A 56929-nucleotide genomic window follows, 5' to 3' on the forward strand; every position below is an offset into this window, starting at 1 on the left:
GCGGAACACCGTCGAGGGCCTCGACTCGGTGCCGGCGAAGACCAAGGAGGCCGCGAAGGCCATGGGGACGCGCCCGCTGCGCACCCTGCTCACCGTCGAACTGCCGCTCGCTCTGCCGGTGATCATGGCCGGGGTGCGGATCGCGACCGTCATGGCGATCTCCCTGGTCTCCGTGGCGACGTACATCGGCGACGGCGGGCTCGGCCAGCTGTTCACCGACGGGTTCCAGCGCAACTTCCCGACCCCGGTCATCGCCGGCGTCGTGCTGACCCTGCTCCTCGCACTCGCCGCGGACGCGGTCCTCGTCGCCGTGCAGTACGTGCTGACCCCCTGGACCCGCCGCCGGAGGAGTGCCTGAGATGTACGAGCTCTTCAAGAACCTCGGCGCGTGGCTGGTCGACGGCGACCAGTGGGCGGGCCCCGACGGCATCGGGCACCGCCTCGCCGAGCACCTCCAGTACTCGCTGCTCGCCACGCTCATCGCGGCCGTCATCGCACTGCCGCTCGGCCTGCTCATCGGCCACACCGGGCGCGGCGCGTTCCTCGCGATCAACCTGTCCAGCTTCGGCCGCGCGCTGCCGACCGTCGGCCTGGTCGTCCTCGTCTTCCTGGCGAGCGGCCTGTCCATGTGGCCGGTCTACATCGCGCTCGTCGCCCTCGCGGTCCCGTCGATCGTCACCAACACGTACGCGGGCATGTCCGCCGTGGACCCGGAGGTCAGGGACGCGGCGCGCGGCCAGGGCATGCGCGGCCACCAGGTCCTGTTCCAGGTGGAGCTGCCGCTCGCGATGCCGCTGATCATGACCGGCCTGCGGCTCGCCCTGATCCAGGTCGTCGCGACGGCGACCATCGCCGCGTACGTCTCCTTCGGCGGCCTCGGCCGCTACGTCTTCGACGGGCTCGCCCAGCGCGACCTCGTGCAGGTGCTCGGCGGTGCCGTCCTCGTGGCGGTCGTCGCCGTCGTACTCGACCTCGCGCTCTCCGCACTGCAGCGCGCCCTCTTCCGCCACCGCCCCGCCAAGTCGGCCTAGGAGCACGCAAGATGAACCGCAGGACTGTCATCGGCGGCCTGTTCGCCGCAGCCTCCGTCCCCGCGCTCGCCGCGTGCAGCGGCGGCATCACCACTCTCGACGGCCAGGGCTCGGGCGGCGGGGGCGGCGGCTCCAGCAAGAACGGCGTCACCATCGGCACCGCCAACTTCACCGAGAACCAGGTGCTCGGCTACCTGTACGCGGCCGCGCTCGAAGCGGCCGGTGTGAAGACGAAGGTCCGCCCCAACCTCGGCACCCGCGAGATCCTCATCCCCGCCCTCGAGGGCGGCGACATCGACCTGCTCCCCGAGTACCAGGGCGCCCTCCTGCACTACCTCGACCCGAAGTCGACGGCCACCGAGGAGGGCGAGATGCAGAACGCCCTCGCCGTCGCCCTGCCCAAGGGCCTGCAGATCCTGCCCTACGGCCTGGCGGAGGACTCCGACGCGTTCGTCGTCACCGCCGAGACGGCGAAGAAGTACAAGCTGACCTCGCTCGCCGACCTGGCCGGGCACAACGGCAAGCTCGTCATCGGCGCCGCCCCCGAGGTGAAGAAGCGCCAGGTGGGTGCGGTCGGCCTGAAGGACGTGTACGGCGTCGAGTTCAAGGAGTTCAAGTCCCTCGACTCGTCGGGGCCGCTGGTCAAGGGCGCCCTGAGGAAGGGCGACGTCGACGTGGCGAACCTCTTCACCACCGACACGGACATCGTCGACAACCACTGGGTCGTCCTCACCGACCCCAAGAACCTCGTCCCCGGCCAGCACGTCGTCCCGCTCGTCGCCGACCGCAAGGCCGACTCGACGGTCCGCAAGGCGCTCGCGCGCCTGGGCAACGTACTGACGACGGAGCAGCTCACCGAGCTCAACCGGCAGGTGGACAAGGACAAGAAGGATCCCGAGGACGTCGCCGACGCGTACGCGCGTCAGCACGGGATCAGCAAGGGCTGAAGGAGAGTCGGATCATGGCCGAAGCACTCGTGGAGCGGCGCTCCATCGACGTAGTCCCCGACGAGGAACGTCACGGCACGGCGTTCTCGCAGTTCACGCTCTGGCTCGGCGCGAACCTCCAGATCACCGCCGTCGTGACGGGCGCACTCGCCGTCGTCTTCGGCGGGGACGTGGTCTGGTCGCTCGTCGGTCTGGTCGTCGGCAACCTGCTGGGCGGCGCCGTCATGGCGCTGCACTCGGCGCAGGGCCCCAGGCTCGGCCTGCCGCAGATGATCCAGTCCCGCGCCCAGTTCGGCGTGCGCGGCGCGGTCGTCCCGCTGCTCCTGGTGATCCTGATGTACGTCGGGTTCTTCGCGAGCGGCAGCGTGCTCGCCGGGCAGGCCGTCGGCGAGCTCACGCACACCGGCGACACCACGGGCATCGTCGTGTTCGCCCTGGTCACCGGAGCGATGGCGACCGTCGGCTACCGCGTCATCCACGCGCTCGGCCGGGTCGCCAGCATCGTGTGCGCCATCGCCTTCGTCTACCTCGGCATCCGGCTCCTGGACCGGGTCGACCTCTCCGCGCTGCTGCACGACGCGCACTTCGACGCCCCGATGTTCCTGCTCGCCATCTCGCTCTCCGCGTCCTGGCAGCTCGCCTTCGGCCCGTACGTCGCGGACTACTCGCGCTATCTGCCCCGCACGACATCGGCGAAGTCCACGTTCTGGTGGACGCTGTCGGGGTCGGCGATCGGCTCGCAGTGGTCGATGACGTTCGGCGTCCTCGTCGCGGCGACGGCGGGCGCGAAGTTCCTCGACAACCAGGTCAGTTATGTGGTCGGCCTCGGCGGCGCCGGACTCATCGCCTCGTTCCTGTACTTCGTGATCGCGCTCGGCAAGCTGACCATCAACGTGCTCAACACGTACGGCGGCTTCATGTCGATGGTGACGAGCGTCAGCGGATTCCGCGGGCAGAAGGTCCTCTCGCAGCGCGCCAGGGCCGCGTACATCGCGCTGATCATGATCGCGGGCACGGCGGTCGCGCTGGTCGGCAAGGACAGCTTCCTGTCGTCCTTCAAGGACTTCCTGCTGTTCCTGCTGACGTTCTTCACGCCCTGGTCGGCGATCAACCTGGTCGACTACTACCTGATCTCCAAGGAGCGGTACGACATCCCGGCCCTCTCCGACCCGCACGGGCGCTACGGGGCCTGGCGCTGGGACGCGCTCACCGTGTACGCGGTCGGGCTCCTCGCGCAGCTCCCGTTCCTCGCCACGCACTTCTACACGGGCCCCCTCGTCGAGCCGCTCGGCGGCGCCGACATCTCCTGGATCGTGGGGCTCGTGGTGCCGGCCGTCCTGTACTGGGCCGTGGCCCGGCGCAACACGGCGCACATCCCCGAGCGGACGCTGCGTGAGCCGGTGGCGGCGGAGTAGGGGCCGGCCCAGGGACAAGAGGGGGGCTAGCCCCACTGTCACGGCGGGATTCGTTCCGTACCGTAGGCCGGTATGGAAGCCCGTGACGCCGAACTCAAGAAGGAACTCGACGCCACCCTGCACGCACGCAGGGAACTCGGCGAAGAGTACGAGTCCGCGCTCGTCGACTCGTTCCTGGACAAGGTCGAGCAGCGCCTCGACGGTGCCGTGGACCGCCGCGTGCGGCGGCAGCTGGCGGAACAGCAGATGGTCGTCGCGCGGGGAGCGCGCTCCCCGCGCGGCGACAGCGACAGCTGGGGCGAGCGCTTCGGCTTCGGCGTCGTCTCCCTGGTCCTCGCCATCCCGCTGTCCGCGATCGCCGTCGTCAACGCCGATCTCCCCGGCCTGCTGATCGCCTGGACGGGCATCGTCGGCGTGAACGCGCTGCACGCGGTGCGGGGGATGCCGAGGTTCGGGTCGCGCAAGGAGCGAGACTCCTCGGACTGGGAGGACTGAGCCCCCGCGCGCGGGGGACGCCGCACCCGGCGGGGCGCGGCGCCGTCCCTGAGCGGGCGGGAGGGCCTGGAGGCTCAGACGTCCAGCTCCGCCTCGATCTTCTTCAGCTGGTGGCGTGCCATCGCCAGGTTCGCGCGGCTCGAGTCGAGGACCAGGTACAGGAAGAGGCCGTTGCCGGAACGCCCCGACAGCAGGCGGATCAGGTGGTACTGGGTGCCGAGCGTGATCAGGATGTCCTCGATCTCGTCCTTGAGGCCGAGGTGCTCCATGGTGCGGAGCTTCGCCCGTACGACGTCGGTGTTGCCCGCGGCGGCCACTTCGAGGTCGAAGTCCTTGCTGCCGCCGATGGTGCCGAGCGCCATCCCGCTCGTGTAGTCGACGAGCGCGGCGGCGGTGGCGCCTTCGATCGAGGTGACGGCGTCCTTGAGGGAGGCTTCGGTGTTGGCCATGGTCGGTCCTTTCGAGGGATGCGCGTGTGCGGTGGAGTCGGTCAGGAAGCGGACGGGGGCGGTACGGGGCGTGTCGGCAGCCGCTGTTGCCGGGGCGACGGCCGTGGCTGGCGCCGGTCGGGCGCGGGCCGCGGTTCGACGAGTGTCAGGACGTCCGCCACGAGTTCGCCGATACGCGCCCCGGAGCGGCGGCCCTCCAGGTGCAGGCGGCCGACGCTGACCTGGTCGTCCGCGAGCAGCGTCAGGACGGCTGACGGGCCGGCCGCGTAGGTGGCCACATAGCCGTGGGTGCCGCGCACGAGGAGTTCGCGGAGGTCGCCGCGCCCCGTCGCGTCGGCCATGCGCAGGGCCACACCGAGTGAGGCGGCGGTGAGCGCGGCGATGGACTCGGCCTCCACGCCCGGGGTGTCCTGGGCGAGGACGAGCCCGTCGACACCCGCCGCGAGCGCACCCGTGAGGCGGGGCATGCGAGCCCTCAACCGGTGCAGTTCTTCGAGGACTTCTGCCTCGGCCGTCATCAGCTGTCTCCTCTCGGCACGCTGGCGGAGCGCGCGTCTCACAGGGCCTCCAGCGCGTCTCTGAGGCGGCGTAACAGGGCGACATCGGCGTCGGCCGACGCCGCGCCCGCCCAGGCGGGCACGGCCGGGGCGGGCGGCAGCGGACGCGGCGCCGCAGCCCGTACGAGGCCGGCGGCGGCGAGCCTGCGCAGATCCACCAGGGTGTGGAAGGCGGGCCTGCCGAGGACGTGGGAGATGTCGGCCGCGGTGCGCGCCCCGTCCACCAGGGCGAGCACCGCGTGCTGGCGCGGCGGCACGGCGGGGCTGTGGCCGCCGCCGTCCCGTTCGAGGGGCGCCGTGTCGGTCGCGGCGTCGGGCCGGATGCCGTGCAGCAGCTCGCGCCGGCGCAGCGTCTCGGCCTCCACGGACGCGACGGAGACGGGGTGGACGGTGCCGAACCAGTGGGCGGCGCCGTAGCGGAAGCGGGCCGGGGCGCCGCTGGGCGCGAGGGCGAAGAACGCGGCGTCGTAGAGGGCGCCCAGGTGGCACAGTTCGAGCGCGCCGTCGGTGAGCCGGCCGCTCTCCACGAGGTACCGGCCGACCCGCTGCCGTGTCCCGGCCGCGTCGACGGCCTCCCACCAGCCGTCGGGGTGCAGGGTGCCGCCGGTGGTGAGCAGGACGTCGATGCCGGGCGTCGCGGGGCTCTCGGCGTGCACGACCTGTCCGTCGGCGAGGTAGAGCGTGCCGCGGTCGCGCAGCAGGGCGCCGGTGGCCCGCTCCTCGGCGAGGCGGCGCAGCATGGGGGAGACCCCGGCCGGTGCCGTGGTGTGCCCCTCGGCCCTGGCCGCTGCCGTCGCGGTCACCCGAGCACCAGCCGGTCCGCCATCTCGCCGAGCCGGATGCGGGACAGCGCCAGGTTGCCCTGTTCCCGGTCGAGCCAGAGATGGAGGAAGACGCTGCTGTCGAACGTGGTCCGCACGAAGCGCAGCACGTGATAGCCGTCCCGGCTGGTGACGATGACGTCCTCGACCGGCGGCTCGCCGGCGGACCAGTCGGCGCCGCCGGCGGGTGCGAAGGCGCGGTGCTCGGCTGTCATCCGGGCCAGCTCGGCGGCTTCCGCGGCGGTCGCCTCGTGGTCCCCGTTCGGCGAGTCCCCGACGGTGCCGAGGGCGAGCCCGCTGGTCCAGTCGACCACGGAGGCACCCCGCGCACCGGGCAGCCGCATGGCTTCCAGCAGGCACTCGTCGATTCCGGGCACACCGGACTCCTCCCGTACGTGACGTTCGGCCGTGTGCACGACGTTACGCAACGTACGGAGGCCAGGTGAGGGTTCTGGCATTTTCCAGTGGAACATGCGTGGAGCTACTAGAATCCGCCAACCGGCTTGATATCCGCGGGAGTCGGGGGCATCGAGCATCCCCGGCAGAGCCCCCGCAGGTCCTTGTGCGCAGTGCGCGAAGAACATCAACTACCTTCCTCGTCCGATAGATTGATGGGTTATCAATCCATGACCGGCAGGGCGAGGGGACAGATGGTGCGGCACTTCGGTGAGCTGGAACGGGCGGTGGTCCTGATCGATCCCGCGCTGCCGGACTCTGTACGCGAGGGGCTGGAGAAGATCACCGGCCGCACCGTGGCACGCTACGACGCGTCGTCCGCGCCGGATCCCGGGCAGCCCGTCATCCACGTGGGCCCGGTCCTCCCGGAATCGCTGCGCGGAGGCCGACTCCGCTGGTTCCACAGCACCAACGCGGGCATCGACGCGCTCCTCGCTTCCGGAACCTGGCCCGAGGGCGCGCTCCTCACTCGCACCGTGGGCCGCATGGGCGAGCGGATCGCGCAGTACGTACTGGCGTGGATCCTCGCCGAGTGCCAGACCGTCCCCTCCTTCCTGGAGCAGCAGCGGCGCGCGGAATGGCGCCGCGTCCCCTCCGAACTCGCCGCGGGACAGCTCGCGTTGGTCTACGGCGCGGGCCGCATCGGCGAACGCGTCGCGGCATACCTGCGCGGCTGCGGCATCCGCACCCTGAACGTCGCGCGGACCGCCCGCACCCTGCCGGACGGGGGTGAGGTCGTGACGGCCGAGACGGCCGACGCCCAGCTCGGCCGGGCCCGCTGGTTGGTGTCCACGCTCCCGCTGACCGCCGGTACGGAGAACTACTTCGGCGCCCGGCGCTTCACCGCCCTGCGCGGCGCCACCTTCCTCAACACCGGCCGCGGCGCCGCCGTCGACCTCGCCGCGCTCGCCGCGGCCCTGGACGAGGGAACGGTGCGTGCGGCCGTGCTCGACGTGCTGCGCGAGGAACCCGCGGCGTCCGACGACGTGGTGTGGCGGCTGCCGCGCACCGTGATCACCTCGCACTCCGCGGGCATCACCGCGCCCGACGACGTCTGCACCGACTTCGCGGCCTGCTGGGACGAACTGCGAAAGGGGCGCACCCCCGCGCTCGCCGTGGACCCAGGCTGTGGCTACTGACGGCCGCAAGGCCGCGAGCTGTACGTGTATTGCTGGGCGAAGGAGTACGCGCCGGTGTCGAGCGCGGCGGCGTGGTCGCCCTGTTCGAGCCGGGGCAGGTCGTGGTTCTCGGCGAGGAGGTCGCCGGCGAAGCAGGCGGGGCCCGCCACGTCCTGGGTGACGGGCCGGCCGGGCTTCGGGTGGCCCGCCGGACGAGGGCGTCGAGGCGGGCCAGTTCCTGAGGGTTGTCCGCGTTCACCGGGATGCCGAGCGCGAGGGCCTCGCGCAGTTCGGCGGGGGTTTTCGCGGGGGAGTCGATGACGGTGCGGGCGGGGGCCCTGCCCGCGGCCCGGGCGAGGGCCGGCTCGCCGGGGCTCGCGACCTCCGCCCGGATGCCCTCCCCGTGCAGCAGCCGCCGGACCGGTGCGAGTGGTGTCGCCTTTACGGCGAAGGCGTGCAGGACGGGTAGTGCCGGGTGCGGTGACCTCATCGAACGCGACGCGGCCGACGCGCGGACCCCGGTGACGTCGAGCAGCCCCGCGACGGGTGTGGCGGGGCTGACGAGTCCCTGTTCGGCGGTGGCGCGAACGCCCTGGTCGCGGCGGGTGGCGGCGTCGCACTTCAGTGCCTGGTCCGCGGTCATGGGGCCAGGCGACCCCCTATGTCCCGCACCGCAGCGGGCCAACCTGCCGCGGAGATGTATTGACTAGCTCTATTCAGAGCGCCAGGATGTGAATATTCACGGCAACAGTTTCTAGGAGGCAGCCATGTCAGGACCCCGCCCCGTACGAGCCCCGCGCGGTACGGAACTGAACACCCTGGGATGGCAGCAGGAGGGCGCCCTGCGGATGCTCATGAACAACCTCGACGCGGAGGTTGCCGAGCACCCCGACAAGCTGGTCGTCTACGGGGGCACCGGCAAGGCGGCCCGGTCCTGGGAGGCGTACGACGCGATCGTGCGCACGCTCAAGACGCTGAAGTCGGACGAGACCCTCCTCGTGCAGTCCGGCAAGCCGGTCGGTGTCATGCGCACCAGCGAGTGGGCGCCGCGTGTGCTGCTCGCCAACTCCAACCTGGTGGGCGACTGGGCGAACTGGGAGGAATTCCGCAAGCTGGAGGCCGAGGGCCTGACGATGTACGGCCAGATGACGGCCGGTTCGTGGATCTACATCGGCTCGCAGGGCATCGTCCAGGGCACCTACGAGACCTTCGGCGCGGTCGCCCGCAAGAAGTTCAACGGCACTCTCGCCGGGACCATCACCCTCACCGCCGGCGTCGGCGGCATGGGAGGCGCCCAGCCCCTCGCGGTCACCATGAACGAGGGTGTCGCCATCTGCGTCGACGTCGACGAGACCCGCATCGACCGCCGCATCGGCACCCGCTACCTGGACGTGAAGGCCGACAACCTGGACCACGCCCTGGAGCTCGCGGTCCAGGCCCGTGACGAGCGCCGCGGCCTGTCCATCGGCGTGGTGGGCAACGCCGCCGAGATCTTCCCGGAGCTGCTGCGCCGCGAGGCCCCGATCGACATCGTCACCGACCAGACCTCGGCCCACGACCCGCTGGCCTACCTGCCGGTCGGCATCTCGGTCGAGGACTGGGACAAGGAGCGCGAGGCCGACCCGGCCGGCTTCACCGACAAGGCGCGCCACTCGATGCGCCTCCACGTCGAGGCCATGATCGGCTTCCTCGACCGCGGCGCCGAGGTCTTCGACTACGGCAACTCCATCCGCGACGAGGCCCGCAAGGCGGGCTGCGAGCGCGCCTTCGACTTCCCCGGCTTCGTTCCGGCGCACATCCGCCCGCTGTTCGAGGAGGGCCTCGGCCCGTTCCGCTGGGCCGCCCTGTCCGGCGACCCGGAGGACATCGCCAAGACGGACAAGGCGATCAAGGAGCTGTTCCCGGAGAACAAGCACCTGCACCGCTGGATCGACATGGCCGCCGAGCGGATCGCCTTCGAAGGCCTGCCCGCGCGCATCTGCTGGCTCGGCTACGGCGAGCGCCACCTGGCCGGTCTGAAGTTCAACGAGATGGTCGCCTCCGGCGAGCTCTCCGCTCCGGTCGCCATCGGCCGTGACCACCTGGACTCCGGCTCGGTCGCCTCCCCGTACCGCGAGACCGAGGCCATGAAGGACGGCTCCGACGCCATCGCCGACTGGCCGCTGCTCAACGCCCTGGTCAACACGGCCTCCGGTGCCTCCTGGGTCTCCATCCACCACGGCGGCGGTGTCGGCATGGGCCGCTCCATCCACGCCGGCCAGGTCTGCGTCGCCGACGGCACGGAGCTGGCCGCGCAGAAGATCGAGCGCGTCCTCACCAACGACCCGGCGATGGGCGTCATCCGCCACGTCGACGCGGGCTACGAGCACGCGATCGAGGTCGCGGCCGAGCGCGGGGTGCGGGTGCCGATGCGCGAGGGTGACGACGCGTGACGAGTCCTTCCTTCGGCGAGATGTGGCGCGACCTCGCGCCCATCGGCCGCAACAACGAGAGCGGCGGCTACCGCCGCTACGCCTGGACCGCCGCCGACACCGACTGCCGGGCCTGGTTCAAGGCACAGGCCGAGTCCCGAGGCCTGACCTACGAGCTCGACCGCAACGGCAACCAGTGGGCCTGGCTCGGTGACCCGGCCGCCGGGGACGCCGTCGTCACCGGCTCCCATCTGGACTCCGTACCGGACGGCGGCGCGTTCGACGGGCCCCTCGGGGTCGTGTCGTCCTTCGCCGCCCTCGACGAACTCCGCCGCAGGGGAGCGGAGTTCACGCGCCCCCTCGCCCTCACCAACTTCGGTGACGAGGAGGGGGCCCGGTTCGGCCTGGCCTGCGTCGGCTCCCGCCTCACCGCGGGCCGGCTCACTCCCGAGCAGGCGGCGCAGCTGCGGGACGGCGACGGCGTCAGCCTCCCGCAGGCCATGGAGCGGGCGGGCCACGACCCGGAGGCGATCGGCCCCGACCCCGAGCGGCTCGCGCGCATCGGCGCCTTCGTCGAGCTGCACGTGGAGCAGGGCCGCGCCCTGGACCTGTCCGGCGACGCCGTGGGCATCGCGAGCGCGATCTGGCCGCACGGCCGCTGGCGCTTCGACTTCCGCGGCGAGGCCAACCACGCGGGCACCACCCGTCTCGTGGACCGCCGCGACCCGATGCTGTCGTACGCGCAGACCGTCCTGGCGGCCCGCCGCGAGGCAGAACTCGCGGGCGCCGTCGCCACGTTCGGCAAGATCTCCGTCGAGCCGAACGGCGTCAACGCCATCCCGTCCCTGGTCCGGGGCTGGCTCGACTCCCGCGCCGCCGACCAGCAGACCCTCGACACGGTCGTCACAGCCGTCGAGAAGGCGGCGCGCGAGTACGCCGACGCGCACGGCATCGACCTGGAGACGGTGCGCGAGTCGTTCACGCCGGTCGTCGAGTTCGACCACGCGCTGCGCGACGAACTCGGCCGTATTCTCGGCATTCTCGGCACCGACGACAAGCTCACCGTCCCGGTCCTCGGCACCGGCGCGGGACACGACGCCGGAATCCTCGCGGACTCCGTGCCGACCGCCATGCTGTTCGTGCGCAACCCCACGGGCGTCTCGCACTCCCCGGCCGAACACGCCGCGGAGGACGACTGCCTCGCCGGGGTGAACGCACTCGCCGACGTACTGGAGGGCTTGGCGTGCAGGTGACGTACTGGCTGGAACATGCCTGGCTCGACCCGGAGGTCGAGCCGGGCGTGGTCGTCGAGGTGTCGCAGGACGGCCGCATCGCGGACGTGCGCACCGGTGTCGACACCCCGCCCCCCGGCGCGACCGTGCTGCGCGGCCTGACCGTCCCCGGCCTGGCCAACGCCCACAGCCACGCCTTCCACCGCGCCCTGCGCTCCACCGTCCAGGTGGGCTCGGGCACGTTCTGGACGTGGCGCGAGGTCATGTACTCGGTCGCCGACCGGCTGACCCCGGACACGTATCACGCGCTCGCCAGGGCGGTGTACGCGGAGATGGCGCTCGCCGGGATCACCACCGTCGGCGAGTTCCACTATCTGCACCACGCGCCGGGCGGCACCCCGTACGACGACCCGAACGCGATGGGCGAGGCCCTGATCGCGGCCGCCGCCGAGGCCGGCATCCGCATCACGCTCCTCGACACCGCGTATGTCTCGTCGGCCATTGGAGACAAGCACAGCGGCAAGGAGCCCGACCGCCACCAGCGGCGCTTCTCCGACGGCACCACCGAGGCGTGGGCCGAGCGGGCCACGCTCCTCAAGGGCCGCGACCACGCACGCATCGGCGCGGCGATCCACTCCGTGCGGGCCGTCCCCGCGGACCAGCTCGGCACGGTCGCCGAGTGGGCGAGGACGCGCGGCGCGCCCCTGCACGTCCACCTCTCCGAGCAGACCGCGGAGAACGAGGCGTGCCTGGCCGTGCACGGCTGCACGCCGACCCGGCTCCTCGCGGACCACGGCGTGCTCGGCCCGAACACCACGGGTGTCCACAACACGCACCTCACCGACGAGGACATCGCCCTGCTCGGCGGTTCCGGCACGGGCACATGCATGTGCCCCACCACGGAACGCGACCTGGCCGACGGCATCGGCCCCGCCGTCGCCCTCCAGAGGGAGGGCTCACCGCTCTCCCTGGGCTCGGACAGCCACGCCGTCATCGACCTCTTCGAAGAGGCGCGGGCGATGGAGCTGAACGAGCGGCTGCGCACGCGCACCCGGGGCCACTGGACGGCGGCGGCCCTGCTGCGCGCCGCCACGGCCGACGGGCACGCGGCGCTCGGCTGGACCGACGCCGGACGGATCGAACGCGGGGCCCTCGCCGACTTCACGACGGTGGCCCTGGACTCCGTACGCACAGCGGGCCCGCTGCCGCGCCTAGGGGCGGAGACAGCGGTGTTCGCGGCGTCGGCCGCGGATGTCCGGCACACGGTCGTGGGCGGCCGCCATGTGGTCCGTGACGGGCAGCACGAGCTGGTCGGGGATGTCGCGGGGGCGCTGACGGCGGCGATCGGGGCGCTGCGGGGGTAAAGCTGTCCCCTCCCCCAGCCCGCCCCTTCCCGAATGTCCTCAGACGCCGGACGGGCTGACACCACAGCCCGTCCGGCGTCTGAGGTTTCCCCACCCGCGGAGAGGAACCATGACCACCACCGTCATCACCAACATCGGCTCCCTGGTCACCAACGACCCGGCCCAGGGCGACAGCCCTCTCGGTCTCGTCGAGAACGCGGCCGTCGTCATCGAGGACGACCGGATCGCCTGGGTGGGGCCGCAGGCGAAGGCGCCGGCAGCCGACGCCACCCACGACGCCGAAGGCCGCGCCGTCATCCCGGGCTTCGTCGACTCGCACTCCCACCTGGTGTTCGCGGGCGACCGCACCCAGGAGTTCAACGCCCGCATGTCGGGCCGCAGTTACTCCGCCGGAGGCATCCGTACGACGGTCGCGGCCACCCGCGCCGCCACGGACGCGGAGCTGGAGGCGAACCTCGTCCACTACCTCGCCGAGGCGCTGCGCCAGGGCACGACGACGTTCGAGACGAAGTCGGGCTACGGCCTGACCGTCGAGGACGAGGCGAGGGCGCTGCGCATCGCGGCGCGGCACACCGACGAGGTCACCTACCTCGGCGCGCACATCGTGTCGCCGGACTACGCGGACGACCCGGCCGCCTACGTCGCGCTCGTCACCGGCGAGATGCTGGAGGCCTGCGCCCCGCACGCCCGCTGGGTCGACGTCTTCTGCGAGAAGGGCGCCTTCGACGGCGACCAGGCCCGCGCGATTCTCACGGCCGGCCAGGCCCGCGGCCTGCACCCCCGCGTCCACGCGAACCAGCTCAGCTACGGGCCCGGGGTCCAGCTCGCCGTCGAGCTCGACGCGGCGAGCGCCGACCACTGCACGCACCTCACGGACGCGGACGTCGACGCCCTCGCGAACGGCTCCACGGTCGCGACGCTGCTGCCGGGCGCGGAGTTCTCGACGCGCGCGCAGTGGCCCGACGCCCGTCGTCTCCTGGACGCGGGAGCGACCGTGGCGCTGTCCACGGACTGCAACCCGGGCTCGTCGTTCACGTCCTCGGTGCCGTTCTGCATCGCCCTGGCCGTACGTGACATGGGGATGACGCCGGACGAGGCGATCTGGGCCGCGACGGCGGGCGGCGCGCGGGCGCTGCGCCGCGACGACATCGGCCGCGTGGCGCCGGGCGCGTACGCGGACCTGGCCCTGCTCGACGCGCCGAGCCATGTGCACCTGGCGTACCGGCCGGGCGTGCCGCTGGTGTCGGCCGTCTGGCGGCGCGGAGTGCGTGCCGCCTGACCGGGCACACACGCCGTCTTCGCACGCACAAGCCGCCTCCGCGGACTCGGCGCGGAGGCGGCTTGTGCGTGCGAAGACGGCGGAGGTCAGTCGGCCGGCGTGACGGCTATTCCTCCAGCGTGAGGCCCTTGCGCAGGCGGACCAGCGTGCGCGAGAGCAGCCGGGACACGTGCATCTGGGAGATGCCCAGCTCGTCACCGATCTCCGACTGCGTCATGTTGGCGACGAAGCGCAGGGAGAGGATCTTCCGGTCCCGGGAAGGGAGTTCGGCGATCAGGGGCTTCAGGGACTCGACGTACTCGATGCCCTCGAGCTCATGGTCCTCGTACCCGATGCGGTCCGCGAGCGCGCCCTCGGAGTCGTCCTCCTCGGGCTGTGCGTCCAGGGAGCTGGCCGTGTAGGCGTTGGAGGCGGCCATGCCCTCGACGACCTCGTCGTTCGTGATGCCCAGGCGCTCGGCGAGCTCGCCCACCGTCGGTGCGCGGTCGAACTGCTGGGCGAGTTCGTCGCCCGCCTTGGCAAGATCGAGACGAAGCTCCTGGAGCCGCCGCGGAACGCGGACCGACCAGGACGTGTCACGGAAGAAGCGCTTGATCTCGCCGACGATGGTCGGCATCGCGAACGTGGGGAACTCGACGCCACGGCTCAGCTCGAAGCGGTCGATCGCCTTGATCAGGCCGATCGTGCCGACCTGGATGATGTCCTCCATCGGCTCGCTGCGGGAGCGAAACCGGGACGCCGCGAACTTCACCAGGGCGAGATTGAGTTCAACCAGCGTGTTGCGGACATACGAATACTCGTGGGTGCCCTCTTCGAGGGACTCCAGCCGCCCGAAGAGCGTTTTTGACAGGGCCCGTGCGTCCCGGGGAGCCACCTCGTCGAAAGGCGGGATCTCCGGCAGGTCGGCCAGGTTGTCGAAGGCCTCGTGTTCCGGTGGGGGTGTCGACGTCGACGCCTGGTCAGTACGCGATTCGTCGAGCCGGGGTGACATGATGTCCTCCATCGTTCTCGGCATATGGCTGCCGATGCCAATACGTGCACTGCGGTGTGCGGCGCCTCCGTAGCCGGCCGTGGTTGAAACTGTCCTTACTAGGCCTACCCGCTTTTACACTCCGCTTGCAAGTGCGTTCTGTCAGTAAATGTCCGATTCCTAGGGGTTGTTCGGGTACCGGAGGGCGTAGCAAAGGCGTAATGTTCGAGGGCGTCAATGAACAGCCACGACGGTCGAGAAGACTCGGAAGAGAGAGACGTCATGGACCGCGGGACAGTCGGCAGCGCACATCGGGGCCGGCTTCTGGTCGAGGTGCGGGAAGAGGGCGCCAGCGCCGTCGTGACTCCGGTGGGTGAGCTGGATCACCACACCGCCGATCTATTGCGAGAACCCCTGGAGAGCTGTCTCACCGCCGGATTCTCACGGCTGGTGATCGACTGCTCACGGCTGGAGTTCTGTGATTCGACCGGGCTCAATGTGCTGCTCGGTGCCCGCCTCAAGGCGGAAGCCGCCGGCGGTGGAGTCCATCTGGCCGGGATGCTGCCCGTGGTGGCCCGGGTCTTCGAGATCACCGGCGCGGAGGCCGTCTTCACCGTCCATGAGTCGCTGGACGCGGCTCTCGGCGACTGACGGGACGCGTACGCAGGTGAAGCACGGAAGTTACGCGTCAGTTGTCTCTACGTGATCGAGGCGTTACCAGCGTCACACTGACCATGCCGAACAAGTGGGTGTTCCCGCGGATCGGCCGGGCAGGAGACATGCTGGGTCCCACGCCGGACCGCGCCGCCACGGCGGATCATTTCCACACATCACACGTCAAGAGTCTCGGTGAGGTGAAGTGCTGATGAGCACCACCCGGCCTTACTCGCCGGGCGACCGCGGCCCGGAGCCGGAAGCCGCCGGTGATACCGGTGGCACGTCAGGTCTGTCCCCCGCCGACGTAGGGCGGACAGCCGGGCATCAGAGCCGCAGGCTGAACCTGGTCGGGGCGGCCGGCATCGTCCCCCTGGCCCGTGACTTCACCCGTGAGGCGCTGCACGCATGGGGCTGGATGCCGGCGGACACCGCCGACCGGCGGGCCGCCGCCGAGGATGTCCTGCTCGTCGTCTCCGAGCTGGTCACCAACGCCTGCCTGCACGCCGAGGGCCCCGACGAGCTGCGCATCTCCTGTGACAGCAAGGTGCTGCGCATCGAGGTCTCCGACCGGGGGGCCGGGCAGCCCGCGCCCCGGACCCCGCACCGCGCCGGACGCCCCGGCGGGCACGGGATGTTCATCGTGCAGCGCCTGTGCATGGACTGGGGCGTCGTCAGGGCCGCGGGCGTCCCCGGTAAGACCGTCTGGGCCGAAGTCGGGGCGCCCGCCTGACCGGACCCCTTGGGGGGCTTGGGGTTACCCCGGGTTCGTACGTCTCTTCGCACGCGCCGGATCCCATCGGATCCGGCGCGCACTTATGTCTTCCCTCGACAAGGTCCCCGGCGTACCTTGAGCGCCCAATCTGATGTGCCGTCAGTAACTTGGCGCGTGCAACTCAGGAACTCCCGGCATGAGGGGAACTCGAGGTGTCGTACCGGACGTACCAGAAGCGAACGGCAGGGCTCGCGCTCGCCGCGGCCCTGGGCTGTGGCGCGGCTTCCACGGTGCTGCTGGCCGCACCCGCAGCCCACGCCGATGTGCAGGACGTCAACTACCAGTGCAAGACGCCGATCGGGAACAAGGGAGCGGTCTCCCCGATCGACATCAAAGGCGTGAAGAGCGGCAGCGGCTACAAGATCACCATGTCCTTCCAGAAGGGCGTCTCGTCCAGCCCGGTCGAGCTCGGCAAGGGCGCGATGAAGCCCAGCGCCGTCATCAAGCTGGGCGGCGCGGAGAGCGGCTCCCTGCCGGTGTCCGGGCCGCCGAACGCGGAGGCGATCCCCGCCAACACCCCCATCAAGATCAGCGACTTGTCGGGCACCTACACACCGGCCAAGAGCGGCAAGGTCACCTTCACGGCGGGTGTCCTCACCATCAAGGCGCTCGGCACCACGACCACGTGCACACCCGCGAACAGCCCGAAGCCGTCACTGACCCTGGATGTCAAGTCGGCCGGGGGCGGCGGCACTTCGGGCGGATCGTCGGGCGGCTCGCAGAGCACCCCGTCAGGCGGCGAACTGCCGCAGACCGGACCCGAGGACTCCGCGATCGCGCTCGGCACCCTCGGCGGCACGGTGCTGCTCGCGGGCGCGGCGGGCGTGCTGTGGCTGACGCGGCGCAACCAGGCGGCGCGCTGACCTCGGCGGCCGTGCCCGTCCGACACCCGTACGCGAACCTGGAGCCGCCGATGCCGTCCAGTCCCCGGGCCCGCGCCCGCCTTCGCGCGCTGTGCGGGGCCGCCGTCCTGCTGACCGCGGGGGCGGGGGTCCCGGCGGCCGCGGCAGGTACGGCGCCCGCGTGGTCGGTCGCCCCGTCGGCGGGCGGCGGCACCAGGCCCGCGACGGACGGGCGCCCCTACTTCTACGCGGAGGGGGTGCCCGGCACCGTGCTCCAGGACAAGGTGGCCGTCACCAACCCCGGCGGCCGCCCCCTGACCGTGAAGCTGCGGGGCGCCGACGCCGACAACACCGGCACCGGCGCCCTCTCCCTGCGCACGAAGTCGACCGACACGGGCGCGTGGATCACCTTCGCCCGGCGCGAGGTGAAGATCCCGGCGCGCACCCGCGCCGAGGTGCCCTTCACTGTCACCGTCCCGGCCGACGCCACACCCGGCGACCACCCCGGCGCCGTCGTGGCGAGCGCGAACGGGCGCGACACCGGGGTCAGCGTCCATCTGCGGGTCAGCGGCCCCACCCTGTCGGCGCTCACCGTCGAGCGGGTGCGGGTCACCGGCGGCCGGATCTCGTACGACCTCGTCAACCGCGGCAACACCGTCCTGACGCCGAGGCTGGCCGTCCGTGCCGACGGCGTACTCGGCCGGGCGCTCGACCGGCGTCCGCGCACGCTGCCGGTCGAGCTGCTGCCCGGCCGCCGCGTCACCCTCAGCGAGCCCTGGAAGAACGCCCCCGCCCTCGACTCGGTCCGGGTGCGGCTCACGGTCACGGCCGGGGGCGGCGCCCACTACGAGGCGACGGCGACGAAGCGGTTCGTGCCGTGGGCGGCGGTCGCGGGAACGTGCGCCGTGATCCTGGCCGCCGGGGGCGCGGCCTTCTGGCTCGTACGCCGACGGCGGCATGCGGACGGCGAGAACGGCGCGGACAGCGGAAGCAGCGAGAACGGCGCGGACAGCGGGAACCACGGGAGCCAAGAGATCCAAGAGATCCAAGGGAGTTGGTCATGAACCGCCGCCACCGCTGCGGGCCCCGGCTGTGGGCGGCAGCGCTCGTCCTGGTCACCGCGCTCGGCCTTGCCGCCCTGCCGCAGCTGACCGCCGCCGCCTCCGCCGCGGAAGGGCCGGCCGTCACGCTGTCCAAGTCCCAGGCGGGGACGGGCGGTTCGATCACGGTCAGTGGCTCGGGCTGGCGCTCGAAGACGCTGCTCATGATGCTCATCTGCGGCCAGTCCGAACCCGGCAAGGGAGTCATCGGCGGCACCAACTCCTGTGCCAACGCCGACGGCCGCGCCGTCACCACCGGTTCCGACGGCACCTTCAGCAAGAAACTCCCGGTCGCCGAGCCGCCCGTGCCCTGCCCGTGCGTCGTCCACGTGGCGACCGTCACCGGCGACAAGGCGCAGGCGGACGCGGTGCTCAAGGTCGCGGGCCATCCGGTCAAGGCGCTCCCCGCGCAGGCGGGCGGCGGGAAGCTGTCCGTCCTCACCGATACGCGGCTCGACGGTTCGAGCGGCGTCCTGACCTGGTTCGGCGCCCCGGCGTCGCGCACGTTCGTCTTCACCGTCGGCAACGTCGGCTCGGCCCCCCTCAAGGACCCGGTCTTCCAGGTCGGCACCTCCCACGGCGTGTTCGCCCCGCAGTGGGAGGACCAGCAGTGGCGCGGCACGATCGCCCCCGGCAGGAAGGCGCAGATCAAGCTGCCCGTCGAGCTCACCTCGGGCGCGCACGGCAACTACCTGGTCTCCCTCAAGTTCGGCGGCAAGGTCCTCGCCGAGCAGCCGTGGGGCGTGGGCCGCCCCTGGGGCGTGACGCTCTTCTGGATCCTGCTCTGCGTCGTGATCCCGGCGGCGCTGTTCCGGATCGGGATGGCAGTCGTGGACCGCGTACGGCCCCGGCGGTCCGGCGGGGCGGGACGTCACCGCAGCGGGCTGCGCCTGTCCGAAGTGACGGCGCGGCTGCCGAAGTTGACCCTCCCGGAATCGTCCCGCCGCTCCACGGACAAGGACCCCGGCCCCGCCAAGGCTTCTACTTCTACGGCCCTGCCCTGGTTCACCCCGGACACGGATCCGGGCGCACCGGCCGGTCAGCTCTCCGCACCGTCAGACAACAGCCCGACAACGAAGGGAAACACGTGAGCACCCAACGGAGAGTGAGCGCGGCCGGCGTCGCCCTGATGCTGGGCGGTGCGGGCCTCCTGCTCGCCGCCGCACCGGCACAGGCCGCCGAAGTCGCGTACAAGACCGAGTGCATCCCGCCCGCGATCTCCGGCCTGCCGCCCGTGGAGGGCACGACCAAGGTGGAGATCACGGCGCCCGCCGAGGCGAAGGTGGGGGACGAGGTGGAGGTCGTCTGGAAGACGACACAGGCCGCGTCCAGCAACCCGGACGTCCTCGACCTCGACAAGGACACGGTCAAGCCGACCGGCACGGTGAAGGTGGGCGGCGCGCAGACCGCGGACCTGGCGGTGGAGGGCGAGCGTTCCAACCCGCCGATCAAGAAGAACAGCCCCATGGTGCTCTCCGACATGAAGGGCAAGATCAAGCTGACGGCGCCCGGCGAGGTGACGCTGACCCCGGACAAGTACAACATCAACGTCAGCAAGCCGATCTCGACGGACACCAAGTGCTCGCCCAAGGAGACGGTGAAGCCCGGCGCGACCATCAAGGTCACCGACGCGGGCGGCGCGACCACGGGCGGGCTGCCCACCGGCCTCCCGACGGGCCTGCCCACCGGGCTTCCCACGGGCCTGCCGACGGGCGGCACCAGCGGAGGCGGCTCCAACGGCGGTTCCTCCGGTACGGGCGGCAGTGACACCGGTGGCAGCGACACCGGTGGCAGCGGTGGCGGGAAGAGTGACTTCACCGGCAAGGAGGTCCAGATCCCCTACAAGTGCAAGACGCCCATCGGTGACAAGGACGCCACGTCGCCGGTGCAGATCAACGCGAAGAAGGACGGCGGGAACTACGGCCTCACGGTCCAGTTCAAGAAGTCCGTCATGGACAGCCCGGCCGACATCCCGAAGGACTCGGTCAAGCCGTCGATGGAGGTGAAGCTGGGCGGTGCCGACAAGGGCACCGTGCATGTGGAGGGCCCGACGAACGCGGAGCCCATCAAGTCCGGTGAGCCCATCAACATCCCTGACCTGACGGGCACCTACAAGCCGGGCGCCGACGGCAAGTCGACCCTGTCACCCGGCGTCCTCACGGTGAAGGCCCTCGGTACGACGACCACTTGCACCCCGTCGAAGACGGAGGTCTCGCTGGAGATCGACACGGCGGCCCAGCCGGGCGGCGCGGCAGGCGGCTCGGGTTCGGGCTCGGCCGGCGGCTCGGCGGGCGGCGCGGACACCTCCGGCGGCCTCGCGGAAACGGGCTCCTCGAACGACGGCATCCTGCGCGCCCTCGGCCTGGTCGCGGGCACGGTGATCCTGCTGGGCGGAGCGGTGTTCACGTTCCTGCCGCGGCGGCGCGGGGTGAGCTGAACGAACAGCTGAGCCAATGGGCCCGGGGCGCGCACGGTCGCCCCGGGCCCATGTCGGCTTCCCCGGGCCAGTAGCTTCTTGACCCTCACACCGTGTCAGGCGGTCAGCTCGGAGACATCATGTTCACCATCGGAGACTTCGCCCGGCACGGCCGCGTCTCGGTCCGGATGCTGCGTCACTACGACGCGACCGGCCTGCTGCGCCCGGCCCACGTCGACCCTGCGAGCGGCTATCGCTACTACAGCGCTGCTCAGCTCGCCCGCCTCAACCGGATCATCGCGCTCAAGGACCTCGGATTCGTCCTTCAGCAGGTGCAGGACATCGTGGACGAGAGGGTCGGTGTCGAGGAGCTGCGCGGCATGCTGCGGCTGCGGCGGGCGGAACTGGAGTCCGCAAGGGCTGCCGCAGAGGCACGGCTGGTCCAGGTCGAGGCGAGGCTCCGAGCGATCGAGAGTGAGGGGCACATGCCCACGAACGACGTTGTCATCAAGAGCGTCCCCGCTGTCCGGGTGGCGGAGCTGACCGCGACCGCCGCAAGTTTCGGGCCCGAGGACATCGGCCCGGTCATCGGGCCGCTCTACGACGAGCTGTTCCGGTGCCTGGGCTCGGCGGGCATCACCCCCACGGGCCCTGGAGTCGCGTACTACGAGGACGCCCCGGAGGGCGGCGGCAGGATCAGCGTGCACGCTGCCGTCCAGGTCTCCGCCCCTCTTCAGGACGGCGCCTTCCGTGTCCACGACCTGCCGCCCCTCGGCCAGGCGGCGACCATCGTGCACCGCGGTTCGATGGACACCGTGATCCCCACCGCCCAGACCCTGGCCCGCTGGACCGATGCCAACGGCTACCGGTCGAACGGTTACCCCCGCGAGGTCAACCTGGAGTGTCCCGAGAACGCTGACGACTGGGTGACGGAATTGCAGGCACCGGTGACCCGGGCCTGATCAATCGCCGTCCGCGACAGCAAGGCCCCCACGGCTGAACCCGCCGGGGCGTACAGCGCAAACGCCGAAGGGCCGCCGCACCGATTCCGGTGCGGCGGCCCTTCACACGCGTACAGGCCGAGCGGAGTGCGTCAGTGCACGTCGCCCATGAGCTCCTTGACCTTCTTGCGGTACATGAAGACCGCGCCACCCGCGATCACCGCGAGCGCGGCCTCCAGGGCCACGACGCCCGAGCCGTTGAGGTCGGCGCCGTACGTGGAGAGCAGACCCGTCACCGCGTCGCCCGCCGTCACCGCGAGGAACCAGACACCCATCATCTGGGAGCCGTACTTCGCCGGGGCCATCTTGGTGGTCACCGAGAGGCCGACCGGGGAGAGGGTCAGCTCGCCGACCGTCTGGACGAAGTAGATCAGGACGAGCCACCAGGGGCTGACCTTGCCGTCGCCCGCGGCCGTCAGCGGCAGCAGGAAGACGAAGAAGGAGATACCGACGAGGACCAGGCCCAGCGAGAACTTGGTGACCGTGCTCGGCTCCTTGCCCTTGCGGGCCAGCGCCAGCCAGATCATGGCGGCGACCGGGGCCAGCGCCATGATGATCACCGGGTTCACGGACTGGAACCAGGAGACCGGGAAGTCCCAGCCGAGGACGCTCGTGTTGGCGTGGCTGTCGGCGAAGATCGACAGGGTGGAGCCACCCTGGTCGTAGATCATCCAGAAGACGGCGGCGGCGACGAAGAACCAGATGTAGCCGGAGACCTTGGACTGCTCGGTGCTCGTCAGTTCCTTGTCGCGCTTGATGCGGCCGAGGACCACGATCGGGACGATCAGGCCGATCAGCATGAGCGGGACCATCACCCAGTTCAGGGTGTAGGTGCCGGTGCCCACGAGGATGCCGTAGAAGACGACCGCGACGAGCAGCCAGATCATCGACTTCTTCAGCGTGGCGGCACGCTCGGCGGCGTCCAGCGGCTTCGGGACGACCGACGACTTCTCCGACAGGTGGCGGGTGCCCAGCAGGAACTGGCCGAGGCCGATCGCCATGCCGACCGCGGCGAGCGCGAAGCCGAGGTGCCAGTTCACGTTCTGGCCGACGGTGCCGATGACCAGCGGCGCGGCGAACGCGCCGAGGTTGATGCCCATGTAGAAGACGGTGAAGCCGCCGTCACGGCGCGGGTCGTCGGCGCCGTTGTAGAGGTGGCCCACCATCGTCGAGATGTTGGACTTCAGCAGACCCGAACCGACGGCCACGAAGAGCAGACCGACGTAGAAGACGCCGTTCGACGGGACGGCCAGCAGCAGGTGACCGAGCATGATCACCGCACCGGCGATCGCGGTCGTCTTGCGGGGTCCCCACACACGGTCGCCGAACCAGCCGCCGGGCATGGCGAGCAGGTACACCGTCGAGACGTAGACGGAGTAGATGGCGATCGCGGTGCCCGCGTCGAGGCCGAGCCCCTCGGGGGCCACCAGGTACAGCGGAAGCAGGGCGCGCATGCCGTAGTAGGAGAAACGCTCCCACATCTCGGTCATGAACAGAGTGGCCAGACCGCGAGGGTGGCCGAAGAAGGTCTTACCGCCGGAGGGTGCCCCGGTGGATTCCTTCGTCAGGCTGGTCGCCATGGAAGTTCCTTGCTGGTACGGGTCGCGGGTCGTGGGTGACCGCGCGGCCAGTGAGGGGGGTGGCCGGCACCGGGACCTGCCGTCCTCCACCCCACGCCCACAGGGGATCACCTCCGCGTGCGAAGACGCTTACGGAGACCAGGTACGGCTGTCCCGGGATCCACACCCCGTGCGCGACTTCGCGTCCGGGGCCCGGCCCACAGGTCATTCCTTCAACGCTGGCGGTGACCAGCTCACACATGAAAGAGACCTTCGCAGCGCGTACGCTCAAAGGCCTTCTTTAGTGCATCAGGCGTTCGGTCACCATACGACACGACAGTGCGGCATATGGAAGGACTTGAGAGATGGATCACAGGCCCTGACGGAACCGTTCGCGCGGATTCGAAGGCGTCCTCCAGGATCTCATCCCACAGCCGCAGGTCCGCCCGGCCAGGTCACGGCCCTGCCGGATCACCTCCCGGCGGCCGTCCGGCGCGGACTACCATCACTGCATGACCCGTGTACTGCTCGCCGAGGACGACGCGTCCATCTCGGAGCCGCTGGCCCGTGCCCTGCGCAGGGAGGGTTACGAGGTCGAAGTGCGTGAGGACGGCCCGACCGCGCTCGACGCGGGACTTCAGGGCAGCATCGACCTCGTCGTACTCGACCTGGGGCTGCCCGGCATGGACGGCCTGGAGGTCGCCCGGCGGATGCGCGCCGAGGGGCACACGGTGCCCGTCCTCATCCTGACCGCCCGCGCCGACGAGGTGGACACCGTCGTCGGCCTGGACGCCGGCGCCGACGACTACGTCACCAAGCCGTTCCGCCTCGCCGAACTGCTCGCCCGCGTACGGGCCCTGCTGCGGCGCGGCGCCGCCGAGCCCCAGCAGCCGCCCGCCACGCACGGCGTCCGCATCGACGTCGAGTCGCACCGCGCGTGGATGGGCGACGAGGAACTCCAGCTCACCGCCAAGGAGTTCGACCTGCTGCGGGTCCTGGTGCGCGACGCCGGCCGGGTCGTCACGCGCGACCAGCTGATGCGCGAGGTCTGGGACACCACGTGGTGGTCGTCGACGAAGACCCTCGACATGCACATCTCCTGGCTGCGCAAGAAGCTCGGCGACGACGCCGCCAACCCGCGCTACATCGCCACGGTGCGCGGCGTCGGCTTCCGTTTCGAGAAGAGCTGACGTACTGGTACAGCTATGCGCCGCCGTCTGATCAACTCCACGCTCGCCGTCGTGCTCGTCGTGATCGCTGTCTTCGGGGTCTCGCTCGTCATCGTCGAGACCCGCACGATCACCAACAGCGCCCAGGAGCGGGTGGACTCCGAGGCGGTCCGGCTCGTCAGCATCGTCGACAGCCGGCTCCTCGGTGACGAAGAGGTCACCGGCGCGATCCTGAGGAACCAGGTCGGCCCCGACCGGTACGCCAGGATCGAGCTGCCGGGGCGCGCCCCCATCGAGATCGGTGAGCGTCCCGAAGGGGAAGTCATCCAGGCCACCGCCAAGGGCGAGAAGGGCGAGACGGTCACCGTCGAGGAGCCCCGCTCCTCCGTCACCCGCGAGGTCGGCCGCACGCTGCTGATCATCGCCGGGGTGGCGCTGCTCGCCGTCATCGCCGCGGTCCTGCTCGCCGTACGCCAGGCCAACCGGCTCACGTCCCCGCTCACCGACCTCGCGTCCACCGCGGAGCGCCTCGGCTCGGGCGACCCCCGCCCGCGCCACCGCCGCTACGGGGTGGCCGAGCTGGACCGGGTCGCCGACGTCCTCGACTCCAGCGCCGAGCGGATCGCCCGCATGCTGACCGCCGAGCGGCGCCTGGCGGCCGACGCCTCGCACCAGCTCCGTACGCCCCTCACGGCGCTCTCCATGCGCCTGGAGGAGATCACCGTCACCGATGACCTGGACACGGTGAAGGAGGAGGCGACGATCGCCCTCGCGCAGGTCGAGCGGCTCACGGACGTCGTGGAGCGGCTGCTGACCAACTCGCGCGACCCGCGTACGGGGTCCGCGGTCTCCTTCGACCTGGACGAGGTCATCAAGCAGCAGCTGGAGGAGTGGCGCCCGGCCTACCGCAGCGCGGGCCGCGCCATCGTCTCCTCGGGCAAGCGGCATCTGAAGGCCGTGGGGACGCCGGGCGCCGTCGCCCAGGTGCTCGCCGCGCTGATCGAGAACTCGCTCATGCACGGCGGTGGCACGGTCGCGCTGCGCACCCGAGTCATCGGCAACCAGGCCGTCGTCGAGGTCACGGACGAGGGTCCCGGGGTGCCGGGGGACCTGGGGGCGCGGATCTTCGAGCGGACCATCAGCGGCCGCAACTCGACGGGCATCGGCCTCGCGGTCGCCCGCGACCTGGCCGAGGCGGACGGGGGCCGCCTGGAGATGCTCCAGACGAATCCGCCGGTGTTCGGTCTGTTCCTGTCGCGTACGCCGCTGAAGAAGCCGGCGCCGGGTGAGGGGACGGAGACGGTTCGCTAGCCGGCCGGCTGGTGAGCGGTCCCGGTCAGCGGTGGGTGCGCTGGATGTCGGAGCGGCGGTCCTCGCGCCCGTCCCGCCCGTCCCCGGCCTCCAGGAACGATTCGGCGCGGGCGACGGCCTCGCGGCCGGGCATGGTCTTGAAGACCCACGTGCGGTACGACCAGAACCGGAACAGCGTCGCGATGCCGATGCCGACGAACTTGAAGACGTTGCGCTGCAGCGAGCTGTCCCAGCCGAAGCCGTAGATCGCCATGTACAGGACGCCGTTCTCGATCACCAGGCCGACCGCGCTGAACGCCAGGAACAGCGAGAGCTCCCGCGTCCGGCCACTCTTGTCGCGGTCACGGTAGGTGAAGTAGCGGAACCCCACGTAGTTGAACGCGATGGCGATGACCGTGGCGATGATGTTCGCCCGCACCGCCTGAAGGTTCGTGGTGTGCCACAGAAAGTTGGAGACGCCGAAGTTCACCAGGGTTCCGAGCGCGCCCACGGCACCGAATTTGGCGACCTCGCGACCGAGCCGGTCGAGCCGCGCACGCCAAGTGGCAGGTCCGTTCATCGTGCTCGCCCCAGCCCCCGTAGTTCCGATATATCGACTCAGTCATGCTAACCAGGCGGCAGGTCGGGCGCCTGGGGACGCCTAATCCTGGCACCGCGGCGTGGCCGATACCCTGGGGGTGTGACGTTCCCGGTAGTCGGCATGGTCGGCGGGGGGCAGCTCGCTCGTATGACACACGAGGCGGGCATCCCGCTCGGCATCAAGTTCAAGCTCCTCAGTGACACTCCTCAGGATTCCGCGGCGCAGGTCGTCAGCGATGTCGTCATAGGCGACTATCGCGACCTGGACACGCTGCGTGACTTCGCGCGGGGCTGTGACGTGATCACCTTCGATCACGAGCACGTGCCCACGGAGCACCTGCGGGCTCTGGAGGCGGACGGTATCCCCGTGCGCCCCGGACCCGAGGCGCTGGTGCACGCCCAGGACAAGGGTGTGATGCGCGCGAAGCTCACTCAGATCGGCGCTCCCTGCCCGCGCCACCGCCTCGTGAAGGACCCTGCCGACGTGGCGGCCTTCGCGGCGGAGGGCGCCACCGACGGCGGTGACGGGTTCCCCGTGATCCTCAAGACGGTGCGCGGTGGCTATGACGGGAAGGGGGTGTGGTTCGTACGGTCCCTGGAGGACGCGGCCGAGCCCTTCAAGGCCGGCGTCCCCGTCCTCGCGGAGGAGAAGGTCGACTTCGTACGGGAGCTCGCGGCCAATGTCGTCCGCTCCCCGCACGGCCAGGCCGTGGCCTACCCCGTCGTCGAGTCCCAGCAGGTCGACGGCGTGTGCGACACGGTGATCGCGCCCGCCCCCGGCCTCGACGAGAACCTCGCCCTGCGCGCCGAGCAGCTGGCGCTCGGCATCGCGAAGGAGCTCGGTGTCGTCGGGCACCTCGCGGTCGAGCTCTTCGAGACCCGCGACGGCCGCATCCTGGTCAACGAACTGGCGATGCGCCCGCACAACTCCGGCCACTGGACCCAGGACGGGGCCGTGACCTCGCAGTTCGCGAACCACGTCCGCGCCGTCCTCGACCTCCCCCTCGGCGACCCGCGCCCGCGCGCCCCCTGGACGGTCATGTGCAACGTCCTCGGCGGCGACTACCCGGACATGTACTCCGCGTACCTGCACTGCATGGCCCGCGACCCGAAGCTCAAGATCCACATGTACGGCAAGGACGTGAAGCCCGGACGCAAGGTCGGCCACGTCAACACCTACGGCGACGACCTGGACGACGTGCTGGAGCGCGCCCGTCACGCAGCCGGCTACCTCAGAGGAACGATCACCGAATGAGCACGTCCCCTGTCGTTGGCATTGTCATGGGTTCCGACTCCGACTGGCCCGTCATGGAGGCCGCCGCCCAGGCTCTCGACGAGTTCGAGATCCCCTACGAGGTGGATGTCGTCTCCGCGCACCGCATGCCGCGCGAAATGATCGCGTACGGCGAGCAGGCGGACGGCCGCGGCCTCAAGGCGATCATCGCGGGAGCCGGGGGAGCCGCCCATCTGCCGGGCATGCTCGCCTCCGTGACCCCGCTGCCCGTCATCGGCGTCCCGGTCCCGCTGAAGTACCTCGACGGCATGGACAGCCTGCTGTCCATCGTGCAGATGCCCGCGGGCGTCCCCGTCGCCACCGTCTCCGTCGGCGGCGCGCGCAACGCGGGCCTCCTCGCGGCCCGCATCCTCGCCACGCACGACGAGGAACTCCTCGGCCGCATGCGGGAGTTCCAGCAGGAGCTGAACGACCAGGCCACGGAGAAGGGCAAGCGGCTGCGCGCCAAGGTCGACGGCGCGTCCGGCTTCGGCTTCGGGAAGTGACCGCGATGACCACCTCCCTGGAACGGGCCCGCGCGATACTCGCCGACTTCCCCGTCGTCGACGGCCACAACGACCTGCCGTGGGCGCTGCGTGAGCAGGTCGCGTACGACATCGACGCGCGGGACATCGCCGTCGACCAGAGCGCGCATCTGCACACCGACCTGGCCCGGCTGCGGGCCGGCGGGGTCGGCGCGCAGTTCTGGTCCGTGTACGTGCGCTCGGACATGGCGGGTGACGTGGCGGTCAGCGCCACCCTGGAGCAGATCGACTGCGTCCAGCAGCTGATCGAGCGCTACCCGGCAGACCTGCGCCGCGCGCTGACAGCCGCCGACATGGAGGCCGCCCGCACCGAGGGCCGTATCGCGTCCCTCATGGGCGCCGAGGGCGGCCACTCCATCGACAACTCGCTGGCCACGCTGCGCGCGCTGCACACTTTGGGCGTGCGCTACATGACGCTCACGCACAACGACAACATCGCGTGGGCGGACTCGGCGACGGACGAGCCGGGCGTCGGCGGACTCTCGCCCTTCGGCCACGAGGTCGTACGGGAGATGAACCGGGCCGGCATGCTCGTCGACCTCTCGCACGTGGCGGCGACCACGATGCGGGCCGCGCTCGACACCTCGGTCGCGCCGGTGATCTTCTCCCACTCGTCCTCGCGCGCGGTGTGCGACCACCCGCGCAACATCCCGGACGACGTGCTGGAGCGGCTGCCCGCGAACGGCGGCGTCGCGATGGCCACGTTCGTGCCGAAGTTCGTCCTCCAGGCCGCCGTCGACTGGACGGCCGCCGCGGACGAGAATCTGCGTGCGCACGGCTTCCACCACCTGGACACGTCGCCGGAGGCCATGAAGCTCCACCGCGCGTTCGAGGAGGCGCGCCCGCGTCCGGTCGCCACCGTCTCCACGGTCGCCGACCACCTCGACCACATGCGCGAGGTCGCCGGCGTCGACCACATCGGCATCGGCGGCGACTACGACGGCACGGCGTTCCTGCCGGACGGCCTCGGCGACGTCTCGGGCTACCCGAACCTGATCGCGGAGCTCGTCGACCGCGGCTGGTCGGACCCCGACCTCGCCAAGCTGACCTGGCAGAACGCGGTACGGGTCCTCGGCGCGGCGGAGGACGTGGCCCGGGACGAGCAGTCCCGCCGCGGTCCGTCGAACGCGACGCTGGAGCAGCTCGACGGCTGAACGGCCTGTCCAAAACCTCCGGAGTGCTTCCGCTCCGGAGGTTTGGGCGGCCCGGTGTCGCCCGAACGCGCCGCCCACCAGGTGGCTGCGGGCCCATGCGTGTGACGGTGAACTTTACTGCCGACACCGTCGACGCCCGGAGCTTTGCCATGGCAGACCTGCAGGACGAACTGACCGCCACCGCCGAGATAGGAGAGCTCGACGAGCTCGCCTCACCGACCGAGGAGGCTCCCGAGCCCCCTGCGGACGACAGGCTCGCCCGCGCCCGTGCCCTCCTCACGACCCACCCCGTCGCCGACGGCTACTGCGGTCTGCCCGCAACGCTGCGCACCCTGCCCTGGTACGACCTCGAACTGGGCGACAGCTCGGTCGACACCGACCTGCCCCGGCTGCGTGACGGAGGTGTCGGCGCCCTCCTGTGGACGCTGCGCCCGCTGCCCGGCACGGCGCACTCCGAACACCCGGTCACCGCGGTCCTCGAACAGCTCGACCTCGCCAAGCAGGTCGTGGCCGACCACCCCGAGGGCCTGCGCCTGGCCCGCTCCGCCTCCGAGTCGTGCGACGCCCGCGACTACGGCCGCATCCCCGTCCTCATGGGCCCCGCACCGGCCGCCGCGATCGGGGACTCCCTCGCCACGCTGCGCGCCCTGCACACGCTCGGTCTGCGCGTGCTCACCCTCACCGGCACCTCCTGGGCCACGGAGGCGGGGCTGACCCGGTTCGGTGACGAGGTGGTGCGCGAGATGAACCGGATCGGCGTCCTCGCCGACCTCACCGGCGCCTCCGTGCGCACGGCCCGCCGGGTCCTCGCGCTCACCAAGGCCCCGGTGATCCTCACCCACTCAGGGGCCCACGCCCTCAACAGCCACCCCGACAACGTCCCCGACGATCTGCTCGCCGACCTCGGCGCGGCCAAGGGCGTGTGCCTCGTGCCGTGCTCCGCGGAGCGCACAGGACCCGAACTCGGCGACGTCGCCGACCATCTGGACCATGTGCGGCGGGTGGCGGGCCCGGAGTCCGTCGGCCTCTCGGGCGGGTACGACACCGGAGCCGTGCACCCGGACGGCCTCGCCGACGTCTCGCGCTATCCGCACCTCATCGCGGAACTGATCGGGCGGGGCTGGCCGGACTCCGATCTGGCACAGCTCACGTGGGGCAACGTCCAACGCGTGCTGCGCGAGACGGAGTTCGCGGCACGAGCGGCCGCGCTGCGCCGCCCGCCGTCGACGGCGAGGATCGAACTCCTCGACACCTGACGGGCGGCCGGGGGAGCGGACTCAGCAGGCGCACAGGCAGAACGGGTGCCCTGCCGGGTCCGCGTAGACCCTCCAGGTGCGCGAGCGGTCCTCCGCGTCGAGGACCCTCGCGCCCAGGGCCAGCACGCCCTTCTCCGCCGTGTCGAGGTCCTCGACCGTGAGGTCCAGGTGGAACTGCTGCGGCCGGTCGGGCGCGGGCCAGGACGGTGCCACGAAGTCGGGCGCCGCCTGGAACGCGAGCGGCCGGCCGCCCGGCACCTCCGGGTCGACCCACGTGCCGTCGTCGCTCGTCACGGTGCCGCCGAGCACCTCCGCGTAGAAATCGGCGAGCGCGCGCGGTTCGGGACAGTCCAGGACGACGACACCCAGCGTGGCGAGAGCCATGACATCTCCTCGGTGTGAGGGTTACCCGTAGAGGCGTGCATGAGGTAACCGCGTTACTGCATGCTCCCGCACACGACAGGCTCTGGGGCCTGTCGTCGGATTCCCGCCTGCCCGGCGATGTCGACAGGCTCTAGGCGGCGGGGCGGCCCATGGCCCGGTACGTCCAGCCGGCCTCGCGCCACAGCACCGGGTCCAGCGCGTTGCGCCCGTCGAGGATCAGCCGCGTGCCGGCCAGCGCGCCGAGCGCCGCCGGGTCGAGCTCGCGGAACTCGCTCCACTCCGTCAGATGCAGCACCACGTCCGCGCCCCGCACGGCCGCGTCGGCGGACTCCGCGTAGCCGAGCGTGGGGAACAGACGCCGCGCGTTGTCCATGCCCTTCGGGTCGTAGACCGTGACCTGGCCGCCCTGGAGGTGGATCTGCCCGGCGACGTTGAGCGCCGGTGAGTCGCGTACGTCGTCGGAGTCCGGCTTGAACGTGGCGCCGAGCACCGCGACCCGCTTGCCCAGGAACGAACCCCCGCCGAGCGCCTCACGGGTCATCTCGACCATCTGCCCGCGGCGCCGCATGTTGATGGAGTCGATCTCGCGCAGGAACGTCAGCGCCTGGTCCGCGCCCAGCTCACCGGCGCGCGCCATGAACGCCCGGATGTCCTTGGGCAGACAGCCGCCGCCGAAGCCGATCCCGGCCCGCAGGAACTTGGACCCGATCCGCTCGTCGTAGCCGATCGCCTCCGCGAGCTTCGCGACGTCACCGCCCGCGGCCTCGCAGACCTCGGCCATCGCGTTGATGAAGGAGATCTTCGTCGCCAGGAACGAGTTGGCGGCCGTCTTGACCAGCTCGGCCGTCGGGAAGTCCGTCACCACGAACGGCGAGCCCTGCCCGACCGGCGTCGCGTACACCTCGCGCAGGGTCTTCTCGGCGCGGTCGCTGCGCACACCGACCACGATCCGGTCCGGGTGCAGGGTGTCGCCCACCGCGAAGCCCTCGCGCAGGAACTCCGGGTTCCAGGCCAGCTCGACCTCGCCGCCCGCGGGCGCCAGCTCCAGGATGCGGGCCGCGAGGCGCTCGGCGCTGCCGACGGGCACGGTCGACTTGCCGACGACGAGCGCCGGCTTGCCCAGGTGCTTGGCCAGCGACTCCACCGCGGCGTCGACGTACGACATGTCGCAGGCGTACTCGCCGTGCTTCTGCGGGGTGTTCACGCACACGAAGTGGACGTCACCGAACTCGGCGACCTCGGCCCAGTCCATGGTGAAGCGCAGCCGCCCGGTCGATCCCTCGATCCCGGCGACGTGCTTGCGCAGCAGTTCCTCGAGACCGGGCTCGTACATGGGGACCTCGCCCCGCGTGAGCATCTCGATCTTCTCGGGCACGACATCGAGCCCCAGCACCTCGAAGCCGAGTTCGGCCATGGCAGCGGCGTGCGTGGCGCCGAGGTAGCCGGTGCCGATCACGGTGATCTTCAAGGCCATGAGAGCTCCAGAGGTGTACGGCTGCAGTGCGGCCCCGAGCATAGTCGGGCGTGACGCGGGCCCTCACGGGGCCTGTTTCCGCTGTCGCGTAGCTCACGTATCCCTCTGGTGGGCAGACGCATAAAATTTGGGTTACTTAACGGTAATTAGCGTCTTTGGAGCGTGAGACACCTTGGCAGGATCGCCTGAATTCGACCTGTACCGTCCGGCCGAAGAGCACGACATGCTCCGCGAGTCCGTGCGGGCCCTGTGCGAGGCCAAGATCGCGCCGTTCGCCGCGGCGGTGGACGAGGAGGCGCGTTTCCCGCAGGAGGCCCTCGACGCCCTCGTCGCGAACGACCTCCAGGCGGTGCACGTACCGGAGTCCTACGGGGGCGCCGGAGCCGACGCCCTCGCGACCGTCATCGTGATCGAGGAAGTGGCCCGCGTCTGCGCGAGCTCCTCCCTCATCCCGGCCGTGAACAAGCTGGGCTCGCTGCCCGTCATCCTCTCCGGCTCCGAGGAGCTGAAGAAGAAGTACATGACGCCGCTCGCCAAGGGCGAGGGCATGTTCTCGTACTGCCTCTCCGAGCCGGACGCGGGCTCGGACGCCGCGGGCATGAAGACGCGCGCGGTCCGCGACGGCGACTCCTGGGTCCTCAACGGCGTCAAGCGCTGGATCACCAACGCCGGCGAGTCCGAGTACTACACGGTGATGGCCGTCACCGACCCGACCAAGCGCTCGAAGGGCATCTCCGCCTTCGTCGTCGAGAAGTCCGACGAGGGCGTCTCCTTCGGCGCCCCGGAGAAGAAGCTCGGCATCAAGGGCTCCCCGACGCGCGAGGTCTACCTCGACAACGTTCGCATCCCCGCCGACCGCATGATCGGCGAGGAGGGCACCGGCTTCGCCACGGCGATGAAGACCCTGGACCACACCCGCGTCACCATCGCGGCCCAGGCCCTCGGCATCGCCCAGGGCGCCCTCGACTACGCCAAGGGCTACGTCAAGGAGCGCAAGCAGTTCGGCAAGCCGATCGCCGACTTCCAGGGCATCCAGTTCATGCTCGCCGACATGGCGATGAAGATCGAGGCGGCCCGCGCGCTGACGTACCAGGCCGCGGCCAAGTCGGAGCGCGGCGACGCGGACCTCACCTTCCAGGGCGCCGCGGCCAAGTGCTTCGCCTCGGACGTCGCCATGGAGGTCACCACGGACGCCGTCCAGCTCCTCGGCGGCTACGGCTACACCCGCGACTACCCGGTCGAGCGCATGATGCGCGACGCGAAGATCACGCAGATTTATGAAGGCACGAATCAGGTCCAGCGGATCGTGATGGCCAGGAACCTGCCGTAACAAGGGTTTCGCTGCGCAGGAGATCCTGGGCCGGTACTGGGCTGACACTGACCTCGGGGCCGCTTCTGACCTGCACAGACACCACGGCCCCCGGCGTGATGCCGGGGGCCGTTCGTGTCTGAATTCCGGTGTGGCCGGTCAGGGCAGGATCTCGACGTACCCGTCGGTTCCGTGCACGCGGATCCGCTGCCCGTCCCGGATCAGCCGGGTGGCCTGCTCCACGCCCACGACGGCCGGCAGGCCGTACTCCCGGGCGATCACCGCGCCATGGGTCATCAGGCCGCCCACCTCCGTCACCAGTCCTGCGATTCCGACGAACAGCGGCGACCAGCTCGGGTCCGTGAAGGCCGTGACGAGGATGTCGCCCGCTTCGAGATCGGCCTTCGCCATGTCGAGGATGACGCGGGCCCTTCCCTCGATGGTCCCGGCGGAGACAGGTACGCCGATCAGGGCGCCGTCCGGCACGTCGTCGCGCCGGTACGCCCCGGTGACGGCCTCGCCGTCCGATGTGAGCACCCGGGGCGGGGTGAGCGCGTGGTACGACCGGAACGCGTCCTTGCGCTCCTCGATGAGCCGGTCGTCCACCTGGTTCGAGCGCACGACGTCGCGGAGTTCCTGGAACGTGAGGTAGAAGATGTCCTCCTTCTCAGGAAGCACGCCCGCCTGCACGAGGCGCCCGGCCTCCTCCAGGAGGGCCTGCTTGTAGACGAAGTAGCGGCTGATGATGCCGTACTTGGGGTACTCCCGGTACCCGATGAAGGTTCTGACCCGGTCGATCATCCGCTTGGTCTCGTCGGCCTTCCGGTCCCCGTCCGGCAGGGCCCGCAAGCGGGACAGCACGTCCTGTTCCTTCTGCTGCGCCTTCTGCCGCCCCTGCTCGAAGCGCCGCTCGGCGGCGCCCGGCCCGAAGTTCCTGACGTTGTCGAGGATCACGGGCACGAGCGTGGTGGGGCGCTCGCGCCAACGGGGCCTCGTGATGTCGATCTCGCCGACACAGCGCATGCCGTACCGGTCGAGGTAGGCCTCGACGGCGTCGCGCGCTTCGGTCCCGCCCGCGACTTTCGCCAGCTCGTCCAGGAAGGCTGTGTCCCCGGCGTAATCGGCGTTCTCGACGCCCTGCAGGAACGTCACCACCTCCGGCCGCGGGCGGATCACGTCCGCGACGTCGAGCAGCGCAAGGCCCATCTCCGACGTGATGTTGTCGGGGGCGGACAGGGTCAGCGTGTCAGCCGCGTTCTTCTCGCCCAGCCACTCCTGCAGCTGGTCGTTGAGCCACCAGGTGGCCTCCATCCCCGCCATGATCGCCTGAAAGCTCAGCGGATCACTGAGGACCCGCTTGTGCTCCTCGAAGGCCTCCAGCAGGAAGTCGAACAGCGCCGGTCCGGTCTTCGTCCGGACGTCGCGCTCCAGGGCGGCGATGGACACCTCGCTGCGCTCGATCAGCTTGGTGACGACGGCCGGATCGGTCTCGATCGGGGCGGGCGCACCGCCGGCCGGCGGCCCGCCGGGGCCCGCGTCCGGGAGCGACGGGACGAAATCGTCGCGTTCGAGGACGGTCTCCAGAGCGTTCCTGATCAGCGGATCGCCCTTCCCCATGGCGTCCAGGAGGCCGGCGCGGCTCGCGGGTGAGGCCAGGCGCCGGGTGACGTCGACGAACAGCCTCCCGCCGGCCTCGTGCATCGGCACCATGGCCGTCAGCTGCCACATGGAGAACCCCAGGGGCTTCATGGGGTCGGTCATCATCTGCCCATGACCGACGGAGACGTAGACGTGATTCTCCTGGTCGCCGGCCTCGGGGACGGGGAACAGCGTCGTGATCGGCCGGCTCTGAACGATCTGGAAGTCATCGTCGGCCAGGCACCATTCGATGTCCTGCGGGCGCCCGAAGTGCGCTTCGATCCGCCGCCCGAGCTGCACGAGCCGCACGGCCTGAGCGTCCGTCAGCGCCGGCTGCTCCTGCCGCTGCGAGTCGACCGCCACTTCCTGCGTACCGCCGCCGGGCAGGGCGTGAACCGCACGCTGTTTGGCGGCGATCGCCTTGGCCACGACCTCGCCGTTTCGCACCTTGAAGACGTCCGGGTTCACCAGGCCGGAGACCAGGGCCTCGCCGAGGCCGAAGCCGGCGTCCACGGTGGCGACCTTCCGGTTGCCCGTGACGGGGTCGGCCGTGAACAGGATGCCGGCCGCATGCGGGAAGACCATCTGCTGCACGACCACGGCCATGTGGACCGTACGGTGGTCGATGCCGTTGCGCTGGCGGTAGGTCACGGCCCGCTCGGTGAACAGCGAGGCCCAGCACCGGCTGACGTGCTGGAGGATCGCCGTCGGCCCCATGACGTTCAAATACGTGTCCTGCTGGCCGGCGAAGGAGGCCGTGGGCAGGTCCTCTGCCGTCGCGCTGGACCGGACGGCGTAGGCGGCCTGCTCGCCGGGCTCGCCTCGCCGGCCGAGCGCGCGGGTGATCGCCGCCGCGAGATCGTCCGGGACGGCGATCCCCTCGATGGTCCGGCGGATCTCCGCGCTGAGCGTGCGGATCGCCTCCCGGTCGTCCGGGTTCAGGCGCGACAGCTGATCGAGCCGCTCGTCGATCGACGCTTCCGCCATGACCCGCCGGAAGGCGTCCGTCGTGACGCAGAAGCCGTCCGGGACGCGGACGCCTTCGATCCGCGACAGCCCGCCCAGGTGCGCGCCCTTGCCACCGACGACCGCGACCTGCGTCTCGCCGACCTCTTGAAGATCCAACACGTACCGCTCACTCATCGCGTCACCTCCGAGGCAGCCGTGCTCCGTTGTACTGCGGTGGCCGATCGAGTCACCGGCGCCTCTCCCACTCCGTCGGACCTCTTGCCGAGCACCCCCGCACCTCCGCGCCGGGCACCCGCAACTGCAGGCCGCCGATTCTGCGCCATGACCTGGGCCTTGCGGCAAGTCCCCCACCGCGCTATAAGTTGAGAGTGGCAAGGAGAGGGCTCTCCTTGCCTTTGTTTTTTTGCCGTCCAACGGCAGGCGGGACGACTCTTCAGGAGCAGACCGGACGCGGATGGGTGGACGAGCACGGCAACGTGATCGGCGCCGAACGGCCGGAGAGGACCGGGGCAGCAGACCCGGGTCGGAGATCCGGCCCCGGTCCAACTGCCCCGTTTCTTACGTCAGTTGCCCGACACCGTCACCGGCGCGTCGTCCTTGAGCTCGCCCACCAGCTGCTTGACCTTGGTCTTGTCCCAGACGAGGTTGCCGTTGACGGAGCCGGAGACCGGCATGTTCATCGACTTGCCGTCGCCGCCGGTGACGCCCTTCATGGCGAAGAACATCGAGCCGAGGTCCCACAGGCTCATGTCCTTGTCGACGACGAGCGAGTCGAGGCCCGCCCCCATCGTCGGGTAGAGCTTGAACGGGTTCAGGACCGTCGACGGGGTGGCCACCTGGTGGGCCAGCGCCGACAGGAACGCCTGCTGGTTCTTGGTGCGCTGGAGGTCGCTCGCCGCGAACGCGTGGCGCGTACGGACGAAGGCGAGGGCCTGCTGGCCGTTCAGCGTCTGCTTGCCCTTCTGGAAGTCGGCTCCGGACCACTTGTCCTTGAAGCCCTCCTTCAGGTTCATCTCGACGCCGCCGACCGCGTCCACGATCTTCGCGAAGCCGCCGAAGCCGATCTCCGCGTAGTGGTCGATGTGCAGCCCGGTGTTGAACTCGACGGTCCGCACGAGCAGTTCGGGGCCGTCCTCCGCGTACGCGGCGTTGAGCTTCACCTGGCGGCCCTGGTTCGGGTAGAGCTTGCCGGAGTCCGAGCCCTTGTAGGACGGGATGGTGACGTTCGAGTCACGCGGCAGGGAGATCATCGTGCTGCCGTTGTCGCCGGTGTGCAGGATCATCATCGTGTCCGTGCGCTTGCCCTCGGCGGACCCGGTGTGCAGCTTCTTCTTCTCCTCGTCGGACATTCCGGCCCGGCTGTCCGTGCCGACGATGAGGTAGTTGGTGCCCTTGCCGGTCTCGGGCCGTTCGATGACCTTGGAGAGGTCGACGTCGCGGTTGAGCTTCGAGTCGGCCCAGAAGTACGTGCCTATGCTCACACCGAGGAACACGACGACGAGGGTGAGGACGGCCCACTTGATGCGCCGGCGCCAGTTCGGCCGCGGCCGCGGGGGCGCGTAACCGTCGGCCGGGTCGTTGTCGTTCGGTACGTAGCCGCTGCCGCCGCGGCGCCCGCCGCCACCGCCGTAGACCTGGCCGGTGTTGTAGCCGCTGTCGTACTGGTCCCCGTAGCCCTCGCCGTACGAGGGCTGCGCCGGCACCGTCGGCCGGGGCGGCGCGGAGCGGCGGGAGCCGCCGCCCTGTCCGCGCTGCACGTGCGGCATCGCGCGGGCGCCCTCGGGGCGCGCGCCGGCACTGCCGCGACCGTAACCGCGGTCGCCGCCCTGACTGTCGCCCCAACCCTCTGGCCAATCATTCATGGCCACAGTGTGCCGTCCGGTGCTGTGTGCCCCACAAGGGTGGGTGGGGAATCGGACCCGGGCTGTTGCAGAGCTGACACAAAACAACCCGTGTCCTGCCCGGCATAAGGTGGAGGCCATGACAGACCAGGCCCGCGGCACGGAATCCGAAATTCCGGGTAAGCCGACCTCAGCTTCCCGTACGACGTTGTCGCACATCATGACCCATAACGACACCAACCTGCTCGGAACGGTACATGGTGGCGTGATCATGAAACTGGTCGACGACGCGGCGGGCGCCGTGGCAGGCCGGCACTCCGGCGGCCCCGCCGTCACCGCCTCCATGGACGAGATGGTCTTCCTGGAGCCGGTGCGCGTGGGCGACCTGATCCATGTGAAGGCTCAGGTCAACTGGACGGGCCGGACCTCCATGGAGGTCGGGGTCCGGGTCCTCGCCGAGCGCTGGAACGAGTCGACGCCGGCGCAGCAGGTCGGCTCCGCCTACCTCGTGTTCGCCGCGGTCGACGGCGACGGCAAGCCGCGCTCGGTGCCGCCGGTCCTGCCGGAGAGCGAGCGCGACAAGCGGCGCTACCAGGAGGCCCAGATCCGCCGCCAGCACCGGCTCGCGCGCCGCCGGGCGATCATGGAACTGCGGCAGCAGCGCGCGGCCGACGGCATCGAGGACTGAGCCCTTCCGGAGGCGGACCGGCGTCAGCCGCACACCACCTGGTCCCCGGTCACCGCCCCGAACTCGCCCTGGCGCGAGTCCTCGGCCCGCACCGCGCGCACGGCCTTGAAGTCCGGGCCGGCCAGCACCTTCAGTACCGCACCCTGTCCCTTCACCGCCTGCAGCTGCGCCCCCGGCAACGCCGTCGCCAGCGCCTTCGCCGACTGGTCCCAGCGCGGGTCGTAGAGGATCGCCGTGTGCTGGGCGGTGCGCTGCACCGCGTTCATCGGCGTACCGCTCGTGCGGAACCCCGTCCCCCGCAGCCCCGCGTCCACCTTCCTGCCGAGCCCCGGCGTCATCGTGCCGTTCTCGACCTGGACGCGGATCTGCTGCGGGGCGACGCCGACGACCGTCTCCTTCTTCTTCGTGTGGTGCACGGCGAGCGGTTTGTCCTCGCGCAGCGCCTTGAACAGCTTCGTGGACTTCGCCGGGTCCCACTTCACCGTCGAGCCGATGCCCTTGACCGGGAAGCTGGCTTCGCTGATCGGCACGGTCGTGAACTCCGACGACGACGGCGAGAACCCCTGCATCGCCTGTCCGAGCCCGACCATCTGGTCCGTGCCGAACCCCTTGTCCGCGCGCACGGAACTGAGCAGCGTGTGGGCCACATCGCGGAATTTCACCGGGTTCAGGAGCACCCCGGACGACGTGGCCTTCGCGATGAGCGCGGCGAGGAAGCGCTGCTGGCGCTGCATCCGGCCCAGGTCGCCCGCCCCGTCGGTGTGCCGGGCGCGCACGTACTGGAGGGCCTGGCCGCCGTCGAGCGTGTGCGTGCCGACGGCCATGTCGAGCCCGGTGTACGAGTCCTTGAGCGGATGCGCCGTGCAGATCTCGACGCCGCCGAGCACGTCCACCGTCTTCATGAAGCTGGTGAAGTCGACCTCCATATAGTGGTCGATCTTCACGCCGGTCATGTGCTCGACGGTGCGCACGGTCAGATGGGGCCCGCCCTCCGCGTACGCCGCGTTGAGCTTCACCGGGTGCTGGTGGTGCTGCTCGCCCGTCGTCTGGTCGGTGTGCGGGGGGATCTCGGCGTACGAGTCCCGGGGCAGGCTGACGATGCTCGCGCGGTCCTTGTCGGCGGAGAGGTGCACGATCATGATCGTGTCCGTGCAGTGACAGGGAGCTCCGCCCAGCCGGTACTGCTTCCTCTCCGCCGGGGTGATCTTGTCGCGGCCGTCGGTGCCGACGAGCAGCACATTCATCCCGTGGCCGCCGGAGGGACGGTTCTTCATGTCCTTGAAGGGGTCGATGCGGTTGATGTCCGTGTCGAGCCCGGTGACGATCGCGTGCCCGATCCCGGCGGCCGCGAGCACCGTGACCGAGACCGTCGTCGCCACCCGCATGGCCCACCGCGGCTTCCTCCTCCGTACGGGGGCGGGCACGGGGGGACGATGGCGCTCCTGCCGTGGGGGACGCGGCGGGCGTGCGGGGGAGCGGGTCGGCGGAGTGGGCACGTGGGGACACCTCCGAGAAGGTGGGCGTGGGATCGCGAGCACCGTAGGCCCATACGATCTCCTGCCCGCGGCAGTGACCACGGCGGCGCGCGCCGGTGTCCCCCATTAGCGGTAACGTGACGCCTGATGAACGCGAATTCCGACAAGCAGCTTCCGCCCGTATCGGTGATCATGCCCGTCCTCAACGAGGAGCGGCACCTGCGCGGAGCCGTCGAGGCGATCCTGGCGCAGGAGTACGGCGGCGAGATGGAGGTCGTGGTCGCGCTCGGCCCGTCCTCGGACCGCACGGACGAGATCGCCGCGCAACTCGTCCGCGAGGACCCCAGGGTCCACACCGTGGCGAACCCCACGGGCCGTACGCCCGCGGCGCTGAACGCCGCGATCGAGGCGTCCCGCCACCCCATCGTGGTGCGCGTCGACGGGCACGGCATGCTCTCGCCGAACTACATCGCGACGGCCGTCCGCCTCCTTGAGGAGACCGGCGCGCAGAACGTCGGCGGCATCATGCACGCCGAGGGCGAGAACGACTGGGAGAACGCGGTCGCCGCCGCCATGACCTCGAAGATCGGCGTCGGGAACGCGGCCTTCCACACGGGCGGCGAGGCCCAGCAGGCCGAGACCGTGTTCCTGGGTGTCTTCCGGCGCGAGGCGCTCGAACAGCAGGGCGGCTACAACGTGGAGTTCATCCGCGCCCAGGACTGGGAGCTGAACTTCCGCATCCGCGAGGCCGGCGGCCTGATCTGGTTCTCGCCCGAGCTGAAGGTCTCGTACCGGCCGCGGCCCAGCGTGAAGGCGCTCGCCAAGCAGTACAAGGACTACGGCCGCTGGCGCCATGTCGTCGCCCGCTACCACGAGGGCTCGATCAACCTGCGCTACCTCGCGCCGCCGGCCGCCGTGTGCGCGATCGCCGCGGGTGTCGTCGTGGGCGCGCTCGTGACGCCGTGGGGCTTCGTGATCCCGGGCGGCTACCTGGCGGCCATCGCGGCCGGTTCGGTGCCGGCCGGCAAGGGGCTGCCGCTGAAGGCGCGCCTGCAGATCCCGGTCGCGCTCGCCACGATGCACATGTCGTGGGGCTGGGGCTTCCTGACCAGCCCGCGCTCCCTCGCGAAGAAGGTCATCGCGTCGCGCCGCCCCGCGGTACTCAGCGAGGCGTGAGCCTTACGTCTGCCGGCTCCGGGGCCGAGCAGCTCGGCCCCGGAGCTTTGGCCCGTGTCACCAGGTGAAGTTCTTGTTCACCTTCATGCAGGCCTTCTTGTCCGACCCGTTGAGCGCGAGCGCGGTGTCCGGGGTGGTGTCGTCGTCCTTCGAGGACTTCGGGTAGGTGTTCCCCTCCCGCCAGTCGTCGCCCACGATGAGCGTCACCCCTGAGACGCCGGTCGACTGCTTCACCGAACTCAGCGGAACACCAAGGGACTTGGCGACCCGCTGGGCATCGCCCTCCAGGTCGACGCTCGGGAAGCGGATGACCGTCTTCTCCTCGCTCAGCGACACCGACTGGTCGGCGGACGCCTTCGTGAAGCCCTTCGTGGCCAGGATCTGAGACACCGTGCTCGCCCGGCCCGACACCGCGGGCAGCTCCGCCGTCCGCGTGCCGTTCTGCACCTGCACCGCGATCTCGCCGTCGGGCGCCGCCGGGTCGTCCGACTCCTTGGGCGGCGCCTTCTTCTTGTCCTTGCCGTCCAGGGCCACGTCCTCGCGCACAAGCCGGAACAGCTTTTCCGCGTCGCCCGGCTTCGGGGCCACGCGCACGCCCACGTACACGAACGGCATCGTCGTCATCGTGATGCGGTCCGGCGCGGGCTTCTTCAGCTCGTTGCTGAGGTCGTAGAGCTTCTTGACCGTGTCGAGGCCCTCGTCGACGCGGAGCGCCTTGGTGGCCTCCTCGGCGAGGGTGCGCAGCTTGCCGGGGTTGGTGATGGTGGCGTTCTCCCGCATCTGGCGCACCATCGAGTTCATGTACATGTGCTGCGCCTTGGTACGGGCGATGTCGCTGCCGTCCTCGAAGCCGTAGCGCGTACGCAGCCACTGCAGAGCCTGCTTGCCCTTGACCGGGTGTGTGCCCTTCGCCAGCTTCAGGCCCGAGCCGTGGCCCTCGCTGTCCTTGGAGAGGATGTTGGCGTCCACGCAGACCGGTACGCCGCCGATCGCGTCCGCCATGGAGACCACGCCCGCGAAGTCGACCATCATGAAGTGGTCGATGTGGATGCCGGTCAGCAGTTCCCAGGTGGCCACCGTGCAGCCGGGGCCGCCGCGGCCGAGCGACGTGTTCGTCATCTGCCGCCCCACCGTGGCCGGGTACTCCTTGCCCGTCTTCGGGTCGGTGCACTTCGGCAACTGCAGCAGTGTGTCGCGCGGCATGCTCACCACCGACATGTTGGTGCGGTCCGCGGACAGGTGGACCAGCATCTGCACGTCCGCGAGCGGTACGCCGCCGAAGGTCTCCTTGGCGCCGCCGAGCTTCTGGTTGGCCTTGGTGTCCCGCGCGTCCGAGCCGATCAGCAGGATGTTCAGCGGGGTCTGGCCCGCCGCGTTCGGCGTCGGCTTCGCCGCCTGGTGCTCGCCGATGTTGAGCTTGTCCGTCTTGATGTTGCTGTTGAGATGCTCGTACCAGAGATAGCCCGCTCCCGCGGCGCCGAGTATCAGTACGGCGAGAGTGATCGAGAACCAGCGCAATATCCGGTGTCTGCGGCGCCGCGGGCGCGCGCCGCCGCGCCGGTGCCCGCGCGGCCTGCCGCCGTCACCCTGCCCTTTGCCCTGCCCCTGTCTGCCCTCGGGCCCCCCGGCCTCGTGCGGACCGGCGCCCCGGCCCGGATCACCCGAGCCGACCCGCTGACGGTCCTGTGCTCGCGGCCCGTCCCCACGCACACTGCTCTGCCTCATGCCCCACCCCTCCCGCCCCCGGCCTACACCTCGGCCGCCCCGATCCTGTCTGTTAGACAGTCAAGAGGCGGCCGAGGTTGGTCACTTGGCGCACACAGTCTTGTCCGCTGTCGCCTTCTGGATGTCCGCCGGCGCCTTGGCCGGGGCGGCGATGGGTGTCCCGGCCTCCTTGAAGTCGGCTCCGAGGGTCAGGATCATCGCCGGCAGACCCTGGTCGTTCTTCTCGCTCTTGCCGGGCTTCATGGCGGACGAGGGCAGCCCCATGATGTCGGCGAGCTTGCGGGCCTGGTCGGCCTGGTCCGGCGAGTACTCGAGCGTCGTCTTCGGCAGCTTCTTCGGCGCGTTGCCCAGCTGGCTCGACTTGAGGACGCCCTCGTTGTTCTGCAGCCACGTCAGCGTCGCCTGCGCGGCGCCGACGGTCTCGCTGCCGTTGTAGATGTCGACCCGGACCTCGGAGGCGTCGGCGCGGGAGCCCTTGAGCAGCGCGTCCTGCTTCGACTTGGCGGCCTTCTTGTCCTTCGCCACCTCGGTCAGGGACACGTCGTCCTGGAGCATCGCGAACAGCGGGTCCGCCTTGGCCGGGTTGACGACGACCGTCGCGTGGACCTTCTCGGCGGGGTTGTCTATCACGGGCAGCGTGGTGAAGGTGATGTTCTTCGGCGGCACCTTCTTCAGCTCCAGGGCCACGTCCTTGAGCTCGGTGAGGCTTCCTATCCCGCTGTCCACGGTCAGCGCCTTGGTCGCCGCCTCGGCCAGGCCCGTCAGCTTGCTCGGGCTGGTGAGCGTGTCGCCGGAGCTCATCTTGCGCATCAGCGATCCGAGGAACTGCTGCTGCTGCTGGATGCGGTCCAGGTCGCCCTGGTTGCCGAAGCTGTGCCGGGTGCGCACGAACGCGAGGGCCTGCTCGCCCTGCACGGTGTGCTTGCCCTTGGAGAGCTTCAGGTGCGAGTCGGGGTCGTCGACGTCCTTGGCGAGACAGATGTCCACACCGCCGACCGCCGTCGTCAGCGTCTTGACGGCGTTGAAGTCGGCCATCATGAAGTGGTCGGGCTGAACTCCCGTTATGGCCTTGACCGTTGCCATCGTGCAGCCCGCGTCCCGGCCGCTCTGGCCGAGGCTGGTGTTGAAGCGGGTGTCAGGCGTTCCGCCGATCGTCTTCAGCACCCCGTCCTCCCTCACCTTGCAGTCCGGGATGTCGGTGATGAGGTCGCGCGGGATGCTCAACGCGGTCGCGTTCGAACGGTCCTTGGCCACATGCAGCAGGATGTTGGTGTCCGCGTGGCCGACGCTGTTCTTGTCGCCGTAGCCCGCGTTGCCCTTGCCGGTGCGCTTGTCCGTGCCGATCAGCAGGATGTTGAACGCCTCGTCCTTGCTGAAGCCGTTCTTCGCGCCGACGACGTCCTGCTTGTCGATGTTGCCGTCGAGGTGGCGCAGATAGAGATACGCCCCGCCCGCGCCGGCGACCAGGACGAAGGCCATGACGCCGCCCGTCCACAGGAGCGCCTTCTTGCCCTTGGACTTCTTCTTGCTCTTGGACCGGCGCCTGCCGGCCGGCTCCGGCTGCGGGGCCCGCCGCCTGCGCTGGCCGGGCACTTCGCGGCTGTCCTGTTCCTCACGGGACCTGCCGTTCTGCCGGGTTTGCCCGGTCTGTCCCCGTCGCCCGGTGGGGCGTTGGGAAGACCTGCGAGGTCCGGGTACGGCCGACTGCCCAGAGGAAGGGTTCAGTCGCAGTTCGTAATCGCCGGTGTTCGGGTTGAGTACCCACTGGTCTGCGGGGTCGATGTTGTCCGCCCGCCCACGGCCTTGCGCGTCCACGGTTGTCTGCATCCTCCGTCGGGGCCACGCGGCGCCTTGTCCCCCTCAAGAAGGCGCTCGGTCAGTCGGTAAGCAGTGCGCGACCGTCGTTGGCCGGGTGCACCGGATCGCTCACACTATCCGCCCAGTTCAGCGTCGAGCGACGGTGGTGACAAATTACACTTCCCTACAACTGGGCAATCCGTCCTATTTCTTTGGACGTGATGCGAACCCCTTGGGTATCGCTTTACCCGCAGGCATCCTGAGCGGCTGTGTTGCCGCGGAACGTGGGGGCCGGGGTGGGCGACGAACCGGGTGACGAACCGGACGACCCGGACAATGCGAAGGGGTCGCCGGGCTTCTGGGCGCTCCGGCCGGCGCCGCCCTCGCCGTCGTCGAATCCGTCGTGCTCGTACGCCCTGTTGTCCGTGCCCGTGGTGTCCGTGTCGGAGCTGTCCGTGCCGGAGCCGTCGGAGGAACTCTGGGTGGTGCTCTCCTGCGGTGTCTTCCTGGCGACCACCACGGGGGCGTCGGTGCGCAGTTGCGTGAAGAGCTGCTCGGCGGCGGGCTGGACGAGCTGGTCACGGTTGGCGTTGAGGACGTAACTGCGCCGCGGCACCGTCAGGAATTGGACGCGTTCGGTCGGAATGTTCCGGATGCCGCGTACGAGGTTGTAGAGGCCGCGCAGACTGGCGAGCCCGGGGTCCGTGGTGAGGGACGAGGTTCCCGCGTCGAGCACGGGGTACAGCTTCGCCGGGTTGAGCAGCACCTGGTTGCTCTGCACTTTGTTCACCAGGGCGCCGAGGAACTGCTGCTGGCGGTCCATCCGGTCGGTGTCGCTGCCGTTGCCGAGGCTCTTGCGGGCCCGCACGAAGCCGAGCGCCTGCTCGCCGTCGAGGGTCTGCTTTCCCGCGGGCAGCTTGAGGCGCGCGGCGCGGTCGTTCATGGGCTCCTTGAGACACACCTCGACGCCGTCGACGGCGTCGACCATGTCCTTGAACCCGCTGAAGTCGACGACCATGTGGTGGTTGATGCGGATGCCGGTGAGCTTCTCGACCGTACGGATCGTGCAGGCCGAACCGCCTTGCTCGAAGGCGTAGTTGAACATCGAGAACATGGGGCCGGTGCGGGTGCCGCCGTGTGCGCGGCAGCTCGGTACGTCGACCATCAGGTCGCGGGGCAGCGAGACCGCGATGGCGCTTTTGTGGTCGGCGGAGATGTGCAGCAGGATCGTCGTGTCCGAGCGCTGGGTGCCCGAGTCGCGGCCGTACTTGCGGTTGTCGGCGCCGGACCGTGAGTCGGAACCGATCAGCAGGATGTTCTGCGCGCCGGCCACGAGCGAGGTGGGCCGCTCCTTCTCGTAGCGGGCGAGCTCGGCGGCCGCGTCGGTGTCCTCGGTGATGTTCCCCTGGAGCTTCTCGTAGACCGCCCAGCCGGCGCCGCCCGCGGCGAGCACCGCCACGCCGACGCCGATCGCCGTGTACCGCAGCCAGCGCTTGTGCCGCCGGGCCGTGCCCGCTCCCGTGGGGGACGAGCCCGCGCCCGGCCCGTGCATGACCGGCCCCGCGGCGTCGTCGCCGGGGTGCTGCGGTTCCGGGGGCGTGCCTGCGGGATCGGTCACGTGAGTCCACCCCTCATGGCGACGACGGTGCGCAGGTGCGCCCCTTCGACCATCGCCCGGCGCGGCGCCCGGGGCCCGGCGGCCCAGGGGTGGACGGGGCCGAACGGGTGACGCCGGCCCGGGTGTCTCAGCGCGCGGTCGCCGAGACCCGCTCGTTCTCCACCCGCTTGGCCAGGGACTCCTCGTCCAGGCCGTCGAGGTGGCGGCACAGGACGACGGAACCGCCGGTGGCGAGCGGCGCGTAAAGACCCGCGCTCAGACCGCGCCAGGTGTCGTACGGGAGTCCGGACAGCAGGCGCGAGCCGGGGCCCGTCAGGCCGAGGTCCGTGGCGTCGGCCCGCGCCTTCTCGACGACCTCGGCGCCGGTGAGCTCGGCCCCCGCGACGACGAGCGCGGGTTCCTCCGGGTCCACGGGTGCGAACGGGGCGAAGCGGTCGCCCTGCCCCGGTACCTCGACCGCGTAGTCGACGAAGCCCTCCGGCGGCTGCGGGAAGCGGCCGCCGAGCGGACGCAGCGCGAGCGCCACCCGTTCCCCGGAGCAGGCGCGCGCCTTGTCCAGGGAGTCGGGGCCGCTGACGACGATGTCGGCGGCGGCCGGGTCACCGCCGACATCGGCGACGACTCCGACGGACGCGCACGCGAGCAGCCAGACGGCGCTCTGCCAGTGCGCGGGCAGCAGCAGCGCGAGCCGGTCGCCGGGCTGCGCGGCGAGGTCGCCCTGGAGGAGATTGGCGGTCTTGGCCACCCAGTTGGCGAAGGTGGCCACGGACAGTTCGACGCGTTCGCCCGTGGCGTCGTCGTAGAAAGTCACCAGTGGGCGTCCTGGATCGGCGGCGAGCGCGGATCGCAGCAGGTCGGCGGGGGTGCGGTCGGTGGCGTTCACGGGCGCAAGGGTACGCGGGGCGCGCGGCGGTGTGGGGCCGACCGGGGGAACCACACCGTCGTGTCGGCCCGATGTGCCGTCAATTCCCCTGCCCACCAATGACACTTCCCGATGGACAGATATACACCACTATGTCCACGATCATTGGCATGCGTGGATTCCTCACTTCCTCGATCGGCGTCGCGTCCGCGGCAGCCCTCACCCTTCCGCTCGCGCTGTCCTCCGGAGCCGGGGCAGCCACGACCCCTTCGGCCGCCAGAGCCCTGACCGCCGAAGCCGTGTCCGGCAGCACCCAGTCGCTCCCCCTGACCGTCCTGCCTCGCGACCGCGACCTGCGCGCCCCAGGTGAACAGGGCCTGCCCCGGCGCGATGTGCGCCCCTTCTCGCTCGTCGGCGTCGTCTGGAAAGACCCGGCCTTGGCGCTGGAGGGCAGCGTCCAGGTGCGTACGCGCGCCACGGGCACCGCCCGCTGGTCCGGCTGGCAGGACGTCGAGACCCACAACAGCGACCATGCCCCCGACCCCGGCACGGCCGAGTACGACTCGGGCCGGCTGCGCGGAGCCACCGCCCCGCTGTGGGTCGGCGCGTCCGACGGCGTCGAGGTGCGCGTGCGCCCCCAGGCGGCCCCGGCACACCGGACCGCCGGATCCTCCGCGAACTCCGCGAACTCCGCCGCTCAGGCCCCTCTGCCCAAGGGCCTGCGCCTCGAACTGGTCGACCCCGGAGAGGAGCCCCCGCCCGCCGGCGAGCCCGCGCCCGGCGATGAGCCCGTGCCCGGCGGCGCCCCCGTCGAAGACCCCCGCTCCGGCGTGCTGACCGCCGAGTCCGCCGCCGCCTCCGCCGTCAACGCCGACCTGGCCCCCCTCGGCGCCGACGCCATCCCCGCCCTCGGCAAGAAGGAGACCGAGAGCGAGTTCATCGAGGCCGGCGGCGGCGAGGCCGACGCGAAGGTCGGCCCCTACATCGGCCCGCGCCCGCGCATCGTCACGCGCAAGGGCTGGGGCGCCGACGAGAACCTGCGCGAGCGCGAATTCGGCTACACCTCGAAGGTCAAGGCGGCCTTCGTGCACCACAGCGCCACGGGCAACAGCTACAAGTGCTCGCAAGCCCCTTCAGTCATCCGCGGTATCTACCGCTACCACGTGAAGAGCATGGGCTGGCGCGACATCGGCTACAACTTCCTCGTCGACAAGTGCGGCAACATCTACGAGGGCCGCGCCGGCGGTGTGGCGAAGCCGGTCATGGGCGCCCACACCCTCGGGTTCAACACGAACAGCATGGGAGTCGCGGTCCTCGGCACCTTCGACTCCTCGAACCCGCAGGCCGCCGCGGTGGACGCCATCGCCCGCCTGACGGCCTGGAAGCTTGGCCTTTACGGGGTGAATCCGAGCGGTAAGACATATCTCACGTCAGCCGGTGGCAATCTGTACCCCAAGGGGAAGAGCGTACGACTGAACGCGATCTCGGGGCACCGGGACGGCTTCGCGACCGAGTGCCCGGGGCGCCGCCTCTACGACAAGCTCGGCACCGCCCGGTCCACATCGGCCAGTCTCCAGGGCCGCTGACGCCCGGCCGCACCGCACAGTCTGCATACACTGGCCGGCCGAAAGGCAGTTCGACCGGCCCCAGCAGGAAGCAGAGACGACAGGTGACAGAAGCGATCCTCCTGGTCGGCGGCAAGGGCACCCGACTACGACCGCTCACCGTGAACACACCCAAGCCGATGGTCCCGGCGGCGGGCGTCCCGTTCCTCACCCACCAGCTGGCCCGGGCGAGAGCGGCGGGCGTCGAGCACATCGTGCTCGCCACCTCGTACCTCGCCGAAGTCTTCGAGCCGTACTTCGGCGACGGCTCACGCCTCGGACTGCATCTGGAGTACGTCACCGAGGAGGAGCCCCTCGGCACCGGCGGTGCGATCCGCAACGTCGCCTCGCGGCTCCACTCGGGACCCGACGACCCGGTCCTCATCTTCAACGGGGACATCCTCACCGGCCTCGACATCCGCGCCCTGGTGGACGAGCACGAGACCACCGGCGCGGACGTCTCCCTGCATCTGTCCCGGGTCGAGGACCCGCGGGCGTTCGGCCTGGTCCCCACGGACGCGACGGGCCGGGTCAAGGCGTTCCTGGAGAAGCCCCAGACGCCCGAGGAGATCGTCACCGACCAGATCAACGCGGGCGCCTACGTGTTCCGCCGCTCGGTCATCGACACGATCCCCACGGGCCGCCCCGTCTCGGTGGAACGCGAGACGTTCCCCGACCTGCTGGCGTCCGGCGCCCATCTGCAGGGCATGGTCGACTCCACGTACTGGCTGGACCTGGGCACCCCCCAGGCCTTCGTGCGCGGCTCCGCCGACCTCGTCCTCGGCCGCGCGCCGTCCCCGGCCGTCCCCGGCCGGCGCGGCGACAGCCTCACGCTGCCCACCGCCTCGGTCGCCCCCGGCGCGAAGCTCACGGACGGCACGGTCGTCTGCGAGAACGCGACGGTCGGCGAGGGCGCCCGCATCTCGGGCAGCGCGGTCCTCGCCGGCGCGACGGTCGAGGCGGGCGCGGTCGTCACCGACTCCCTGATCGGCCGCGGCGCCCACGTGGGCGCCCGCACGGTCCTGACGGGCGCGGTGATCGGCGACGGCGCGACGGTCGGCCCGGACAACGAACTCCAGTCGGGCGTACGGGTGTGGTGCGACGCCCGGATCCCGGCGGCGGCGGTGCGCTTCTCCTCGGACCAGTAGGGGTCGTCTCCTCGGACCAGTAGGGCCCGGCGAGGCCGACCCCCTACGCTGCAAGGAGCACCCCACCACCCGACGAGGACCCCTTGGCCGGCCGATACGCCCCCCGCCCCACGCGCACCACGGTGCGCGGCGGCGAGACCGTCGTGCCCAGGGCCGTCCTGCCGCGCCCGGCGACCGCGGCGCAGACCCGCCGCTGGACACCCAAGGGCCCGTTCGACCTGGGCCTGACCCTGGGACCGCTGCGCCGGGGGCCCGCCGACCCCGCCTTCCGCGTCACACCGGACGGCTCGGTCTGGCGGGCCACCCGCACGCCCGAGGGCCCCGGCACCCTGCGCGTGGCCCTGCGCGGCACAGCCGCCGAAGCGGAGGCATGGGGCCCGGGTGCAACCTGGCTACTTGCCCAACTTCCGCAACTTCTCGGTGAGTTGGACGAACCCGAGGTGTTCGAGCCCCGCCACCGGCTGGTCGCCCACGCCCACCATTACCGGCCGGGTCTGCGCCTGCTGCGTACGGGTCTGGTCATGGAATCGCTGATCCCGTCGATCCTGGAACAGAAGATCACGACGGAGGAGGCGTACCGCGCCTGGCGGATCCTGCTGCGTACGTACGGCACCCCGGCACCCGGCCCCACCGCCGGGCTCGGCCTGCACGTCATGCCGGAACCCCGTACCTGGTCGCTCATCCCGTCCTGGGAGTGGCACCGCGCGGGCGTGGACAACAAGCGGGCCTCGACCATCCTGCGCGCGGTGAAGGTGGCCCGCCGTATGGAGGAGGCCGCGGCGATGACCCCGGCCGACGCCCGCGCCCGCCTCGAACTGATCCCCGGCATCGGCCCCTGGACCTCCGCCGAGACGGTCCAGCGCAGCAACGGAGCCGCCGACGCCGTGACGACCGGCGACGTCCATCTGCCGGGCATCGTCGGCTACGCGCTCGCCGGCAACCGCGACGCGGACGACGCGGAGATGCTGCGGCTCCTCGCCCCGTACGAGGAGCAGGGCCAGCGCCACCGCGCGGCCCGCCTCATCCTCCTCAGCGGCCGCACACCCCCGCGCAGACAGCCGAAGATGCGCCGCACGAACATCGCCGACTGGTAACCGGTCCTCCAGGGCCCGTCTTCAGATTCCCGCCTGCCCCGCGGCGGACGAGGGGAATGTGAAGACAGGCCCTAGGGGGTGTCCGGCGGATCATGGCCGGGGTCGAGACGCCTGGCACGGCACCTCGCCGCGTTGCCGAAACGTCCGAATAGCTCCGCTATTAGGACGCTCCGGCGCCTTGCGATGCACCGCGCCAGGCGCCGCGACCTATCCGACCCTGATCCGCCGGACACCCCCTAGCGCACGACCACGAAGTCACCGGCGTCGCGCGCCGGGCGCTCCGCAGGTGCGACGGCCGCGTGCCCCACGGCCACGGCGCCCATCGGGTCCCACTCCTGCGGAAGCCCGAGCACCTCGCGTACGACATCGCGGCAGAACATCGTCGACGACACCCACGCGGAGCCGAGCCGCTCACCGGCGAGCGCGACCAGGAAGTTCTGCACGCCCGCGCCGGCCGCGACCACGAACATCTCCCGCTCGGCGGCGTCCCGGCGCGCGTGCCCGTACGTGTGCGATCCGTCCATCACCATGCACGGCACGACCAGATACGGCGCCTGGCGCAGCACGTCACCGCGGCGCACGCGCTTGGCGACGGACTCCTCGCTCTTGCCGTCGCGCCGCAGATCCTCGATCCACGCGTCCCGCATCGCGTCGAGCAGCCGCACGCGCGACTCCTCGGATTCCAGGAGCACGAACCGCCACGGCGTCGTGTGGTGCGGGGCGGGCGCGGTCACGGCCGCGGCGACCGCGCGCCGCACGGCTCCCGGGTCGACCGGCTCGTCCGTGAAGGCCCGCACCGTACGCCGCTGGGTCACGGCCTCCCGTACGGCCTCGGACGTGCCGAGCCGGAACATGTCGTCCCGCGCCACGCGCACCAGCTCGCGCGCCCCGGTGCCCTCGCCCACCACGTGCGCGAGCCCGCGCACGACGGCGACGGGCAGCCCGGCCGACTTGCCCTTGACCAGGTCCCCGGCGGCGGCCAGCTCGTCCGCCGTGGCGACGACCGTGGCGCTGAGGGGATTGCCGTACGCGTCCGTGCCGCCGCGCAGGTCGTCGAGGACGTGCACGCCCGCGGCGCCGATGGCGACATCGGTCAGGCCGTTGCGCCAGGGGCGGCCGAAGGTGTCCGTCACGACGACCCCGACGTCCACGCCGAGCGCGTCCCGCAGCCCGTCCCGGATCGCCGCGGCCGACGCGTCGGGGTCCTCGGGCAGCAGCAGCACCGTGCCCGCGGGCGTGTTCGACGCGTCGACGCCGGCCGCGGCCATGACCAGGCCCAGCTTGTTCTCGACGATGCGCAGGGGGCCGCGGCGCGCGACGACCCGTACGGTCTCGGCGTCTATGGCCGCCTCGCGGTCGGTGGCCTCGACGATCCGGCCCTCGGCCTTGCTGACGATCTTCGAGGTGACCAGTAGTACGTCCCCGTCGACGAGGCCGGGCTCGGCGGTGGCGATCAGCTTGGCGAGGTCGTCGCCCTCGCGGACCTCGGGGATGCCGGGGAGCGCCCAGGCACGGAAGGAGGGAGCGGAGGGAGTGTCACTCACGCGCGGACCTCCTCCGCGAGCGTGAGCGCCTCACGCGCCATCTGCGTCGTCGCGTCCAGGTCGGACATCATCAGCGGCACCGCGCGGCAGCGGATGCCCGCCGACTCGACGCGCTCCACCGTGCCCGCGTCCACCGTGTCGACGAGCCATCCGTCGAGCAGCCCCGACCCGTAGTGCTCGGCGACCGCGGCGGCCGTCGAGTCGACACCCACGGCGGCGAGGACCTTGTCGGCCATGCCGCGCACGGGCGCGTCCCCGACGATGGGCGACAGGCCGACAACGGGCACACCGGCTTCGGCGATGGCCTCGCGGATGCCCGGCACGGCGAGGATGGTCCCGACGCTGACGACGGGGTTGGACGGCGGGAAGAGGATGACGTCCGCCTCGGCGATGGCCTCCAGGACACCCGGCGCGGGCTTGGCCTGCTCGGCGCCGACGGGCACCACGGCGTGCGCGTCCACAGAGGCCCGCAGCTTCACCCAGTACTCCTGGAAGTGCACGGCCCTGCGCTCCCCGTCGAGGGTCACCGCCACATGCGTCTCGACGCGGTCGTCGGACATCGGGATGAGCCGCACGCCGGGCTTCCAGCGCTCGCACAGCGCCTCGGTGACCGCGCTGAGCGGATAACCGGCGCCCAGCATCTGCGTACGGACGATGTGGGTCGCGAAGTCCCGGTCGCCGAGACCGAACCACTCGGGCCCCACCCCGTAGGCGGCCAGCTCCTCCTTGACCAGATACGTCTCGTCCGTACGTCCCCAGCCCTGCTCCTCGTTGATGCCACCGCCGAGCGTGTACATCACCGTGTCGAGGTCCGGACAGACCTTCAGGCCGAAGAGATGGATGTCGTCCCCGGTGTTGCCGATGACCGTGATGACCGCGTCGTCCGGCGCCGCCTGCTTGAGACCGCGAAGGAACCGGGCACCACCGATGCCGCCTGCCAGAACCACAATGCGCATGTGTCCAGCATCGCAGGCGGGTACGACACTTCGTCAGGCGGTCACGGCATCCTGCGTGGCGTCGCTGACGCAGCGGGGGGCGTGCATGGGCATCTCGGTGAGCCCGGGGTAGTACACGTGGAGGCTGACTGCGGGCTCCAGCGCGTCGTTGACGACCTCGTGGACGTAGCCGGGGGCGAAGACGCGCTGTGCGCCGGGCGCGAGGGTGCGGGCGCCGCGCTCCGAACGCTCTGTCAACTCGCCCTGGAGGACGGTCAGTATCCCGGAGGAGCGGCCGTGGTCGTGCAGACCGCTGCCCTGTCCGGGCACCCAGGACAGGAGCCAGACCTCGTAGCCGGGGCCGGTCTGGAGCCGGTGGTACCAGCGGCTGGCGGCGTCGTACTCGACGAGGTGTTCCCACCGGCCGCGGTCGGCGGCGATGGAGCGGGCCAGGCCGGCGAACTCGGCGACGGTGGCCGGGTGCTCGCGCGCGGGCTGGAGCAGGTGGGGTACTTCGAGGATGTCGCCGGCGATCTGCAGGTCGCTGTCACTGTTCATGGGTACGGGGGTTCCTCGGCGGAGTGCGGGGTGCGGTGTGCTGGGGGTGTCGCTGGACGGCGCCCGGCACGGATGAACTGCCGGGGGAGTGGAGCGCGGTGGAGCGAGGAGATTCAGCCGGAGCGCGGTGGGCTCAACAGCTGGGACAGCAACAGCAACAGCGCGCGTGGGCAGCACCGAGGGACCCGGGTCGGGTCACGGAAAGCGCCAAGTTCGCGAGCATGCCCACCAGCACACCGGTTCATTCCTCCTCTGTCAACTAGGTGTCCGGATTGTGGGATATGTTTCACCTCATCCGGTTGTCGTGCCAGGCGAAAGGTTTGTTCAGCTTCTGGCCGGGACACATGGCGCATCAACCGGGCGCACAAACGCCGTCGCGCTCCCGTGATCCGAATGTGATCCGGAACGCTCCGGCGCCGCTCCCGGAACGGGGTCAACGCCCCAGGCGTCCACCCCTGCAGAGGCCCGCGCGAGGTCTGCCGGAGCTCTTGGGGGAGCGACGGCCGGGATGAGCCTCTGGCAAGTGTCAAGGTTTATGCCGATATGAACACTTTCCGCATACCCTTGGTTCCGCAGAGTGAATAAGGGGCCCAATAGCAGATCTCGGCTTGACTGGCCCGGATCGGCACACTTGTAATTTCACTCGTGTCGTTCAGCCGAAAACGGTAGCGGCAGCATCACGGGGACGCACAGACGGACGAGGGGCGCACTATGACCGAGTCGTTTCAGCAACTGCTGGTCGAGGACGCGGAAGAGGAACTCGGCTGGCAGGAGCGCGCGCTGTGCGCCCAGACCGACCCCGAGTCGTTCTTCCCGGAGAAGGGCGGCTCCACCCGGGAGGCCAAGAAGGTCTGCCTCGCCTGCGAGGTCAGGTCCGAGTGCCTCGAGTACGCACTGGCCAACGACGAGCGGTTCGGCATCTGGGGCGGCCTCTCCGAGCGGGAGCGGCGCCGTCTGAAGAAGGCCGCCGTCTGAGCCGCTGTCGGAGCAGCCGTCCGAAACGACGAGAACGACAGGCCTCGGCAAGGACCGCAGCAGGATCCACCGAGCACCGCCCCAAGGACCGCAATAAGGACGCCGTCCGAAGACTCTTTTCCGCGTAGCGATCGGCCCGTCGCCCTGGGTTGTCCACAGGGGGCGGGCCGTCGTTGTTGTCAGCCGTTAGTGTGGGGCCCCGTCCGAGACGACCCAGCGCCCCCGCAGGGCACAGGCGTCCACCGCAGTCCAACGAACCGGGGCCCGTACCTCGATGTCCGTGCACAGCCATTCGGCAGGCCAATTCGACACTGCCGCAGCCGCGTTCAACCCGGGGCACGCCGCAGGGCCAGACCCGACCCGGCCACCCGAGTTCCCCAGACATGTCGTCACCGCCGTGCTCGTCTCCCACGACGGAGCGCGCTGGCTGCCCGACGTCCTGTCAGGACTGCTCGGCCAGGAGCGCCCCGTACAGAACGCCGTAGCCGCCGACACCGGCAGCGCGGACGCCTCCGCCACGCTGATCGCCGACGCGATCGGCGACGAGCGCGTTCTCCACCTGGCCCGGCGCACCGGCTTCGGCCAGGCCGTCGACGAAGCGGCGCGCACCGCGGGAGTGCTGACTCCCGAGGAGCTGCCGTACCTCAAGCGCCCCAGCGGCTGGGACCCCGTCAGCCGCACCTGGCGCGACGACGCCTACGACATGCCGGAGCTCCCGCACGGCGAGCCCGAGCAGTGGCTGTGGCTCCTGCACGACGACTGCGCGCCCGAGCCCGACGCGCTCGCCGAACTCCTGCGCGTCGTCGAGAACGAGCGCGAGATCGGCAACGAGGTCGCCGTCGTCGGGCCCAAGCTCCTCGGCTGGTACGACCGCAGGCAGCTCCTCGAGGTCGGCGTCTCCATCGCCAACTCGGGGCGCCGCTGGACCGGCCTCGACCGCCGCGAGCAGGACCAGGGGCAGCACGACCACGTGCGGCCCGTCCTGTCCGTGTCCACCGCGGGCATGCTGATCCGGCGCGATGTCTTCGAACAGCTCGGCGGGTTCGACCGCAGGCTGCCCCTGATGCGCGACGACGTCGACCTGTGCTGGCGCGCGCAAGCCGCCGGCCACCGCGTCGTCATCGCCCCCGACGCCGCCGTCCGGCACGCCGAGGCATCCTCGCGCGAGCGCCGCACCGTCGACTGCGTGGGCCGCACGGCGACGTCCCCGCACAAGGTCGACAAGGCCGGCGCCGTCTACACCCTGCTCGTCAACGCTCGTACGGCCGTGCTGCCCTGGGTGCTCCTGCGCCTCGTCATCGGCACGCTGGCGCGCACGCTCGCGTACCTCGTCGGCAAGGTTCCCGGCCAGGCGCTCGACGAGATCACCGGACTCCTCGGCACCCTGCTGCGGCCCGAGCGGATCCTCGCGGCCCGCCGCAGGCGCGGCAAGGGAGTGGTCGACGCCAAGGAGCTGCGGCCGCTCTTCCCGCCGCCGGGCGCCACGGTCCGGCTCACCGTCGAGCAGGTCGCGGGCAGCGTCTTCGGCGCGTCCGACCCCGAGATCAACGCCGCGGGACGCCACGGCAGCGCCGTCGAGTCCGGCCCCGGCGGCGACGACGCGGACTTCCTGGAGATCGAGCAGTTCGCCCGCCTCAAGCGCATCGCCCGCAAGCCGGGACCGATGCTCTTCGTAGTGCTGCTGTTCGTCTCGCTCATCGCCTGCCGCGCGCTGCTCGGCGGCGGGGCGCTCGCGGGCGGCGCGCTGCTGCCCGCCCCGGGTGACGCGTCCGCCCTGTGGTCGCGCTATCTCGACGGCTGGCACCCGGCCGGCACGGGCGGCACGCAGTCCGCGCCGCCGTACCTGGCGGTCGTCGCCGCGTTCTCCACGCTCCTGTTCGGCTCGACCGGACTTGCCGTCACGGTGCTCCTCGTCTGCTCGGTGCCGCTCGCCGGC

Annotated in this window: 51 protein-coding genes and 1 pseudogene (2 of these 52 cut by a window edge); 31 read left to right on the forward strand and 21 right to left on the reverse strand. The window is 70.8% G+C overall.

What is annotated here, in order from left to right; translation table 11 throughout:
• The 5 genes from OG698_RS27485 to OG698_RS27505 all read left to right on the forward strand — a co-directional run.
• Window positions 1-358, forward strand: partial view of an ABC transporter permease gene (locus OG698_RS27485; protein WP_326775404.1) — the 3' portion only. The gene continues 290 nt to the left of window position 1, outside the view; only the last 358 of its 648 coding nucleotides appear in the window; the start codon falls outside the window, past its left edge; the stop codon is at window positions 356-358.
• 1 nt (window position 359) lies between these two features.
• A complete protein-coding gene (locus OG698_RS27490) occupies window positions 360-1031 on the forward strand; it encodes an ABC transporter permease (protein ID WP_100597925.1) in 672 nt (223 codons plus the stop codon).
• A gap of 11 nt (window positions 1032-1042) precedes the next feature.
• A complete protein-coding gene (locus tag OG698_RS27495) occupies window positions 1043-1978 on the forward strand; it encodes an ABC transporter substrate-binding protein (RefSeq protein ID WP_406106087.1) in 936 nt (311 codons plus the stop codon).
• A 14-nt stretch (window positions 1979-1992) separates the two neighbouring features.
• Window positions 1993-3393, forward strand: a complete 1401-nt coding sequence (locus OG698_RS27500) for a purine-cytosine permease family protein (RefSeq protein ID WP_406106088.1) — start codon at window positions 1993-1995, stop codon at window positions 3391-3393.
• A 72-nt stretch (window positions 3394-3465) separates the two neighbouring features.
• On the forward strand, window positions 3466-3888 hold the full coding sequence (locus tag OG698_RS27505; protein ID WP_100597928.1) for a hypothetical protein: 423 nt from the start codon (window positions 3466-3468) through the stop codon (window positions 3886-3888).
• 74 nt (window positions 3889-3962) lie between these two features.
• On the opposite strand, the gene OG698_RS27510 is transcribed toward OG698_RS27505, so the two are convergent.
• From OG698_RS27510 to OG698_RS27525, 4 genes are read right to left on the reverse strand one after another with little or no spacing between them, the layout of a single operon-like run.
• On the reverse strand, window positions 3963-4337 hold the full coding sequence (locus OG698_RS27510) for a hypothetical protein (protein WP_326775408.1): 375 nt from the start codon (window positions 4335-4337) through the stop codon (window positions 3963-3965).
• A gap of 41 nt (window positions 4338-4378) precedes the next feature.
• Window positions 4379-4855, reverse strand: a complete 477-nt coding sequence (locus OG698_RS27515) for a roadblock/LC7 domain-containing protein (RefSeq protein WP_406106089.1) — start codon at window positions 4853-4855, stop codon at window positions 4379-4381.
• Window positions 4856-4893: 38 nt separating this feature from the next.
• Complete coding sequence (locus OG698_RS27520) at window positions 4894-5697, reverse strand: transcriptional regulator (RefSeq protein ID WP_406106090.1); 804 nt, start codon at window positions 5695-5697, stop codon at window positions 4894-4896.
• The gene (locus OG698_RS27525) at window positions 5694-6092 is read right to left on the reverse strand and encodes a hypothetical protein (RefSeq protein ID WP_100597931.1); all 399 of its coding nucleotides are present in this window, start codon (window positions 6090-6092) and stop codon (window positions 5694-5696) included. The genes OG698_RS27520 and OG698_RS27525 overlap by 4 nt, the downstream gene beginning before the upstream one ends.
• A gap of 234 nt (window positions 6093-6326) precedes the next feature.
• Here OG698_RS27525 and OG698_RS27530 point away from each other — a divergent pair, with 234 nt between their 5' ends.
• A complete protein-coding gene (locus OG698_RS27530) occupies window positions 6327-7310 on the forward strand; it encodes an NAD(P)-dependent oxidoreductase (protein ID WP_406106092.1) in 984 nt (327 codons plus the stop codon).
• Here OG698_RS27530 and OG698_RS27535 read toward each other — a convergent pair.
• Entirely contained in the window at window positions 7304-7459 is a 156-nt protein-coding gene (locus tag OG698_RS27535) for a hypothetical protein (protein ID WP_406106094.1), read from the reverse strand. The two genes, OG698_RS27530 and OG698_RS27535, sit on opposite strands and share 7 nt — an antisense overlap.
• Window positions 7460-7473: 14 nt before the next feature.
• Window positions 7474-7932: pseudogene (locus OG698_RS27540) on the reverse strand (diaminopimelate decarboxylase); the annotation flags it as partial.
• Window positions 7933-8056: 124 nt separating this feature from the next.
• Here OG698_RS27540 and hutU point away from each other — a divergent pair.
• From hutU to hutI, 4 genes are all read left to right on the forward strand, one after another.
• Window positions 8057-9721 carry a urocanate hydratase gene (gene hutU, locus OG698_RS27545; RefSeq protein ID WP_406106095.1) on the forward strand — a complete coding sequence of 555 codons (1665 nt, stop codon included), beginning with the start codon at window positions 8057-8059 and terminating at the stop codon, window positions 9719-9721.
• Between the two features lie 20 nt (window positions 9722-9741).
• Window positions 9742-10953, forward strand: coding sequence for an allantoate amidohydrolase (locus tag OG698_RS27550; RefSeq protein ID WP_406111313.1), 1212 nt, complete (start codon window positions 9742-9744; stop codon window positions 10951-10953).
• Window positions 10944-12296, forward strand: coding sequence for a formimidoylglutamate deiminase (locus OG698_RS27555; RefSeq protein WP_406106097.1), 1353 nt, complete (start codon window positions 10944-10946; stop codon window positions 12294-12296). Before OG698_RS27550 ends, OG698_RS27555 begins: the two co-directional genes overlap by 10 nt.
• Before the next feature lie 109 nt (window positions 12297-12405).
• A complete protein-coding gene (gene hutI / locus OG698_RS27560) occupies window positions 12406-13575 on the forward strand; it encodes an imidazolonepropionase (protein WP_406106099.1) in 1170 nt (389 codons plus the stop codon).
• A gap of 106 nt (window positions 13576-13681) precedes the next feature.
• Here hutI and OG698_RS27565 read toward each other — a convergent pair whose 3' ends face one another.
• Complete coding sequence (locus OG698_RS27565; RefSeq protein ID WP_406106100.1) at window positions 13682-14566, reverse strand: RNA polymerase sigma factor SigF; 885 nt, start codon at window positions 14564-14566, stop codon at window positions 13682-13684.
• Window positions 14567-14827: 261 nt separating this feature from the next.
• Here OG698_RS27565 and OG698_RS27570 point away from each other — a divergent pair, with 261 nt between their 5' ends.
• From OG698_RS27570 to OG698_RS27600, 7 genes are all read left to right on the forward strand, one after another.
• The gene (locus OG698_RS27570) at window positions 14828-15196 is read left to right on the forward strand and encodes an STAS domain-containing protein (protein ID WP_326775412.1); all 369 of its coding nucleotides are present in this window, start codon (window positions 14828-14830) and stop codon (window positions 15194-15196) included.
• A 214-nt stretch (window positions 15197-15410) separates the two neighbouring features.
• On the forward strand, window positions 15411-15932 hold the full coding sequence (locus OG698_RS27575) for an ATP-binding protein (protein ID WP_406106102.1): 522 nt from the start codon (window positions 15411-15413) through the stop codon (window positions 15930-15932).
• 194 nt (window positions 15933-16126) lie between these two features.
• A complete protein-coding gene (locus OG698_RS27580; protein ID WP_406106104.1) occupies window positions 16127-16837 on the forward strand; it encodes an LPXTG cell wall anchor domain-containing protein in 711 nt (236 codons plus the stop codon).
• A gap of 50 nt (window positions 16838-16887) precedes the next feature.
• Complete coding sequence (locus OG698_RS27585; RefSeq protein WP_406106106.1) at window positions 16888-17880, forward strand: hypothetical protein; 993 nt, start codon at window positions 16888-16890, stop codon at window positions 17878-17880.
• Window positions 17877-19007, forward strand: coding sequence for a hypothetical protein (locus OG698_RS27590; RefSeq protein ID WP_406106107.1), 1131 nt, complete (start codon window positions 17877-17879; stop codon window positions 19005-19007). The genes OG698_RS27585 and OG698_RS27590 overlap by 4 nt, the downstream gene beginning before the upstream one ends.
• A 38-nt stretch (window positions 19008-19045) precedes the next feature.
• The gene (locus tag OG698_RS27595; protein ID WP_406111315.1) at window positions 19046-20353 is read left to right on the forward strand and encodes a hypothetical protein; all 1308 of its coding nucleotides are present in this window, start codon (window positions 19046-19048) and stop codon (window positions 20351-20353) included.
• A 119-nt stretch (window positions 20354-20472) separates the two neighbouring features.
• A complete protein-coding gene (locus OG698_RS27600) occupies window positions 20473-21294 on the forward strand; it encodes a MerR family transcriptional regulator (protein WP_406106109.1) in 822 nt (273 codons plus the stop codon).
• A 131-nt stretch (window positions 21295-21425) separates the two neighbouring features.
• On the opposite strand, the gene OG698_RS27605 is transcribed toward OG698_RS27600, so the two are convergent.
• Window positions 21426-22913, reverse strand: a complete 1488-nt coding sequence (locus OG698_RS27605) for a peptide MFS transporter (protein WP_406106111.1) — start codon at window positions 22911-22913, stop codon at window positions 21426-21428.
• A 491-nt stretch (window positions 22914-23404) separates the two neighbouring features.
• Between OG698_RS27605 and OG698_RS27610 the strand changes: the two genes are divergently transcribed.
• Together OG698_RS27610 and OG698_RS27615 are read left to right on the forward strand one after the other, a co-directional pair.
• Window positions 23405-24082, forward strand: a complete 678-nt coding sequence (locus OG698_RS27610) for a response regulator transcription factor (protein ID WP_100597941.1) — start codon at window positions 23405-23407, stop codon at window positions 24080-24082.
• Window positions 24083-24097: 15 nt separating this feature from the next.
• Window positions 24098-25372 (forward strand): ATP-binding protein, encoded by a 1275-nt coding sequence (locus OG698_RS27615; RefSeq protein ID WP_406106113.1) that lies wholly within the window; start codon window positions 24098-24100, stop codon window positions 25370-25372.
• A gap of 25 nt (window positions 25373-25397) precedes the next feature.
• On the opposite strand, the gene OG698_RS27620 is transcribed toward OG698_RS27615, so the two are convergent.
• On the reverse strand, window positions 25398-25931 hold the full coding sequence (locus tag OG698_RS27620) for a GtrA family protein (RefSeq protein ID WP_399977801.1): 534 nt from the start codon (window positions 25929-25931) through the stop codon (window positions 25398-25400).
• A 120-nt stretch (window positions 25932-26051) separates the two neighbouring features.
• Between OG698_RS27620 and OG698_RS27625 the strand changes: the two genes are divergently transcribed.
• From OG698_RS27625 to OG698_RS27640, 4 genes are all read left to right on the forward strand, one after another.
• A complete protein-coding gene (locus OG698_RS27625) occupies window positions 26052-27206 on the forward strand; it encodes a 5-(carboxyamino)imidazole ribonucleotide synthase (RefSeq protein WP_406106115.1) in 1155 nt (384 codons plus the stop codon).
• Window positions 27203-27730 carry a 5-(carboxyamino)imidazole ribonucleotide mutase gene (gene purE / locus OG698_RS27630; RefSeq protein WP_389488345.1) on the forward strand — a complete coding sequence of 176 codons (528 nt, stop codon included), beginning with the start codon at window positions 27203-27205 and terminating at the stop codon, window positions 27728-27730. The genes OG698_RS27625 and purE overlap by 4 nt, the downstream gene beginning before the upstream one ends.
• A 5-nt stretch (window positions 27731-27735) precedes the next feature.
• Window positions 27736-28923: a dipeptidase gene (locus OG698_RS27635; RefSeq protein WP_100597946.1), complete on the forward strand. Its 1188-nt coding sequence runs from the start codon at window positions 27736-27738 to the stop codon at window positions 28921-28923.
• Between the two features lie 149 nt (window positions 28924-29072).
• A complete protein-coding gene (locus OG698_RS27640; RefSeq protein ID WP_406106116.1) occupies window positions 29073-30179 on the forward strand; it encodes a dipeptidase in 1107 nt (368 codons plus the stop codon).
• Between the two features lie 21 nt (window positions 30180-30200).
• Here the strand turns inward: OG698_RS27640 and OG698_RS27645 are convergent, their stop codons facing one another.
• Window positions 30201-30563 carry a VOC family protein gene (locus tag OG698_RS27645; protein WP_406106118.1) on the reverse strand — a complete coding sequence of 121 codons (363 nt, stop codon included), beginning with the start codon at window positions 30561-30563 and terminating at the stop codon, window positions 30201-30203.
• A gap of 130 nt (window positions 30564-30693) precedes the next feature.
• A complete protein-coding gene (locus OG698_RS27650; RefSeq protein WP_406106120.1) occupies window positions 30694-32037 on the reverse strand; it encodes a UDP-glucose dehydrogenase family protein in 1344 nt (447 codons plus the stop codon).
• Between the two features lie 172 nt (window positions 32038-32209).
• On the opposite strand from OG698_RS27650, the gene OG698_RS27655 reads away from it, so the two are divergent.
• A complete protein-coding gene (locus OG698_RS27655) occupies window positions 32210-33367 on the forward strand; it encodes an acyl-CoA dehydrogenase (RefSeq protein WP_406106122.1) in 1158 nt (385 codons plus the stop codon).
• Window positions 33368-33505: 138 nt separating this feature from the next.
• On the opposite strand, the gene rph is transcribed toward OG698_RS27655, so the two are convergent.
• Both rph and OG698_RS27665 read right to left on the reverse strand, forming a co-directional pair.
• A complete protein-coding gene (gene rph / locus OG698_RS27660) occupies window positions 33506-36127 on the reverse strand; it encodes a rifamycin-inactivating phosphotransferase (protein ID WP_406106124.1) in 2622 nt (873 codons plus the stop codon).
• A gap of 389 nt (window positions 36128-36516) precedes the next feature.
• A complete protein-coding gene (locus OG698_RS27665) occupies window positions 36517-37815 on the reverse strand; it encodes an LCP family protein (protein WP_406106126.1) in 1299 nt (432 codons plus the stop codon).
• A 118-nt stretch (window positions 37816-37933) separates the two neighbouring features.
• Here OG698_RS27665 and OG698_RS27670 point away from each other — a divergent pair, with 118 nt between their 5' ends.
• Window positions 37934-38482, forward strand: a complete 549-nt coding sequence (locus OG698_RS27670) for an acyl-CoA thioesterase (RefSeq protein WP_406106128.1) — start codon at window positions 37934-37936, stop codon at window positions 38480-38482.
• A gap of 23 nt (window positions 38483-38505) precedes the next feature.
• Here OG698_RS27670 and OG698_RS27675 read toward each other — a convergent pair whose 3' ends face one another.
• Complete coding sequence (locus OG698_RS27675) at window positions 38506-39867, reverse strand: LCP family protein (protein WP_406106130.1); 1362 nt, start codon at window positions 39865-39867, stop codon at window positions 38506-38508.
• A gap of 237 nt (window positions 39868-40104) precedes the next feature.
• Here OG698_RS27675 and OG698_RS27680 point away from each other — a divergent pair, with 237 nt between their 5' ends.
• On the forward strand, window positions 40105-41133 hold the full coding sequence (locus OG698_RS27680; RefSeq protein WP_406106131.1) for a glycosyltransferase family 2 protein: 1029 nt from the start codon (window positions 40105-40107) through the stop codon (window positions 41131-41133).
• Window positions 41134-41190: 57 nt separating this feature from the next.
• Here OG698_RS27680 and OG698_RS27685 read toward each other — a convergent pair whose 3' ends face one another.
• From OG698_RS27685 to OG698_RS27700, 4 genes are all read right to left on the reverse strand, one after another.
• Entirely contained in the window at window positions 41191-42858 is a 1668-nt protein-coding gene (locus OG698_RS27685; RefSeq protein WP_406106133.1) for an LCP family protein, read from the reverse strand.
• Window positions 42859-42939: 81 nt separating this feature from the next.
• The gene (locus tag OG698_RS27690) at window positions 42940-44673 is read right to left on the reverse strand and encodes an LCP family protein (protein ID WP_406106135.1); all 1734 of its coding nucleotides are present in this window, start codon (window positions 44671-44673) and stop codon (window positions 42940-42942) included.
• Between the two features lie 226 nt (window positions 44674-44899).
• Window positions 44900-46207, reverse strand: a complete 1308-nt coding sequence (locus tag OG698_RS27695; RefSeq protein WP_406111317.1) for an LCP family protein — start codon at window positions 46205-46207, stop codon at window positions 44900-44902.
• Between the two features lie 193 nt (window positions 46208-46400).
• Window positions 46401-47156, reverse strand: a complete 756-nt coding sequence (locus OG698_RS27700; RefSeq protein WP_383087060.1) for a TIGR03089 family protein — start codon at window positions 47154-47156, stop codon at window positions 46401-46403.
• A gap of 149 nt (window positions 47157-47305) precedes the next feature.
• On the opposite strand from OG698_RS27700, the gene OG698_RS27705 reads away from it, so the two are divergent.
• The 3 genes from OG698_RS27705 to OG698_RS27715 all read left to right on the forward strand — a co-directional run bounded on the left by OG698_RS27705 (window position 47306) and on the right by OG698_RS27715 (window position 50981).
• Window positions 47306-48721, forward strand: a complete 1416-nt coding sequence (locus tag OG698_RS27705) for a peptidoglycan recognition protein (protein WP_406106137.1) — start codon at window positions 47306-47308, stop codon at window positions 48719-48721.
• 83 nt (window positions 48722-48804) lie between these two features.
• Window positions 48805-49887, forward strand: coding sequence for a sugar phosphate nucleotidyltransferase (locus tag OG698_RS27710; protein ID WP_406106138.1), 1083 nt, complete (start codon window positions 48805-48807; stop codon window positions 49885-49887).
• Window positions 49888-49970: 83 nt separating this feature from the next.
• The gene (locus tag OG698_RS27715) at window positions 49971-50981 is read left to right on the forward strand and encodes a DNA-3-methyladenine glycosylase family protein (protein ID WP_406106139.1); all 1011 of its coding nucleotides are present in this window, start codon (window positions 49971-49973) and stop codon (window positions 50979-50981) included.
• A gap of 236 nt (window positions 50982-51217) precedes the next feature.
• Here the strand turns inward: OG698_RS27715 and OG698_RS27720 are convergent, their stop codons facing one another.
• From OG698_RS27720 to OG698_RS27730, 3 genes are read right to left on the reverse strand one after another with little or no spacing between them, the layout of a single operon-like run.
• Window positions 51218-52525, reverse strand: a complete 1308-nt coding sequence (locus OG698_RS27720; protein ID WP_406106141.1) for a coenzyme F420-0:L-glutamate ligase — start codon at window positions 52523-52525, stop codon at window positions 51218-51220.
• Complete coding sequence (gene cofD, locus OG698_RS27725) at window positions 52522-53481, reverse strand: 2-phospho-L-lactate transferase (protein ID WP_100597963.1); 960 nt, start codon at window positions 53479-53481, stop codon at window positions 52522-52524. Before cofD ends, OG698_RS27720 begins: the two co-directional genes overlap by 4 nt.
• 33 nt (window positions 53482-53514) lie before the next feature.
• On the reverse strand, window positions 53515-54018 hold the full coding sequence (locus OG698_RS27730; RefSeq protein WP_399977846.1) for a cysteine dioxygenase: 504 nt from the start codon (window positions 54016-54018) through the stop codon (window positions 53515-53517).
• Between the two features lie 711 nt (window positions 54019-54729).
• Between OG698_RS27730 and OG698_RS27735 the strand changes: the two genes are divergently transcribed.
• Both OG698_RS27735 and OG698_RS27740 read left to right on the forward strand, forming a co-directional pair.
• Window positions 54730-54993 (forward strand): WhiB family transcriptional regulator, encoded by a 264-nt coding sequence (locus tag OG698_RS27735; RefSeq protein WP_093617031.1) that lies wholly within the window; start codon window positions 54730-54732, stop codon window positions 54991-54993.
• Window positions 54994-55267: 274 nt separating this feature from the next.
• On the forward strand, window positions 55268-56929 hold the 5' portion of the coding sequence (locus OG698_RS27740; protein WP_406106142.1) for a glycosyltransferase. It continues 2043 nt past the right edge of the window; only the first 1662 of its 3705 coding nucleotides appear in the window; it begins with the start codon at window positions 55268-55270; its stop codon lies beyond the right edge, outside the window.

The organism is Streptomyces sp. NBC_01003 (assembly GCF_045162695.1).
Lineage (GTDB): Bacteria > Actinomycetota > Actinomycetes > Streptomycetales > Streptomycetaceae > Streptomyces.

Excerpts from the sequence above, each read along its gene's own strand:
- hutU (WP_406106095.1), top strand. The coding sequence starts at position 8,057 with ATGTCAGGACCCCGCCCCGTACGAGCCCCGCGCGGTACGGAACTGAAC.
- OG698_RS27615 (WP_406106113.1), top strand. The coding sequence starts at position 24,098 with ATGCGCCGCCGTCTGATCAACTCCACGCTCGCCGTCGTGCTCGTCGTG.
- OG698_RS27735 (WP_093617031.1), top strand. The coding sequence starts at position 54,730 with ATGACCGAGTCGTTTCAGCAACTGCTGGTCGAGGACGCGGAAGAGGAA.
- OG698_RS27730 (WP_399977846.1), bottom strand. The coding sequence starts at position 54,018 with ATGAACAGTGACAGCGACCTGCAGATCGCCGGCGACATCCTCGAAGTA.
- OG698_RS27550 (WP_406111313.1), top strand. The coding sequence starts at position 9,742 with ATGTGGCGCGACCTCGCGCCCATCGGCCGCAACAACGAGAGCGGCGGC.
- OG698_RS27490 (WP_100597925.1), top strand. The coding sequence starts at position 360 with ATGTACGAGCTCTTCAAGAACCTCGGCGCGTGGCTGGTCGACGGCGAC.
- OG698_RS27665 (WP_406106126.1), bottom strand. The coding sequence starts at position 37,815 with ATGAATGATTGGCCAGAGGGTTGGGGCGACAGTCAGGGCGGCGACCGC.
- hutI (WP_406106099.1), top strand. The coding sequence starts at position 12,406 with ATGACCACCACCGTCATCACCAACATCGGCTCCCTGGTCACCAACGAC.
- OG698_RS27650 (WP_406106120.1), bottom strand. The coding sequence starts at position 32,037 with ATGGCCTTGAAGATCACCGTGATCGGCACCGGCTACCTCGGCGCCACG.
- OG698_RS27600 (WP_406106109.1), top strand. The coding sequence starts at position 20,473 with ATGTTCACCATCGGAGACTTCGCCCGGCACGGCCGCGTCTCGGTCCGG.
- OG698_RS27695 (WP_406111317.1), bottom strand. The coding sequence starts at position 46,207 with ATGCACGGGCCGGGCGCGGGCTCGTCCCCCACGGGAGCGGGCACGGCC.
- purE (WP_389488345.1), top strand. The coding sequence starts at position 27,203 with ATGAGCACGTCCCCTGTCGTTGGCATTGTCATGGGTTCCGACTCCGAC.
- OG698_RS27510 (WP_326775408.1), bottom strand. The coding sequence starts at position 4,337 with ATGGCCAACACCGAAGCCTCCCTCAAGGACGCCGTCACCTCGATCGAA.
- rph (WP_406106124.1), bottom strand. The coding sequence starts at position 36,127 with ATGAGTGAGCGGTACGTGTTGGATCTTCAAGAGGTCGGCGAGACGCAG.
- OG698_RS27500 (WP_406106088.1), top strand. The coding sequence starts at position 1,993 with ATGGCCGAAGCACTCGTGGAGCGGCGCTCCATCGACGTAGTCCCCGAC.
- OG698_RS27515 (WP_406106089.1), bottom strand. The coding sequence starts at position 4,855 with ATGACGGCCGAGGCAGAAGTCCTCGAAGAACTGCACCGGTTGAGGGCT.
- OG698_RS27530 (WP_406106092.1), top strand. The coding sequence starts at position 6,327 with ATGGGTTATCAATCCATGACCGGCAGGGCGAGGGGACAGATGGTGCGG.
- OG698_RS27635 (WP_100597946.1), top strand. The coding sequence starts at position 27,736 with ATGACCACCTCCCTGGAACGGGCCCGCGCGATACTCGCCGACTTCCCC.
- OG698_RS27495 (WP_406106087.1), top strand. The coding sequence starts at position 1,043 with ATGAACCGCAGGACTGTCATCGGCGGCCTGTTCGCCGCAGCCTCCGTC.
- OG698_RS27565 (WP_406106100.1), bottom strand. The coding sequence starts at position 14,566 with ATGTCACCCCGGCTCGACGAATCGCGTACTGACCAGGCGTCGACGTCG.
- OG698_RS27675 (WP_406106130.1), bottom strand. The coding sequence starts at position 39,867 with ATGCGGGTGGCGACGACGGTCTCGGTCACGGTGCTCGCGGCCGCCGGG.
- OG698_RS27620 (WP_399977801.1), bottom strand. The coding sequence starts at position 25,931 with ATGAACGGACCTGCCACTTGGCGTGCGCGGCTCGACCGGCTCGGTCGC.
- OG698_RS27670 (WP_406106128.1), top strand. The coding sequence starts at position 37,934 with ATGACAGACCAGGCCCGCGGCACGGAATCCGAAATTCCGGGTAAGCCG.
- OG698_RS27610 (WP_100597941.1), top strand. The coding sequence starts at position 23,405 with ATGACCCGTGTACTGCTCGCCGAGGACGACGCGTCCATCTCGGAGCCG.
- OG698_RS27595 (WP_406111315.1), top strand. The coding sequence starts at position 19,046 with ATGCTGGGCGGTGCGGGCCTCCTGCTCGCCGCCGCACCGGCACAGGCC.
- OG698_RS27705 (WP_406106137.1), top strand. The coding sequence starts at position 47,306 with ATGCGTGGATTCCTCACTTCCTCGATCGGCGTCGCGTCCGCGGCAGCC.
- OG698_RS27590 (WP_406106107.1), top strand. The coding sequence starts at position 17,877 with ATGAACCGCCGCCACCGCTGCGGGCCCCGGCTGTGGGCGGCAGCGCTC.
- OG698_RS27685 (WP_406106133.1), bottom strand. The coding sequence starts at position 42,858 with ATGAGGCAGAGCAGTGTGCGTGGGGACGGGCCGCGAGCACAGGACCGT.
- OG698_RS27605 (WP_406106111.1), bottom strand. The coding sequence starts at position 22,913 with ATGGCGACCAGCCTGACGAAGGAATCCACCGGGGCACCCTCCGGCGGT.
- OG698_RS27505 (WP_100597928.1), top strand. The coding sequence starts at position 3,466 with ATGGAAGCCCGTGACGCCGAACTCAAGAAGGAACTCGACGCCACCCTG.
- OG698_RS27640 (WP_406106116.1), top strand. The coding sequence starts at position 29,073 with ATGGCAGACCTGCAGGACGAACTGACCGCCACCGCCGAGATAGGAGAG.
- OG698_RS27680 (WP_406106131.1), top strand. The coding sequence starts at position 40,105 with ATGAACGCGAATTCCGACAAGCAGCTTCCGCCCGTATCGGTGATCATG.
- OG698_RS27645 (WP_406106118.1), bottom strand. The coding sequence starts at position 30,563 with ATGGCTCTCGCCACGCTGGGTGTCGTCGTCCTGGACTGTCCCGAACCG.
- OG698_RS27575 (WP_406106102.1), top strand. The coding sequence starts at position 15,411 with ATGAGCACCACCCGGCCTTACTCGCCGGGCGACCGCGGCCCGGAGCCG.
- OG698_RS27570 (WP_326775412.1), top strand. The coding sequence starts at position 14,828 with ATGGACCGCGGGACAGTCGGCAGCGCACATCGGGGCCGGCTTCTGGTC.
- cofD (WP_100597963.1), bottom strand. The coding sequence starts at position 53,481 with ATGCGCATTGTGGTTCTGGCAGGCGGCATCGGTGGTGCCCGGTTCCTT.
- OG698_RS27585 (WP_406106106.1), top strand. The coding sequence starts at position 16,888 with ATGCCGTCCAGTCCCCGGGCCCGCGCCCGCCTTCGCGCGCTGTGCGGG.